Here is a 55969-nt window from a genome sequence, read left to right on the forward strand (position 1 = left end):
GATCGGCGCATCGAGCTGCGAGGCAGGAAGATAGGCGCCCAACGGACCGCCCACCTGCACGGCGCGCACTGGGCGTCCGCTGGCGGTACCGCCGCCGTAGCCTTCGATCAGTTCGCGCAGGGTAAGCCCGAACGCGCGCTCCACCAGTCCCGGCCGCTTGAGGTTGCCGGCCAGCTGGATCGGCAAGGTGCCGCGCGAGCGGCCGCTGCCGTAGTCGCGGTAGTAGGCCGCGCCCTTGTCGAGAATGATGGGGACCGATGCAAAGGTGACCACGTTGTTGATCACCGTGGGCTTGCCGAACAGGCCGTTGATGGCCGGCAGCGGAGGCTTCACGCGCACCTGGCCGCGCTTGCCCTCGAGCGATTCCAGCATCGAGGTCTCTTCGCCGCAGATATACGCGCCGCCACCGAGCCGCACTTCCAGATGGAAGGCCTTGCCGCTGCCGCGCACGTTGTCGCCGAGATAGCCGTTCGCTTCGGCCGCAGCGATGGCTTCCTTCAGCGCATGGTGCGCATGCGGATACTCGACGCGCAGATAGATGTAGCCGCGCGTGGCGCCCGCCGCGATGCCCGCGATGGTCATGCCTTCGATCAGCACGAACGGATCGCCTTCCATGATCATGCGGTCGGCGTAGGTGCCCGAGTCGCCTTCGTCCGCATTGCAGGCGACGTATTTCTGCACGGCCGGCGCGTCCAAGCAGGTCTTCCACTTGATGCCGGTGGGGAAGGCCGCGCCGCCACGGCCGCGCAGGCCCGAATCGGTCACGGTCTGCACGATGTCCGTGCCGCTCATGCGCAAGGCCGCTTCCAGTCCGCGATAGCCGCCGTGCGCCACATAATCGTCCAGGCTGCGCGGATCGATGACGCCGACGCGCGCGAACGTGAGGCGTTGCTGGTTTTTCAGATAGTCGATGGATTCGGTCAGGCCGAGCGCCAACGCGTGGTCACCACCGTGCAGGAAATCTGCGTCGAACAAAGCTGCGACATCGTCGGCCTGCACGGGACCGTAAGCGATGCGTCCGTTCTGCGTTGCGACTTCGACCAGCGGTTCCAGCCAGAACAAACCACGCGAACCATTGCGCACGATTTGGACGTCAACGCCACGACGCTCGGCTTCAGAAGCGATGGCAACGGCCACGGCTTCAGCGCCCAGCGAAAGGGCACTGGCATCACGCGGCACAAAAACAGTGAAGCTCATGAAACCTCCGCAGCGAGCCACGCATCGAATCGTTCGGGCGTAACCCGACCCTTCAACTCGCCATCGACCATCATGGCCGGCGAGCACGCGCAGTTGCCGAGGCAATAGACCGGCTCCAGCGTGTAGCGGCCGTCCGGGGTCGTCTCGTGAAAGTCTACGCCCAGGCGCTGTTTGACGTGTTTTTCCAGCGTGACGGCGCCCATTGCCTGGCACGACTCGGCACGGCACAGATGGATCACGTGCTTGCCCGCCGGCTGCTGCCGGAAGTAGTGATAAAAGCTGATGACGCCATGCACATCGGCCCGCGAGAGGTTCATCTCGCGGGCGATGAGGGGCACGGCTGCTTCAGGTACATAACCGAGTGCATCCTGAATGCCATGGAGCACCGGAAGCAGGGCGCCCGGAAGGTCCTTCAGGCGCCCCGTGACTTCGAGCACGACGAGCCGGACGGATTCGGGAAGGTCCGGCAGCGACGAGCCTGTAACCGCACGTTTCATGTTTCAAAGTCTCTCTGCATCAGGACAAGCGCGATCAAAACAGGGCCGCAGCCTTGGTGACCGCTATCCATACGCCAATCAGGAAGGGAATGCCAACCAACGCCCAGGCCGCCGCACCGACGACACCGAAGGGTCCGCGCGCCGCATCCTGCGCACGGGCCGACATGGCGGGCGTTTCGTGTTGCAGGGATTTTTCGTGCTCCAGTTCCGCATCGCTCATCAACGCCGTTTCCTTGACCGGCTTGATCAGCAGGTTACAGACCATGCCCACCAGCAACAGGACGGCCAGGATATACAGCGTGCGGTCGTAGACCAGATTCTTGGCCACGCCTGCATCCAGTTGCGCCTGGCGCACCGCGGCGATCAGGAAGGGGCCTGCAATGCCCGCCACCGACCATGCGGTAAGCAGGCGACCGTGGATCGCGCCCACCATCTGGGTGCCAAAAATATCCGACAAGTACGCCGGTACCGTGGCAAAGCCGCCGCCGTACATCGACAGGATCACGCAGACGGCAATCACGAACACACCCGCCAGGCCCATGTGTCCCAGCGTCGGCAACGAGCAATAGAGGGCGATGCCGAGCGCAAAGAAGATGAAGTAGGTGGTCTTGCGGCCGATGAAGTCCGAGGTCGACGCCCAGGCAATGCGCCCAAGGCTGTTGAACAGGCTGATCAGGCCGACCAGGCCCGCTGCCGAGGCGGCGATGGCGGCCTTTTGCGCCACGCTCAGTGCCGCGTTGGCATCCAGACCGAGCAGCTTGCCGCCGAACACATCCTGGAACATCGGGCTGGCCATCGACAGCACGCCGATGCCGGCCGTGACGTTCATGCACAACACCATCCAGATCAGCCAGAACTGCGGTGTTTTCCACGCGCGGTTCAGATGCACATGGCGATGGGTGATCAGCTTGTTGGTCGATGCCGCCGGCGGCGTCCAGCCCAGCGGACGCCAGCCCGACGGCGGCACGCGGAAACCGAAGGCGCCGGCAATCATCGCGACCAAGTAGATCACACCCATGCACATCAGCGCGGACGACACGCCGGGTACGTCGCCGATGGAGAACTTCTTCATCAGGGCGACGGCAAGAGGAGCGCCGATCATCGCGCCGCCGCCATAACCCATGATGGCAAAGCCGGTGGCCAGGCCCCGTCGGTCCGGGAACCATTTGATCAGGGTCGAGACGGGTGTGATGTAACCCAATCCCTGTCCGATGCCGCCTAGCACGCCGGCTCCCAGGTAGACGAGCCACAACTGATGCATAGCCACGCCGATGCCGCCGACGATCAGGCCGCCGCCCCAGCACAGGGCAGCAATGAAGCCGGCCTTGCGCGGGCCGGCATGTTCCAGCCACGCACCCCAGATCGCCGCCGAAATGCCGAGCATGGCGATGAAGGTTTCAAAGATGTGGTTGACCGAAGGCACCGTCCAGTTGCAGGCGGTGGTGAACAGCTGCGCAAGAAATCCCAATTTGGCGCAGGTCGCGGGGTCCGCTTCCGTCACCAGTTTGGTCATCGGCAGCCAGAACACGGAAAAGCCATAGGCCATGCCGATGCTCAAATGGATGGCCAAGGCCGCTGGCGGCACCAGCCAACGATTGAAGCGCGGCCCGGCGATCGTGCTTTCTCGGGACAATACGGCCGACTTTGTGTCGGCCGCAGTCAGGACATCGGTTTCCGATACACCCACCATGAGCATCTCCCCCGGTTGTCGTCGGCCATGTGGCCGGATGGCAGTCGCGATGTTTAGAGCCGCCATGTCGGTCGCGCCACCCGACCATGGTCGTACACCCCTGCTTTGAACCCGAACTATGCCAAGGTGGCACCAACTGTGTTGCTGCAACGCAACGGATTGTGACAATGGATGCGCATCGAACTCTTGCAATGTGATGCGCACCACGCCGAGCATGTAGCGAATCCCCTCTGCCGCAGGCCAGACTTCCGCATGATCGGCTACGACGACGCACTGCTTGAGCTACTTCGGCACGTGCGGCCGTTGCCGGCGGAGGCATGCAAGACCGCCGAGGCCTTGGGCAGGGTTCTTGCGGTCGATGTCGTCAGCCCGATGGACCTGCCATCGTTCGATCACTCGGCGATGGATGGCTATGCGCTGCACGCGGTCGAACCGTTGGCTGCAGGGAGCGAGCACGCCGTGCAGGGTTCGCAAGCCGCCGGTGATGCCTCGCGCACATCGGCGGGCATCGCCTGGGAAATCATGACCGGCGCGCGACTTCCGCAGGGGCTGGACACGGTGGTGCCGGTGGAACGCACGGCGCTGCTCGAGCGACGCGACGACGGTTCGCCAGCGCGCATCCGGTTGCTCGACGACGTGGCGCCCAAAGCCAATGTGCGCTACGCCGGCAGCGACGTGGCCAAGGGCGCGGCGGTGATCAAGGCGGGCACGCGCATCCAGGCCAGTCAGCTGATGCTGCTGGCAGCGCTGGGCGTGGCCCAGGTGCAGGTGCTGCGCGCGCCGCGGGTGGCCATCATCTGCACGGGCAAGGAGTTGCAGGACGATCTGGCGCAGCCGCTGAGCGATGGTCAGATCTATGGCTCGAACGGGCCCTATCTGGTTGGCGCGTTCGCCGCGATGGGCGTGCAGGTGCGGTCGTGTGAAACCGTGGACGATACAAGTCACACCTTTGTCGCCGCCGTGCAGCGTGCACAGCAGGCAGGCGTCGATCTGATCGTCAGCACGGGCGCCGTGTCCATGGGGCGTTACGACTTCGTGCCTGATGCCCTGGCGGAACTCGGTGCCCAGGTGCTGTTCCACAAGCTCGCCATCAGACCCGGCAAGCCGCAACTCGCGGCGGTGCTGGGGGATGCGTTGGTGTTCGCCTTGCCCGGCACGCCGATGGCGGTAGCCGTGGGGCTGCGCTTCTTGATCGATCCGGTGGTGCGCGCCATGCGCGGGCAGGCCCGGGAACGCACGTGGCGAGCCGTGCTTGACACGCCTCAGCAACTCAAGCCGGGGCTACGTCATTTCCTGCGCGCCACGCTGGCGCAAGACGAGCAGGGACGACTTCACGCGCACGTGCTGCCTCAGCAGCAACCCTTCCGCATCCAGCCGTTCGCGCAGGCCGATGCCTGGGTGGTGGTCGAGGAGGAAGCAGGCGAGCTGGCGGCCGGCCGACTGGTGACCGTCGCCAGCCTGCACCCGGACGCGTCTGCTTTGGCGGGATGGGATCAATTGGGAGCCGCATCATGAAACTGCAGATCGAAGCTCAAAACCTGCGCGTGCGCATCGGCGAGGAAGAACTGTCCCGGCTGCTGGCGGGTGAGTCCCTGGTATCGCTTACCCGTTTCACCAGCCGCCTGACGCTGTCGTGCACGCTCAAGGCGGTGCCGAGCGAGGCCGCTCGTTTCACCGGACAGCCCGACGCCTGGGTGATCGATCTGCCTGACTCCCTGGTGCGCGCGCATGCTGCCAACCTGCCTACGCGCGATGGCTTGGTCTTCCAGTTGGAAAGCGGGGAGGGCGATCCGCTGGAGCTGCTGTTCGACGTCGACGTACGCGACAGCGTCCGTCATCGTCGCGCGCCCAGGCAGTAGCGTTGACATGGCGCTGGTTACGCTTGGGCTAGTCTTGGGCCAACACAGGAATGACACGATGATGCGTGGACTATGGCAGGGCTTGCTGGCATTGGCTTTGGTGATGGCATCGTCGATGGCGACCGCGGCCGACCATCACATCACCGTCGCCGCCGCGGCGGACCTGCACCAGGCGCTCGACGATGTAGTGGCGGCGTATCGCCACGACCATCCTGATAGTCGCGTCGAGGTCGTCTATGGTTCGTCGGGAAATCTGTCGACGCAGATCGAGCAGGGCGCGCCGTTCGAGCTGTTTTTCTCGGCCGACAGCAGCTATCCGCAGCAACTGGTCGAGCATGGCAAGGCGAGCGGCACGCCGGTGCCTTATGCGCTCGGTCACCTGGTGATGTGGAGCGCGAGCATCGACATGAAGGGCGTGCAGGTGGCTGATCTTGCGCAGCCCCGGTTTGGGCGCATTGCCATCGCCAATCCGCAGCACGCTCCTTACGGCAAGCGCGCCGAACAGGCGCTGCGCGCGGCAGGTGTATGGGACAAAGTGCAGGCGCGCCTGGTATTTGGCGACAACATCGCGCAGACCGCGCAGTTTGCGCAAAGCGGCAACGCACAGGTGGGACTGGTGGCCGAATCGCTGGTGCTGGGCTCGGCCGTCAAGGGCAGTTTCGAGCCGGTGCCGCAGGCGCTGTATGACCCACTGAAACAGAGTTTCGTGATCACCCAGCGCGGCGCGAACAACGCGCTTGCCCAGGACTTTGCGCGCTACGTACAGAGTGCCCCGGCCAAGGCGATCCTGTCGCGCTACGGCTTCAACCTGCCCGAAGACGCCGCGCGCTGAGCGCCCCTCATGGCCCTGCTGACCGAACCGGATATCGAGGCACTGGGCCTCACCTTGCGACTGGCCACCACCGTCACCGTGTTGCTGCTGGTGCTGGGACTGCCGTTGGCCTGGTGGCTGGCGCATACGCGTTCGCGCTGGCGGCGTCCGATCGCGGCCGTGGTGGCCTTGCCCCTGGTGCTGCCGCCGACCGTGCTGGGTTTCTATCTGTTGATGCTGCTCGGGCCCGATGGTTGGGTGGGGCGTGCGTTCGCCGCGGCGGGCCTGACGGCCTTGCCATTCACCTTCCAGGGGCTGGTGGTGGCGTCCATGCTGTATTCGCTGCCGTTCGTGGTGCAGCCGCTGCACAACGCGTTTGAAGCGGTGGGCGATCGACCACTGGAGGTGGCCGCCTGCCTGCGTGCAGGGCCACTGGACCGGTTCTTCAGCGTGGCCTTGCCGCTGGCCTTGCCGGGCGTGATCACGGCGGCTGTCCTTGGCTTTGCGCACACGGTGGGCGAGTTCGGCGTGGTGTTGATGATCGGCGGCAATATCCCCGGCCAGACCCGCGTGCTGTCCATGCGCATTTACGACCATGTGCAGGCGGGCGAGTACCACCAGGCGAATGTGTTGTCGCTGTGTCTGCTGGTCGTTTCGTTTGCCGCCTTGCTCGCCATGTCGCTGTTGCGCACCCGCAGGCAAGCGCGTGACTGAGCGGCCGAACGAGAGCCAGCTCGGACTCGACGCCAAGCTTGCCTGGCGCCGTGGCACGCTGGCGTTCGAGATTGAGCTGACCCTGCCGCCACGGGGCATCACCGCCTTGTTCGGCCCCTCCGGCGCCGGCAAGACCAGCTGTTTGCGCGCGATGGCCGGCCTGGAGCGCGATGCGGTTGGCCGGGTGAGCTTTGGGCAGACCGTATGGCAGGACAGCAGCCATCGGGTGTTCGTGCCGCCGCATCAACGGCGCATCGGCTACGTGTTCCAGGAAGCGAGCCTGTTCACCCATCACTCGGTGGCGGGCAACCTGGATTTTGGCTTTCGCCGCGCCGGACGCCCGGCGCATCTCGATCGCGAGGGGCTGATCGACCGCTTCGGCTTGCGGCCGTTACTCGAGCGTCGCGTCGACGGTCTGTCCGGTGGCGAGCGCCAGCGTGTGTCGATGGTGCGTGCGCTGCTGTCGGATCCAGCGCTGCTGATGTTCGACGAGCCGCTGTCCGCGCTTGATGGTCCGGCCCGCACGGACTTGCTGGAATGCCTGGAATCCCTGCACACCACGCTGCGGGTGCCAATGATCTATGTGAGCCACAATGTGGACGAAGTCGCCCGGCTGGCCGACCATCTGGTGGTGATGGAAGCGGGGCACGTGGTGGCCCAGGGTGCCTTGCAGGACACCTTGACCCGGTTGGACCTGCCACCGGCGCTGGGCGAGGCGGTGGGCGCCGTGATCGACGGCGAGGTGGTCGGTTATGACGCCCATGACCAGCTGATCGAGCTGGCCTTCGCGGGCGGTCGCCTATGGTTGCCCTATCGCCACGAGCGGGTGGGGCAGCGTTTGCGCTGCCGCATCAGCGCCCGCGACGTGGTGTTGGCCACGGCGCCCCAGACCGGCACCAGTGCGCTCAACCAGCTGCCATGCCGGATCGTTGCGGCGGTCGATGCAGGGCATTCCTCGCAGGTGCTGGTGCAGTTGGACGCCGGTGGCTGCGTGTTGCTGGCGCGCATCACGCGGCGCTCATGGCATGCGCTGGGCCTGCCGCCGGGCAGCAACGCCTGGGCGCAGGTAAAAGCCGTTGCGCTGGGACTCTGAGCGGCGCGCTATGCTCAGTCCCATGCATTCGCCCCTCTTTGCATGATTGAAACCATGAGCGAATTGACCAGCGTCAGCCAAGCCGAAGCCCTGATCGCCGAACATATGCCCTCGTTTGGCAGCGAGCGCGTGCCGTTGGACGAGGCAGTAGGACGGGTACTTCGACAGCCGGTGCATGCCGAACACGATCATCCGCCGTTCGACCGCGTGATGATGGACGGCATTGCCATCCGCTGGTCCGCCAGCATGCCCCGCCGCCTGCGCGTGGCGGGCGCACAGATGGCCGGCATGCGCAGGCAAGTGCTGCCCTCGGGCAACGACTGCCTGGAAATCACCACCGGCGCGATGCTGCCCGAGGGCGCCGATGGGGTGATACCGATCGAGCAGCTGCGGCGCGACGGCGAGGACTATGTGCTGTCCGACGGCTGCGCGCCGGTGGCCGGGCAATTTATCCATCGCCGTGCCGCCGATTGCGCGCAGGGCAGCCTGCTGCTGTCGCCCGGCATGCGTTTAGGCCCGGCCGAAATGGCCTTGCTCGCCGCCAATGGCGTGGCGCAGGTGGAGGTCGCGGTGATGCCGTCGATCGCCATCGTGTCGACCGGCGATGAGCTGGTGGAAGTGGGCGCGCCGCTGGGCGAGGGACAAATCCGCCGCTCCAACGACAGCGCCGTGCGCGCCGCGTTGCGGCTGGACGGGTTCGAGCGCGTGGTGATGGAACATATCGTCGACGACGAGGCCGTCACCGGCGAGCGCATTGCCGATTTGCTGGAGCGTCATGATGTGCTGCTGCTGTCTGGCGGCGTCTCGATGGGGCAGCGCGACTACGTACCCGCGGCGCTGATGGGACAGGGCGTGCGCAAGGTGTTTCATCGTATCGCCCAGAAGCCCGGCAAGCCGATGTGGTTCGGCATCGGCCCGCGTGGCCAGGCGGTGTTTGCCTTGCCGGGCAACCCGGTATCGGCGCTGGTGTGCGCCACGCGTTACGCACGCCCGGCGCTGCTCGCTGCGCAGGGTTTGCTCGCGCCGGCGCCGGAATGGGTTTGCCTGGACAGCGATGTGGACGTCAACCCGCAGCTGGCGAGCTTCATGCCCGCCCGTGTGCAAACCGATGCTCAGGGACGGTTGATGGCCTATCCGGTACCGTCGAAGACCTCGGGTGATTTTTCCTCGTTGCCGCGTACGCAGGGATTCGTGCAGTTGCCGCCCGGCCAGGGCAAGGCGCCTGCGGGCAGCGTGGCGGCGTTTTATCGGTGGTGAGATGAGCGCGATCAACAGCCTCAACCAGACCTCGGCATGGCCGGTCGACCAGCTCGGCCGGTCGCTGCACGACCTGCGCATCTCGGTGATGGATCGCTGCAATTTCCGCTGCCCGTATTGCATGCCCGAATCGACCTATGGCGAGCACTTCAACTTCCTGCGCAACGACGAGCGCCTGAGCTTCGATGAAATCGAACGCCTGTGCCGGCTGGCGGCGACCCAGGGCGTAAGCAAGCTGCGCCTCACCGGCGGCGAACCCTTGCTGCGGCCGCATCTGGCCGAACTGGTGGAACGGCTGCGTCGACTTGATGGCATCACCGATCTCGCACTGACCACCAATGGCGTGCTGCTTTCGCGGCACGCCGCTGAGTTGCGCGATGCGGGTCTGGACCGCGTCACCGTCAGCCTGGACACGCTCGATCCTGCGCTGTTCCATCGCATGAGCGGCGGCCGTGGCGCGCTGGACGATGTGCTCGCCGGCATCGAAGCTGCGCAGGCGGCGGGATTTCCGCACGGCGTGAAACTCAACACCGTGGTGCAGCGTGGCGTCAACGAGCACACCGTGATCGATCTGCTCGAACGCTTTCGCGGCACCGGCATCGTGGTGCGCTTCATCGAATACATGGACGTGGGCAATCGCAACGACTGGCACGCCGATGAGGTGGTGCCCTCGGCAACCCTGGTCCAGCGCATCCACGCACGCTGGCCCTTGCGCGCCGTGCTGCCCAAGTATGCCGGCGAGGTGGCGACGCGCTACCGCTTCGAAGACGGGGCCGGCGAGATCGGCATGATCTCCTCCATCAGCCAGCCGTTCTGCGGCGGCTGCACGCGGGCGCGCCTGTCGTCCGAGGGCATGCTGTACACCTGCCTGTTCGCCACCCAGGGCGCCGACCTGCGTGGCCCCTTGCGCGCGGGCGCAAGCGACGACGCGCTGACCGACCTGCTGCGCCAGACCTGGCTGGGGCGTCACGACCGCTACAGCGAAGAGCGGGCGGAGCACCACGGCAAGGCACCGCGCAAGATCGAAATGCATTACATCGGGGGCTGAGTGTCTGGCCGGACTCGCTATGCCACCTCACCCTGCTCGTCATTCCGGCGCAGGCCGGAATCCAGTAGCGACGGGCCGCGATTTTCGCCGGGCGTACCACGCGAAAACCCGATGCACCGCCACTGGATTCCGGCCTGCGCCGGAATGACGGTGAGGGAAACACAAATTCTTCATCCTTGCCGCCGCCACTGGACCGATAATCGGGACAGGTTTAGGAGTTGTCCGTGACAGCGATATCCACCGAGCTTTCCCATGTCGACGACGAGCAACAGCCGCGCATGGTCGACGTTGGCGCCAAGGCGATTACCCGTCGCACGGCACAGGCCAGCGCACGCGTGACGTTCCCGGCCGACGTGGCCGCGCGATTGCACGAAGCGGGCTATGTCACGCCCAAGGGCGCCGTGCTCACGGTGGCGCAGATTGCCGGCGTGATGGGCGCCAAGGCCACGCCGCAACTTATTCCGCTATGCCACCCGCTGAGCATCGACCGGTGCGACGTCAGCATCCGCATGGAAGGTGTGCACGCACTGATCGACTGCACGGTGTCCTGCAACGGCCGCACCGGGGTAGAAATGGAGGCGCTCACGGGCGCCAGCATCGCCGCGCTGACCATCTACGACATGTGCAAGGCGATGTCGCACGACATCGTCATCAACGAAGTGCGGCTGGTCGCCAAGACTGGCGGCAAGCAGGATTTCGCGACGACGGAGCAAGCATGAGCGATACACCGGCTCCGCTTTACGGTTTGCTCTTGAGCGGCGGCGCGAGTCAGCGCATGCGCCAGGACAAGGCCGCGCTGGACTATCGTGGCGAGCCGCAGCTATTGCGCGCCTGGCGTTTGCTCGAATCGGTGACCGCGCACGCGTTTGTTTCAGTGCGCGAGAGCCAGCGCGACGACGCCTTGCGCGCCAAGCTGCCGCAGATCGTGGACAGCTACGACGCGGTGGGACCGGTGGCCGGCATCCTCTCCGCGCAGGAGCGCCATCCCGACGCGGCATGGCTGGTCCTGGCCTGCGACTTGCCGCTGCTGGACAACGACACGCTGCGTCGTCTGATCGACGCACGCGATCCGCAAGCCGACGCTACCGTGTTCGCCAGCAGCCACGACGGTCTGCCCGAACCGCTGTGCGCCATCTGGGAACCGCGCAGCCACGCGCTGCTGCACCAGCGCTACGAGAACGGCAGCTATTGCCCGCGCAAGGCGCTGATGCAATCCAACATCGTGCTGTTGCCTGCGCCAGGCGATGCGCTGGACAACGTCAATACACCCGAGGAACGGCAAGCCATGCAACAACGTCTGGAGTCCCTGGCATGACAGTGGTGAACCTCCAGTACTACGCGCAATTGCGCGAGCAGGCCGGCACCAGCGCCGAGCAGGTCGACACCGCGGCGGGTTCACTGCGCGAGCTTTATGAGGAGTTGCGCATCGCCCGCGGCTTCTCGCTGGCGGCGGACGCACTCAAGGTGGCGGTGAATGCCCAGTTCAGCGCATGGGAGCGCCCTCTGCGCAACGGCGACACCATCGTCTTCATTCCACCGGTGGCTGGCGGATGAGCGGCTTCGAACTTTCCAGCACGGCGGTCGATACCAGCGGCCAGCGCGATCGGCTGCGCCATCCCGCCAGTGGCGGCTATTGCTCGTTTGAAGGATGGGTGCGCAACAGCAACGAAGGGCGTGAAGTCGACGGGCTGTCCTATGAGGCCTATGCGGAACTCGCCATCGCGGAAGGCGAGCGCATCGTCGCCGAAGCCGTCGAACGCTACGGCGTCACCGACGCGCGTTGCGTGCATCGCACGGGCGATCTGAAGATCGGCGATATGGCGGTATGGGTCGGTGCGTCCGCACCGCATCGCGACGAAGCCTTTCGCGCCTGCCGCTACATCATCGACGAGATCAAGCACCGGCTGCCGATCTGGAAGAAGGAGCACTACGTCACCGGCGAATCCGACTGGGTTGCCTGTACGCATGTCTATCGCGAGCACGAGCACGAGGGCCATCAGCATCACCACCACGCGCCTGCCGAGCCCTTCGTCCCCGACTACTCGCGTCAGACCCGATTGCGCGAGGTCGGCGAAGCAGGGCAGGCGAAGCTCGCATCCTCGCGCGTGCTGGTGATCGGCGCGGGTGGCTTGGGCTGCCCGGTGATCAGTTATCTCGCCGGCGCGGGCATCGGCACGCTCGGCATCGTGGATGGCGATACCCTGGGCGCGAGCAACCTGCATCGGCAGACCATGTACAACGCGCAGGACATCGGTGAGTTCAAGGCCGAGCTCGCGACGCGTCGCGTGGCCGCGCTCAATCCCACCGTGCAGGTGCAGGCGTGGACGCAGCCCCTGGACGCCGGCAACGCGGTCGATGTGTTCCGCCAGTTCGACCTGGTGATCGAATGCACCGACGATATGCGCAGCCGCTATCTCAGCAGCGACGCTGCCGTGATCAGCGGCACGCCTTTGATCCTCGCCAGCATTTATCAATACGAAGGCCAGCTGCAGTTCGTGGCGGCCAAGCCGGGTGCGCCATGTTTGCGCTGCCTGTGGCCTCAGGAGCCGTCGCCGGAGTCGGTGGGCAGCTGCGCGCTGTCGGGCGTACTCGGTCCGGTGCCGGGCGTGTTGGGTGCGATGCAGGCCACTGAGGCGCTGAAATATCTGCTCGGCTTGCCGCAACCGAACGCCGGTTCGTTGTCACTGGTGAACCTGATCGACCTGAGCATCCAGCACTTGCCGATCGATGTGGCCGGCGGATGTGCAGCGCATGGCGGTTGCGTCGAGGTGGCGCGACGCGCGTTGGCCCGCTCGATGGACGAGCAGGAGATTGATCTGGTGTTCGATCGTCTTGATGACGCTGTTGCCGCCGGATATCTGCTGGTGGATGTGCGCGAGGCCGACGAGCTGGTCAGCGATCCGATGCCGATTGCTGGCGCGATGCACATGCCTTCGGCTCAAGTCGGCGAGCGGGCAGGGGAATTCATCGAAGGTCGCTATCTGCTGGTATGCGCCAGCGGCCGCCGCAGCGGGCATGCCGCGCGGCTGTTGCGTGGTGAAGGTGTGGAGAACGTGTACTCGCTCGCCGGCGGATTAAATGCGCTGCGCGTCGCTGGTTGATAGCGCGTGGCGTATCGCGTGACGGCCTGACGCCAGAAACGAAAAAGCCCGCATCGCTGCGGGCTTCGTCTACAATTGGTGCCCAGGAGAGGACTCGAACCTCCACGGTTTTACCCGCTAGTACCTGAAACTAGTGCGTCTACCAATTCCGCCACCTGGGCAGGTGTCACGTGAGCTTTTTGGGCTGCGTGAGCCGCGTAGATTAGGCATGTGTCGGTGGGTTGTCAACTATCCTTTCACGGATTTTTTTCGGACCGACACTCCTCGGGTCCGCAAGCCCCATAAAACCAACTAAAAAGGCATAGGAAGTGACCAGAAAAAAAGAACCGCGCAGCAGTAAGCCGGAGCCGGGTTCCAAGGCGCCCACGCCCAAGAACGGCAAGAGCGGCAGCGGCCGCGGCCGTCGCTCGGCAGTGGAGCCGAGCCGCCCGCGCGAAGGCGTGGTGGGCGATCCGCACGCGGAGCGCGAAGCGCAGCGTTACGAGCGCCCGATTCCCAGCCGCGAGGCCATCCTCGCGCTGCTCGAACAGCGCGGCGAATTGCTGACCGAAGCGCGCATGGCCGAAGCGCTTTCGTTGTTCGACGAATACGATCTCAACGCCCTGCGCAAGCGCCTCGGCGCCATGGTGCGCGACGGCCAGCTGCTGCTGGGGCGTCGCGGCGGCTATGCGCCGGCCAACAAGCTGGACTTGATCCAAGGCGTGGTGCTAGCCAATGCCGAGGGCTACGGCTTCCTGCGTCCGGATGGCGGCGGCGACGATCTCTATCTCTCGCCCCAGCAGATGCGCATCGTGCTGCACGGTGACCGCGTGCTGGCCAGCGTGGTCGGCATCGACCGGCGCGGTCGCAAGCAGGGCGCGATTGTCGAAGTATTGCAGCGCCGCTCTCCCCGACTGGTCGGTCGCGTGGTGATCGAAAACGGCGTCACTCTGGTGGCGCCCGATGACCGTCGCGTGCATCAGGACGTGATGATCGTGCCCGGCCAGGACATGGGCGCCCGTTCCGGGCAGATCGTGGTGGCCGAGATCACCGATCCGCCGACGCCGCATCGCGGTCCGATGGGCGCGATCCGCGCCGTGCTGGGCGAACGCCTGCAGCCGTCGCTGCTGGTGGAGATGGCCATCGCGAGCCACGACCTGCCGCACGACTGGCCCGAGGCCGTGATACGCGACGCCGCCCAGGTCGAGCCGCAGGTGACGGCTGCCGAGCGCGAGGGCAGGGTGGATCTGCGTTCGCTGCCGCTGGTGACCATCGACGGCGCCGACGCGCGCGACTTTGACGACGCGGTATTTGCCGAACCCAAGCGTGGCGGCGGCTATCGCCTGGTGGTCGCCATTGCCGATGTCTCGCATTACGTGAAGGTGGGCTCGGCGCTCGACAAGGAAGCCTACGAGCGCAGCACCTCCACCTATTTCCCCGGCTTCGTGGTGCCGATGTTGCCGGAGACGCTGTCCAACGGCATCTGTTCGTTGAACCCCAAGGTCGAACGCCTGTGCATGGTGTGCGACATGGTGATCAACGAAGAAGGCGAGGTCGTCCGCTCGAAGTTCTACAACGCGGTGATGCGTTCGCATGCGCGTCTCACCTATAACCGCGTGTGGCAGGCGATCGGCCTCAACGATGCCGACGCGCGCCACGAGTTGGCCGATGTGATGCCGCAGATCGAGCATCTGCACGGCCTTTACAAATTGATGGCGGCGCAGCGCAAGCGTCGTGGCGCGATCGACTTTGAAACGCCCGAGGTGAAATTCCGCCTCGACCAGCGCGGCGAAGTGGAAACCATGGGCGCCACCGAGCGCAACGACGCCCATAAGCTGATCGAGGAATGCATGATCGCCGCCAACGTGCAGGCGGCCTTGTTCCTCGAAAAGAAAAAGATTCCCGCGCTGTTCCGCGCGCACGAACCGCCGCCGGCCGAGAAGTACGAGGATCTGCAGAATTTCCTGCGCGAATTCAAACTGCGCATGCCACCGGTGGAGGAAGTGACGCCAGGCGACTACGCCGACATTCTCCGCCTGGTGCACGACCGCCCCGAGCGCGAGCTGATCCAGTCGGTGCTGCTGCGCTCGCAGAGCATGGCCGCGTACCAGCCGGACAACCGCGGCCACTTCGGCCTCGCGCTGGAGGCGTACGCGCACTTCACCTCGCCGATCCGCCGCTATCCGGATCTGCTGGTGCATCGCGCGATCCGCTACGCCATTGGCGGCGGCAAGCCCACGGCGTACAGCTATACCCCGAGCGAGATGGCCGCGATGGCGGTGCACTGCTCGCAACGCGAGCGCCGTGCGGAAGAGGCCGAGCGCGATGTGGACGAGCGCTTCAAGTGCGCCTGGATGTCCAAGCACGTGGGCAGCGAGTTCGCAGGCACCGTCACGGGTGTGACTTCATTTGGTTTGTTCGTGGAGCTGGATGAGTCGAAGGTGTCGGGTCTGGTGCATATCAGCCAGCTTTCCAATGACTACTACCACTTCGACCCGGTGCGTCACCTGCTGAAGGGTGAGCGCAGCGGCGCGCAGTTCCGCCTCGGCGACCACGTGCGTGTGCAGGTGCTGCGAGCCAGCCTGGAAGACCGCAAGATCGATTTCCGCCTGGTCACGCCGCGCAAGGAAGGCAAGGAAATCGTGGCCCCGCCCAGCGGCGAGCGCCGCTACAACTACGCCGCCGCCGGCGATCGTTATTCGCTGCCCAAGGTCAAGCGCGGGACGGAACGCCCCGCGGCGCGCGATAATGCCGCCCCCGCGGCACCCCTGCCGTCGTTGCCGCCAGCGGAGCGCAAGTCCGCCGCGCGTGACGGCGACAAGGCGCCGGTTGGCAAGAGCACCTTTGCCAAGGCCAAGGCCGCTGCCAAGGGGGCGTTCGCCAAGGCAAAGGCGGCCGCGCAGGGCCGCAAGGCGAAAGCCGCTGCGCCCAAAGACACCACAAATGCACCGACAGCTGGAAAGAAGAAAGGCAAACGATGAGTGACAGTTGGATCGTCGGGATCAACCCGGTCGAAGGCGCGCTGAGCAACGACGCCGCGCGCGTACGCGAAGTGCTGGTGGAACAAGGCCAGCGCAACGCGCGCGTGCAGGAGCTGGCGACCCGCGCCAAGGCTTTGAATATTCCCGTGCATCATCGCTCGCGCGATGAACTCGACCGCGTGTCGGGCGAGGCCCGTCACCAGGGCGTGGTGGCGCGTTACGAAGCGCCGCCGATGGCTTCGGAAAACGACATCGAGCGGCTTCTCACCGAGGCAGGTCAGAACGCCCTGGTGCTGGTGCTCGACGGCGTCACCGATCCGCACAACCTCGGCGCCTGCCTGCGCAGCGCGGCGGCGGCGGGTGCCACCATGGTGATCGTGCCGAAGGATCGCGCCGTGGGCCTGACGCCCGTGGTGCGACGCGCCTCCGCCGGGGGCGCCGATCGTGTGCCGCTGATCGCCGCCACCAACCTGGCCCGCGCGCTGCGCACGCTCAAGGATGCCGGCGTGTGGATCACCGGTCTGGCCGGGGATACGGAGACTTCCGTCTACAGCATCGACATGCGTGGCCCGGTGGCCATCGTGCTGGGCAGCGAAGGCGAGGGCATGCGCCGCCTGACCCGCGAGACCTGCGATTTCGTGGCGCAGATTCCGATGCCGGGCGTGATGGAAAGTCTGAACGTGTCCGTGGCCACGGGCATCGTGTTGTTCGAGGCATTGCGACAAAGGAGTGAAAAGCGATGACGTTCTTCTGGTATGACTGGGCCGGTTACATCGGTGTGGTGCTGGTGCTGTCGTCCTTCCTGTTGCTGCAGGCACGCAAGCTGCACGGCAATGGCCTGGTCTATCAGCTGATGAACGTGTTTGGTGCGCTGGGCGTGGTGCTGTCGCTGCTGTTCGGCGTGGCGATCAACTGGCCTGCATTGCTGATGGAGCTGGCTTGGATCGTGATCGGCATCTTCGGCATCATGCATTCGGCCCGCGTACGTCGCGAAGCCCGCGAACTGGGCAGCAAGTTCACGCCCTGACAGTTTTTCGGTCATCGCCTTGATTCCCCTCACCGTCATTCCGGCGAAAGCCGGAATCCAGCGCCTTTTCCACACACTAGCTGAAGGGCAAAGGCACTGGATTCCGGCTTTCGCCGGAATGACGGAGGGGAAGAATGGAGGTTTGAGATTTGCGGATATCGTGAGGAATTCCTTCAGGTACGGCCGGTAGAATGGCCTGACCGACCTCGCAATGAGGCCGGTCTGCGGGGACGGCCCCGCACGCAAGTGTTTTCGGCAGGGACGGCCCTGCTCTCATCCAGAGGAGCGCGTCATGCCCTGGATTTATCTCATGCTCGCCGGACTGCTCGAAGTGGTCTGGGCGATTGGACTGAAATACACCGAAGGCTTCACGCGCCTGTGGCCGAGCGTCATCACGGCCTCGGCGATGCTCGCCAGCATCATGTTGCTTGGCATGGCGGTGAAGAGTCTGCCGATCGGCACGGCTTACGCGATCTGGACCGGTATTGGTGCGGTGGGAGCGGTGATACTAGGCATCGTGCTGTTCGGCGATTCGGCCTCGCCATTGCGGCTGGCCTGCGTGGGGCTGGTGGTGTTGGGCATGCTGGGGTTGAAGCTGACCGGCGGCGCGCACTGATCGTGATGCACCCGGGGCTGCACTTCCTTACCGTCATTCCCGCGAAAGCGGGAATCCAGTGCCGTTGCTTTAAACGGCAGAAAGGCGCTGGATCCCCGCTTGCGCGGGGATGACGGTGAGGGATGTTGATGTGGCTGTTCCACGCCGGGACAACCAGGCCGTCGCTTACTCGGGCTTGTTGCCCAGCTTGGTCAGCTCAGGGTTGGAGGTGAAGTCACGCTTGGCGCGCTGCGCCGTGAGTGGCTCGCCATTGACCTGATACCAGATGCTCTCGGCAATATTGGTAGCGTGGTCGCCGATGCGCTCGATGTTCTTGGCCATGAACAGCAGGTGCGTGCACGGCGTGATGTTGCGCGGATCTTCCATCATGTAGGTCAGCAGCTGGCGGAAGTAGCCGGTATAGGCTTCGTCCAGCTCGGCATCGTCCTTCCACACCTGGTAGGCGCGCTCGGCATCGCGGTCGCGGTAGGCGATCAACACGTCGCGCACTTCCTGTGCGGCAAGCTCGGCCAGGTAGCCGAGGCCGTTGGTCGGGCTTACCGGCGCGACCATGGAAAGCGGAATGGAGCGCTTGGCCACGTTGGCCGCGTAGTCGCCAATGCGTTCGATGTCGGCGGCGATGCGCAGCGCGGCGAACACGTTGCGCAGGTCGCCGGCGATCGGCGCGCGCAGCGCGAGCAGGCGCACTACGTCGTGGCTGATTTCCTGCTCGAGCAGGTCGATGGCGTCGTCGTTGTTGACCACGTGCTGCGCAGCGCGCTCGTCACGGCGGTCGATCACGTCGATGGCTGCTTCCAGCTGGCTCACGGCAAGTTCGCCCATGCGGACGATTTCGCCGGTGAGGCGGGTCAGCTCGTCGTCGTAGCTCTTGATGATGTGTTCTTTGCTGCTGCCGCTCATGGGGGATTCCCTATCTATGGAAGGTGAGGTTCCGTGACCCCTCACCCCGACCCTCTCCCCGCAGGGGAGAGGGAGTGGCGTACGTTTTAGCCGAAGCGACCGGTGATGTAATCCTCGGTCTGCTTCTTGCCCGGCTTGGTGAAGATCTGTTCGGTGCGGTCGAATTCGATCAGCTCGCCCAGGTACATGAAGGCGGTGAGGTCCGAGCAACGGGCCGCCTGCTGCATGTTGTGGGTGACGATGACGATGGTGTACTCGCTCTTGAGTTCTTCCACCAGCTGCTCGATGCGGCCGGTGGCGATCGGGTCGAGCGCCGAGGTCGGTTCGTCCAGCAACAGCACTTCGGGCTTCAGCGCGATGCCACGCGCGATACACAGGCGCTGCTGCTGGCCGCCGGAGAGGCCGAGCGCGCTCTGCTTGAGCTTGTCCTTCACCTCGTCCCACAGCGCGGCGCTGCGCAGCGCCTGCTCGACACGGATGTCCATGTCGGCGCGCGAGAGCTTCTCGTGGTGGCGGATGCCGTAGGCCACGTTCTCGAAGATGGTCATCGGGAACGGCACCGGCTTCTGGAACACCATGCCGACCTTGCTGCGCAGGCGGTTCATGGAATAACGCGAGTCGAGGATGTTCTCCTCGTCCAGCACGATCTCGCCCTTCGCCTCGAGCTTGGGGTAGATCGCATAGATGCGGTTGAAGATGCGCAGCAGCGTGGACTTGCCGCAACCGGAGGGGCCGATGATGGCCGTGACCTTCTTCTCCGGGATGTCCATGTTGATGCCTTTCAGCGCATGGAAACCGTTGTAGTAGAAGTGCAGGTCGCGCACCTTGATCTTGGTCGGCGCAAGCGGAGCGTGCGTGGCCGCGGACTGCGGGTGGATGCCGGCGGCGGCGGACTCAGTCATGGGACACCTTGTTGCGGGAAAGGACCAGACGGGAGGCAAGACTCAGCAAAAGCACGAACATGGTGAGCACAAAGGCACCGGCCCAGGCGATGGCGTGCAAGCCTTCGCCCGGATCGTTGGCGTACTGGTAGATCACCTGCGGCAGACTGGACATCTTGTCCGACGGGTTGAAGGTCAGATAGTTGTTGCCGAACGCGGTGAACAGCAGCGGCGCGGTTTCGCCGCTGATGCGGGCCAGCGCGAGCAGCACGCCGGTGATGATGCCCGAGCGTGCGGCGCGGATCAGGATCTGCGTGGTCAGCTTCCACTGCGGAATGCCCAGCGACAGCGAGGCCTCGCGCAGGGTGGAAGGCACCAGGCGCAGCATTTCATCGGAGGTACGCACGATCACCGGCAGGGCGATCAATGCCAGCGCGATGCCGCCGGCCCAGCCGGAGAACGTGGTGGAACCGTCGGTGAGCGCCGTGCTCGGCAGCACCACGATGGTGTACACGAACAGGCCAAGCACGATCGACGGCGCCGACAGCAGGATGTCGTTGAGGAAGCGGATCGACTCGCCCAGCTTGGTGCCGCTGGCGTACTCGGCCAGCCACGCGCCGGCGAGCACACCGATCGGCGTGGCGATGACGATGCCGATCATGTTCACCGTCAGGCTGCCGACCATGGCGTTGAGCAGGCCGCCGTCCTCGCCATAGGCGGTGATCTTGGTGAACAGTTGCGGGCGCAGCGCGCCGATGCCCTGGCGCAGCGTTTCCCACAGGATCCACGCCAGGAAGATCAGGCCGATCAACGTGGCCACCACGCTGAGCGACAGCGCGATGATGTTCTTGATGCGGCGCTGCGTGTAGAGACTCGAATCGGTAGCCATCAGCGACCCTCCTTATGGGCCATCTGTCGCAGCATCCAGCGTGCGATCAGCAGCACGATGAAGGTCACCACGAACAGCAGGAAGGCCAGCGCCATCAGCGTGGATTTCTGCAGGCCCGCAGCCTCGCTGAACTGGTTGGCGATGGTGGAAGCGATCGACGCGCCCGGATCAAGAATCGACGGCGACAGTTTCATCGCGTTGCCGAGCACGAAAGTGACGGCCATCGTCTCGCCCAGCGCGCGGCCAAGACCGAGGAAGATGCCGCCGATCACCGCCGAACGCGTGTACGGCAGCACGATGTCCCAGGACACTTCCCAGGTGCTGGAACCGAGCGCATACGCCGATTCCTTCAGGCGCGTAGGCACCGTCTGGAACACTTCGCGCATCACCGAGGAGATGAACGGGATGATCATCACGGCCAGCACGATGCCGGCGGTGAGGATGCTGGCGCCGAACGGATAGTCGCTGCCGAACAGCTTGCCGACGAACGGCACGTGCTGGGCCACCCACGACAGCTTGCCGTCGTCGGGCTTGTCGCCGAGGTAGTTGGTCAACCACGGCTTGATGTGGTCGGCGAAGAAGGGCGCAAAGATGAACAAGCCCCACATGCCGTAGATGATCGAAGGGATGCCGGCCAGCAGTTCGATGGCCGAGGCCACCGGCGTACGCAGCCACGGCGGCGCCACTTCGGAAAGGTAGAGCGCGATGCCGAAGCTCACTGGAACGGCAAGCAGCAGGGCAATGAACGAGGTGGCGATGGTGCCGTACACCGGCACGAGCGCGCCGTAGGTGTCGGAACTGGGATCCCAGGCATCGCTGACCAGGAAGTGCCAGCCGAACGTGCCGAATGCGTGGCGGCCGCCCCACAGGGTGGCGCCGGCGGCGCCGAGCAGACAGGCCAGCACCAGCAGGGCGCAGCCCTTGAGCAGCCAGCTGAACAGGCGGTCGTTCCGGGCGTCGCGTCGGGCGCGCGCTTCCTGGGGCACGGAGGAGGCGATGGCGCCTACGTTCGCTTGCATGTGCGGAGGATTCCTCGGCATTCAGGCCAGTCCGGTGGGTGCCGGCTGGTTGATGGATGGCGCTTCCGGGCGCCTTTCAGCAACAGGCCGCCCGAGGTTAGTCGGGCGGCCGTCGTGGTGCGGTCAAGCCATCAGCTTAAGACTCGCCGGTTGCCGTAGCGTGACCGGCGAGACGCCAGGCTTAGTGCTTGTACTCGGTGCTCCAGTAAGCCTCGATCTTCTTGACCAGGGTGTCCGGCAGCGCGACGTAGTCGAGCGACGCGGCATCCTTCTGGCCATTCTCGAGCGCCCACTTGAAGAACTCGAACGCCACCTTGGTGTGCTCGGCGTTCTTGGGCTTCTTGTACATCACCACCCAGGTCGTCGCGGTGATCGGCCATGCCTGCGCACCGGAGGCGTTGGTCATGATCACGTTGAAGTCCTTGGCGCTGCCCCAATCGGCCGTGGCGGCGGCAGCGGCGAACGCGTCGGCGCTCGGCGCAACCACCTGGCCGGCGGCGTTCTTGAGGTTCACCCAGCTGATCTTGTTCTTAACCGCATAGGCGTACTCGACGTAGCCGATCGAACCGACGATCTGCTTCACGTACTGCGACACGCCTTCGTTGCCCTTGCCGCCCACGCCGGTCGGCCACTCGACGGCCGTGCCGAACTTGACCTTGCTGGCCCAGTCGGTGCTGACCTTGGACAGGTAGTTGGTGAAGTTGAACGAGGTGCCCGAACCGTCCGAGCGATGCACGACGGTGATCTTCTTGGAGGGCAGGTTGACGCCAGCGTTCATCGCAGCGATGCGCGGATCGTTCCACATGGTGATCTTGCCGAGGAAGATGTCGGCGAGGGTGGTGCCGTCCAGCTTGACCTGGCCCGCTTCGATGCCCGGGATGTTCACCACCGGCACGATGCCGCCCACCACGACCGGGAACTGGCCCAGGCCGAACTGTGCGAGGTCTTCAGCCTTCACCGGAGCATCGGTGGCGCCGAAGTCGATGGTGCCTTCCTTGATCTGCGCCACGCCGGCGCCAGAGCCGACGGACTGATAGTTGAGCTTGTTGCCGGTCTTTTCAGCGTAGCCCGCGGACCACTTCGAAAGCACCGGGTAGACGAAGCTCGAGCCAGCGCCGGTGATGTCGGTCGCCTGCGCGCCCATGGCAAACAGCGAGGCCGTCGCGAACACCGCGGCCGTGCCGATGCGAGTCAGAGATTTGGTTGAGATCAACACGGTTGCTCCTTAGCGATAAGGGTTTCGGGGGATTCCCGCCCGCCGTTATTTCATGCGCGTCGTGTTGCAATGAAATGAGCTCAATGTTTCAGCGATATGACAGCGGACAAGTGTTTGTCATAAAGCATTGACTGGTAGGGGAATGTGGCGGAAGCCAGATGGTCCGATTTAACGCGAGCCGGATGCGGGGCGCCCCGGAAGGGTGTCTGGCGTCCCCGCTGGCCATACAACCCCTCACCGTCATTCCGGCGAAAGCCGGAATCCAGCGCCTTTCACTCTTCACTGCCTCAAAAGGCACTGGATTCCGGCTTTCGCCGGAATGACGGTGAGGGGCAGCGATGCAGTGGGTAGTAGCGGCGATTTCGCCAAGCCGCCGGGCTGTTTTTCTGCCGCCGGACTGTTCTTCTAAAGCGACTCGATGCCGATCTGGTCCCGCTCGAACTCTTCCAGCCGGCGCCAGCGGTTGACGATGGTGCAGAACAGCTCTGCCGTCCGCTCCGCGTCATAAATGGCGGAATGCGCTTCACGCGTATCGAAGGGAATGCCTGCGGCCTGGACCGCCTTGCTCAGTACTGTCTGGCCGAACGCAAGCCCGCTCAGCGTGGCGGTGTCGAAGCAGCTGAACGGGTGGAACGGGTTGCGCTTGTGGGCGACGCGGCGCACGGCCGCATTGAGAAAGCCCAGGTCGAACGCCGCGTTGTGGCCCACCAGCACGGCGCGCTGGCAATCCATGTCGCGCATGGCGTCGCGGATCGGCTTGAACACATGGTCCAGCGCCAGGCGCTCGTCCAGGGCGCCGCGCAGCGGGTTGTCCGGGTCGATGCCGGTGATCTCCAGTGCGCGCGGGTCGATATTGGCGCCGGGGAAGGGGTGGACATGCGCCGACACCGCCGGCATGGGCTGCAGATAGCCCTCGGGGGTCATGCGCAATATGACAGCGGCGATTTCCAGCAGCGCATCGCGCTCGGCATCGAAGCCGCCGGTTTCAACGTCCACGATGACCGGCAGGAAGCCGCGGAAGCGCTCGGCCATGCGGCCGGCCATGCTGTTATTGAGCTTATCCATCGCCTAAGCATATCAGCCGAGCTGGCGGTCTCGGGTCGGCAGCCCAACGGGGGCGCGAGATCCGTACGTGCGCGAACGCATGTCTTTGTTCTGTCACATAACGTCCATGTAACGGTAAAGCCCGAAGCCCATCCTGCGCTCCGAACCTGCTTGGACGGCCGGAGATCGAAGGGGGCGGTCCAGGTGATTCTTACCTACATGCGGAGATATTCCATGCGTTCCAAGTTGCTCGCGGTGGCCATTGCTGCCGGTTTGGGCGTTACCAGCTTCCACGTCATGGCCGACCCGGCCGGCGCCAGCACCAAGACCAGCACGCAGTCGACGCAGAACGCCGAGATCGAAGCGCTGAAGGCCCAGCTGCAGGCCCTGCAGGCCAAGGTCGTCGAGCTCGAGCAGCGCACTGATGCGCAGTCCGACATCAACGTGTCGACTGGCCAGGCTGTGGAGCAGGTGCAGAAGCAGGTCGCCACGACCGACGCGACCGTCAAGAAGTCGCAGGACAAGATCGCTTACAAGGGCGTGAACATCACGCTCGGCGGCTTCCTCGCTGCCGAATCGATCTACCGTTCGGCCAATGAAGGCGCGGACATCGCATCGAACTACAGCTCGATGCCGTACAAGAACGTGCAGACCGCGCACATGAACGAGTTCCGCATGACCGCGCGTCAGAGCCGCCTCTCGGCCCTGGCCCAGGGTGACGTGGATCCGACCACGCATCTGGCTGGCTACATCGAACTGGACTTCCTGGGCGGCGCCCAGACCGCGAACTCGAACGAGAGCAACTCGTTCAACCCGCGTATCCGCAACGTGTACCTGACGTCCGATTGGGACACCTCGGGCCTGCACCTGCTGGCCGGCCAGAACTGGTCGCTGCTGACGCTCAACAGCAAGGGCATCATGCCGCGCGGCGAGCAGATGCCGCCGCAGATCGACGCGCAGTACATCCCGGGCTTCACCTGGGCGCGTCAGGCGCAGATCCGCCTGGTCAAGGATTGGGACAAGAAGTACTGGCTGGGCGTCTCCATCGAGAACCCGCAGACCACGTTCTATTCGAGCCCGAACCAGGCCAAGGCGCCGGTGCAGCAGACGGCTTACAACATGACCGCGGGTTCGGGTTTCGACTCGGCCAATACGCTGTCGCTCAACCACATCCCCGATGTGGTGGTGAAGTTCGCGGCTGACCCGGGTTTCGGTCACTACGAACTGTTCGGCCTCGGCCGCGCCTTCTACAACCGTTATGCCGTCAACGGCAGCTACCAGAACCACAACACCTACGGCGGTGGCTGGGGTCTGGGCGTGATCTTGCCGCTGATCGACAAGACCCTCGACTGGCAGTTCTCCGGCATGTCGGGCAAGGGCATCGGCCGTTACGGCAGCGCCCAGCTCTCCGACGTGACCTTCAGCCCGAACGGCAATCTGGCTCCGATCAAGGAGAACATGATGCTGACCGGTCTGACCTGGCACACCAATCCGGATCTGGACATCTATCTGTTCGGCGGCCGCGAAGCTGCCAGCAAGAAGGACTTCACCGCTTACAACGCGGGCACCGTGGCCCTGGGCTATGGCAACCCGGCTTACAACAACAGCGGTTGCGACATCGCCGGCAACAGCAACTGCGTGGGCAACGCTCGCCAGATCTGGCAGGGCACGGCGGGCTTCTGGTGGAAGTTCTACCAGGGCAAGTTCGGTCGCATGCAGTTCGGTGCACAGTACTCGTACACCCAGAAGGAAGCGTTCCCGGGCCAGGGCTTCATCAATGGCGTGAGCGGTCCGGTTGCCAATGGCCTTGCTTCGCCGAAGGCCACGGAGAACATGTTCTTCACCTCCTTCCGCTACTACCCGTTCTAATCGGATCGGCGGTACGGCTATCGCAAGGGAGTTTTACCCAAGGACGGACAAACGGCGGGCTCTGGCCCGCCGTTTTTCTTTTTGTGGCCGGGTATTTCCGCGTCGTGACAGTGCGCTACGAAGATGAACGATTGCTGCCGCAAGCAAGAAAAATGCACCGCTGTTCTCTCGCAAGGTCTTGCGATTTTCATGCGCTTTCCGATAACGTCGCGGCATGACTTCGCGTCTCCACCGCTCTCGTTTCGCCGCGTTTCTGGCGTGTTTGTTCGGCCTGCTGCTGCTGGTCGGAACGCCTGTCCGTCCTGCGCAACTGTCGCCGGCATCGTCGGCTGACAAGGCGATGGCCACGCTGGCCATGGTCGATGATGTTGCCGATAGCTCGGCCGATGACAGCGAGCACTGCTCGCTGGAAGACAACGCCAGCAACGGCATGGACGACATCCTCCATCCGTTCGATCTGGCTTACCTGTGGGCGCCGTTGCCCCACCACGCTCCGCGCTCGCTGCACGACGAGCTGAGCTTGCACGATACCGCGCGACTGCTGCGCCCACCCGAAGTCGCCTGATCCGCAGCCGCTGAAGCGGCACGCGTTCCCCGTGCGTGCGTGCCTTCGGGCTCGCCGCCTCCGATGGTCCCGCCTGTAAACCGATCCGCTACCGCGGCGCGTCAGTCGTGCCTGCGCGTGGCGCTGGCCATCTGTTCTTATTTTTCGTCGCCTCGTCTGGCGCGCGTTGCGCCGTGGGCGTCGTACCCGAGTCTTGTCTGGAGTATTTGCATGAAGCGTTTGATCGAAGGTTTCGAACAGTTCCGCAATGAGGTTTTTCCCGCGCAGCGCGAGGTGTTTCGCAAGCTGGCGGCGGGGCAGAGCCCCAGCACCATGTTCATCACCTGCGCCGACTCGCGCGTGATGCCGGAACTGATGTTTTCCGCGCAGCCGGGCGAGCTGTTCGTGTACCGCAATATCGGCAACATCGTGCCGCCGTATGCGCAGCACGTGAGCGGCGTGGTGGCGGCCATCGAGTATGCGGTGAAGGTGCTCAAGGTCAGCCATATCGTGATCTGCGGCCATTCTGACTGCGGCGCGATGAAGGCGCTGCAGCACCCCGAGCTGGTGCAGGACATGCCGTCGGTCGCGGCATGGATGAAACACGCGGACGTCGCTCGCTATGTGGTCGATCAGAACGGCCCCGGTCTGCAGGGTGCGGAAGGCCTGCGTCGCCTCACCGAGGAAAACGTGGTGGGCCAGCTGGAACACCTGCGCACGCTGCCCACCGTGGCGGCCGCCATGGCCAGCGGGCAACTGCGCATCCATGGTTGGGTCTATGACATCGAGCACGCCAGTTTGAAGGGCTTCGATGCACAACACGGTCGCTTTGTGCAGATCGAACCGGGCAAGCCGGGTTTTCCGGAGGCGACGCCGCATGCGCGCTTCGCGGTTCCCACTCCGTCGGCTGCCTAAGGATTTGTCGTGATCAGCAATTACTTCAAGCAGGGGCTGTTCGGGCGTGACCTGCTCGGTTCGATCGTGGTGTTCCTGGTGGCCTTGCCCCTGTGCATGGGCATTGCGATCGCCTCGGGCATGCCGCCGGCGGCAGGACTTATCACGGGCATCGTCGGCGGTGTCATCGTCGGTGCCGTGGCCGGTTCGCCGTTGCAGGTGAGCGGACCGGCGGCCGGCCTCGCCGTGCTGGTGTTCGAACTGGTGCGCGAACATGGCGTGGTCGCGTTGGGCCCGGTCGTGTTGCTGGCGGGTCTGATTCAGATCGCCGCTGGCCTGTGTCGCGTCGGCGTGTGGTTCCGGATGTGTTCGCCGGCGGTGGTGGCGGGCATGTTGTCGGGCATCGGCGTGTTGATTGTGGCCTCGCAGCTGCACGTGCTGATGGATGCCTTGCCCAAGGCGCGCGGCCTGGAGAACTTCGCCGCGTTGCCCGGTGCAGTGATTGACGCCGTGCAGGGCGAGGTGGGCAGTCTGTCCGCACTGGGTGTTGGCGTGGCCACCATCGCCATCATGCTGGGCTGGGAAAAACTGCGACCGGCGAAACTGCGCTTCGTGCCTGGTGCCTTGTTGGCGGTGGTTGCGTTGACGGCGACCGTGCAGTTCGCGGGTCTTGGGGTGAAAACGGTGGACGTTCCGTCCAATCTGATGGCCGCCGTATCCATGCCCGCGCTGAGCAGTCTCTCCAGCCTGCTTGAACCGTCGCTGCTGATCGCTGCGCTGACATTCGCCTTCATCGCGAGCGCGGAGACGCTGTTGTCCGCCGCCGCTGTCGATCGCATGCACGACGGCGCGCGCACCAGGTACGACCGCGAGCTCACCGCGCAAGGCATCGGCAACACTATCTGCGGCTTGTTCGGCGCGTTGCCGATGACGGGCGTGATCGTGCGCAGCGCGGCGAACGTGCAGGCAGGCTCGGCCTCGCGCATGGCCACCATCATGCACGGCGGTTGGCTACTCGTGTTTGCCATGCTGCTGCCATGGTTGATGCGCATGACGCCGGTAGCCTGCCTGGCCGGCATCCTGGTCTACACCGGCATCAAGATGGTGAACTTCAAGCAGGTAACTTCGCTGGCGCAGTACGGCAAGGGCACCGCATGGATTTACGTCGCGACCACGGTGGCCATCGTCGCCACCGATCTGCTGGCCGGCGTGCTGATCGGCTTCGCCTTGTCGCTGTTCCGCCTTGCACTGCATTCGTCACGGCTCAAGGTGGGCCTGCATCATCACGAGGAACCGGGCACGGCATCGCTGCGCCTGGAAGGTTCGGCGACGTTTCTGAGGGTGCCATCGGTGGCGCGTACCTTGGAAAGCGTGCCGCCGAATACGCGCCTGCAGCTGCAGGTGGATCGCCTGCATCACGTCGATCAGGCGTGCCTGGAATTGCTGCGCGAATGGAGCAGGAACGCGTCGGCACGCGGCTGCGAGCTGGTTGTGGACTGGCAACAGCTCAATCAACGCGTCGAAGGCGTACGACGAGCAGCATAGGCCCGCTCGTCATCATAGGAGCCCTCGTGCCTCCCCTCTCTCCACATGAGGGCTCCTTGGGTCCCCGGGCGGTCGCCGCGGAGTAGGTACCGTGGCGTCAGTGGGCCTGGGTCGCGCTGTCGGCCACCGCGTTGGCGGTGGTCGACAGCTGGGCTGCATCCCAGCCGCCGCCGAGCGCGCGGATCAGATCCACGCTCGCTTGCAGTCGTCGCGTGCGCACTTGTTCGGCGCTGCGTTCGGCCTGCAGTTCGGCCGTTTGCGCGCTCACCACATCAAGATAATTCACTGCGCCTTCGCGATAGCGATTGGTCGCGATGGTTTGCGAGTCGCGTGCGGCACTGGCGGCATCGTCTTGCTGATGCGCTTCCTTGCCGAGCTGTTGCAGCAGGGTGAGGTTGTCTTCCACCTGTTGGAACGCATCGAGCACCACACCGCGATAGAGACCCGCCGCCGCGTCTAGGTTCGCCTGCGCGGCCTGCACCTTGGAGCGACGCAGGCCGCCATCGAACAGCGTCATCGCCAGATCCGGGCCCAGCGCCCAGTAGCGGTTGCCGGCGCTCAGCAGATTGCCCATGCCGGTGTCCTGCCAACCCAGCGCAGCGGAAAGACTCAGGCGCGGGAAGAACGCCGCACGCGCCACGCCGATCTCGGCATTGGCTGCAAACACGCGCCGCTCGGCGGCGGCAATATCGGGACGACGCTCCAGCAATTGCGACGGCACGCCGAGCGGAATCGCGGGCACCTTGAGTGGTGCGTTGTCGACCGGCAGCGAGAAGCGCGACGCGGAGTCACCCACCAGCGTGGCGATGGCATGTTCAGTCAATGCACGCTGTGCTTGAACATCGGATACCTGCGCCTGTGCATCCGACAGCTGCGTCTTCGCGCGGCTCACATCGAGGCCCGAGGCCACGCCACCCTGGAAGCGTCGCTGGGTGAGATCGAGGCCTTGCTGGTACGCATCGAGTGTGTCGGTGAGGATGCGCTCCTGCACATCGAAACCGCGCAGCCGCAGGTAGAGATCGGCAAGCTGTGCTTCGAAACTCAGCTTCACCGAGGCGAGATCGGCTTGCGCCGCGTTCGCGCTCGCCTTGCCGGCAGCCACCTCGTTGCGCACGCGACCCCACAGATCGAGCTCGTAGCCGAGCCCAAAGCCAAGTGTCTCGGCGCTGTATTCGTTGGGTTGGCCGCTGCCGCGCAGCGGACGGTTATTCGACTGGCGATTGCGCGAATCGGCTGCGACCACGCCCAGCGTCGGATAGAGGTCCGAGCGCGCCTCGCCCAGCAGCGCGCGTGCCGCGTCATAGCGCGCCAGGGCGACGGCGAGGGTTGGATTGGAGGCATCGAGCTGCTGCTCCAGGCGATCCAGCGTCGGGTTGGCATACACCGACCACCACGGTCCACGCGCAGCCACATCGGAGGGATGCGCAGGCGACCACAGGCCGTCGGAGGTTTGACCGGCATAGCTGCCAGGCACGGGGCCGACGTCCGGCTTTGTATAAGCCGGCGCGAGCGAGCAGGCCGGCAACAGCGCCACCAGTGCGAGCGGCACGAGTCGGCGCAGAGAAGGGAGCATGAGCGTCATGGCTTTACTCCGCCTTGGCTGCGCCGTCGTTGCCCACGGCCGCCACTTGCACCAGATCGCCCTGCGCCAGCGAGTCGGACGGATGGTTGATCACGCGGTCGCCGGGCTTGAGGCCCTTATCAATGCGCAAGCGGTCGCCCAGATCCATCGCGATGTGGATATCGCGCAGCTGGACCTTGTGGTCGGCGCCCATGACGGCGAGCTGGGGACCCTGTGCGCGGAAGATCAGCGCTGTCGCAGGCACGGTAAGCACATGGCTGTTGCCAGTCATGGGCAGGTGCACTTCGGCATAAGCGCCGGGCAGCAGTTCGCCTTTGCGATTGTCCACTTCAAACTGGGCCAGCAGCGAGCCGGATGTCTGGCTTACCGCGCCGGAGTTGCCGATCAGGTGGCCGGTGAACTGTTCGCCCGGGTGATCGGGCACATCCAGTTGCACGCTCATGTCGGGACGAATGGCGTCGGCATAACCCTGCGGCACCTCCACGTAGAGCCGCATGCGCGAGGTGTCCGATACGGTGAACAGCGCCGGCGCGTTCTCGCTGTTGGCGCTGATCAGATCGCCGATATCGGTGTTGCGTGCGGTCACCGTGCCGGCAAACGGCGCGGTGATGTGCTTGAACGCCTCCAGCGCGGCGATGCGGTCGACATCGGCCTGCGCACCGAGCACGTTGGCTTGTGCGGCCTCCGCTTCGCCGGCTTTTTCATCGGCTTCCTGCTTGGATACGGAATTGGACTGGAGCAGGTTCTTCCAGCGTTTGTCGGTGAGCACGGCCAGTCGTGCATTCGCTTGTGCGCGAGCGAGGTTGGCCTTGGCTTGTTCGAACTGCTGGTCGAGTTCCGGCGTATCGATTTCGGCCAGCGACTGGCCTGCGCTGACCTGGCTGCCGATATCGTGACTCCAACTCTTGAGGTAGCCGCTGACGCGAGCGTGGATGGGCGCGCCGATCCACGCATCCAGACGACCGGGCAGGGTCATCGTTGCTTGCCCATGGCCTCCTTCCGGAGTGACCAGCTGCACGCTCGGGGTGACCTGTGCGTTGGTCCACTTCACCACGCGACGGTAGTCATAGGCGCGGACGGAAATGCCGGCGATGGTGGCGAGCAAGGCCAGCGCGAGCCCGATGCGCACCGCACGGCCGAGTTTCGGCGTGCGCGCGGACGTGAGGGTGGTGGCGTCATGCGACATGGACAGGTACTCCAGAAGCGGAATCGGATGCGAGCTGCGTCTGCGCGCGGCCATGCACGATGCTGAAAATCACAGGGACGAAGAGGAGAGTGGCGAACGTCGCGAACAGAAGGCCGCCGATCACGGCGCGGCCCAGGGGCGAGTTCTGTTCATGGCTCAGCGCCATCGGCAACATGCCGATGACCATCGCCAGCGCCGTCATGCAGACCGGGCGAAAGCGGGTGAAGCCGGCTTCGAGCGCGGCCTTCATCGCATCGCCGTGTTCGGCCAGACGCTCGCGGCAGAAACTGACCACGAGGATCGAGTTGGCGGTGGCCACACCCATGCACATGATGGCGCCGGTCAGCGCAGGAACGGACAAGGTGGTGTGCGAGAGGAACAGCATCCATACGATGCCGGCGAGCGCGGCGGGCAAGGCGGTGATGATCACGAACGGATCCAGCCACGACTGGAAGTTCACCACGATCAGCAGATAGATCAGCACGATCGCACCGACCAGGCCGAAGGCCAATCCACCAAAGGCTTCATTCATGGTGCCTACCTGGCCATGCAGGCTGACCAGGGTGCCCTTGGGACGCGAGGCCGCGAACTGGTCCAACACCTTCTGCACATCGCCTGCTACAGCACCCAGATCGCGATCCTGCACGGCCGCATAGATATCGAACGACGGCAGGATGTTGTAGTGCGATACCACCGCTGCACTCGGCACGCGCGTGAACGTGGCCAGGCCGCCCAGCACCTGGCTGGCGCCCTTGCCGGCGGGCGTGACGGGCAGGCCGGCCAGATCGGCCATGCTGTCCATCTTGTATTGAGGTGTGGCGGCTACGATGGGATAGGACACGCCATTCCTGGGATTGAGCCAGAAAGTGGGCGCCACCTGCGAGCTGCCGGCCAGCGATGCCACCATGCTGTTGGTGACGTCGCGCTCGGTCACGCCCAGGCGGTCGGCGCGCGTGCGATTCACCGTGACATCGAGTTGGGGATAGCTGCTGCTCTGCTGTAGGCGCACGTCGGCGATGCCGGGCACGCTGCGCAGGCGCTTGAGGATCTCGGTGGCGTAGGCTTCGTTTGCTTTGAGGTCGCGGCCGGCAATGGAAATATCCAGCGGCGCCGGCGCACCAAAGTTGAGGATCTGCGAGCTCATGTCGGCCGGAAGAAACGCGAACTGCGTGCCGGGGAATTCGCGCGGCAGCCGCGCACGCAGCTCGCGCACAAAGTCGGCTGTCGGCGCGTGGTTCTCCTTCAGCACCACCTGGATGTCGCCATCCTGTGGACCGATGGTGCCGCTGGCGTTGTAGACCATGTTCACGCCCGACAGCGGCAATCCGATATTGTCGATGACCGTATCCAGTTGGTCGGCCGGAACGACTTGGCGTATCGCATGCTCGATGCGGTCGAACTCGGCTGCCGTTTCCTCCACCCGCGTGCCCATGGGGGCGCGCACGTGCAAGGCAATGGCGCCGGCATCCACGTCGGGGAAGAAGTCCCGGCCTAGCAGGGGCATCAACGCGAACGATGCGATGACGAAGCCAAGAAATCCCATGACGAAGCGGCGGCGATGTGCAAGCGCCGCCATCAGGGTGGCGTGATAGATGTCCCGCGCCTGTGCAAAGCGGTGCTCGAAGCGTTGCTGAAAGCGGACCAGTGAAGCCACCAGCGCACGCCGCCCGCGCCGCGCCGGCTGGTCGCCCTCGTGATGGTTGAGGTACGGGTCCTCCGGGTGATCGCCCAGGCCTTTTTCGGTGTGATGGGGTTTGAGCAGCGCCATCGCCAGCGTCGGCACCAAGGTGCGCGACAGCACGAAGGACGACACCATCGCGAAAATCACCGCGAGCGCCATCGGACGGAACAGAAAACCGGCGATGCCATCGAGCAGGAACATCGGCACGAACACGATGCAGATGCACAGCAAGGACACAAAGGCCGGCGTCACGATCTGTTGGGCGCCGTCCATGATCGCCGTGCGCACGTCCTTGCCTTGCTCAAGATGCCAATTGATGTTCTCGATGGTCACCGTGGCATCGTCGACCAGGATGCCCACCGCCAGCGCGAGTCCGCCCAGCGTCATCACATTGAGCGTTTGCCCCGTGGCCGAGAGCAGGGCGATGGCCGAGAGGATGGCTAGCGGAATCGACACCGCGATGATCACGGTCGAACGCCAGCTGCCCAGGAAGACCAGGATCATCACCGAGGTCAGCAGGGCCGCGATGACGCCTTCGCGAGCCACGGACGAAATCGCCGCCTTCACAAAGATCGACTGATCGCTCAGCAGCGACACCTTGAGAGTCGAAGGCAGCGATTCCAATACCCGCGGCATCAACTGCTTGATGCCAGCCACCACGGCCAGCGTCGAAGCGTCGCCCACCTTCAACGCCGGCATCAGCACGGCACGCTTGCCATCCACGCGCACCACGTTGGTTTGCGGAGCGGCACCGTCGCGCACGTGGGCCACATCGCCGATGGTGATGGTGGCGCCATGCACCGTTTTGACCGGCAGCTGGTTGAGCTCGTCGACGGCATCGGGGCTGTTGTTGAGCTGCACGTGGTACTCGGCCATGCCGATCTTGGCGGTGCCGACCGGGATGATCTGGTTCTGCGCGGCCAGCGCGTTGCTTACATCCTGTGCGGACAAGCCGTTGGCGGCCAGCGCGCGCGGATCGAGATCCAGCGTGACCTGGCGTGCCGCGCCGCCGTAAGGCGTGGGCACGGCGACACCGGGCACCGAGGTGAGCATCGGGCGCATCACATTGAGGCCCTGGTCGAGGATCTTTGCCTCGGACATGCTCGTGCTCGACAGCGCCATCTGCAGGATCGGCACGGTCGAAGCGTTGTAGTTGAGGATCAGCGGCGGCGTGATGCCCGGTGGCATCTGCTTGAGCACGGTCTGCGAAATCGAGGTGACCTGCGCCGTGGCGGTGCGGATGTCCACGCCGGGCTGGAAGAAGATCTTGACGATGCCCATGCCGGGCAGCGACTGCGACTCGATGTGCTCGATATTGTTGACCGAGGTGCTGAGCTGTCGTTCGTAGTAGTAGACGACGCGGCCGGACATCTGATCCGGCGGCAGGCCGTTGTAGCTCCACACCACGCTGATCACCGGAATGCCGATGTTCGGGAAGATATCGGTAGGCGTGCGCAATGCGGCCAGGGGGCCGGCGATCAGGATAAGCACGGCCAACACGATGAAGGTCAGCGGCCGCGACAGGGCGATTCGGACAAGAGCAAGCATGGACGTTGCAGCCTGGAGGCCTGAGGCCCGACGCTGGCCATGATGGCAAGGCAATCTTGTGGAAACCTTTTGGCGGGCGCGGCTTGCTCTCTGGCTCGTCATTCCGGTGCTGGCCGGAATCCTGTAGCGCGGACAACCGCCAGTCGCGATAAAGCCGAGCCTTGAGCTCGTTCGCAACAATCCCGTGTTACCGCCACTGGATTCCGGCCTGCGCCCGAATGACGAGCAAAAGGAGCAGGCGCCCGCTTAGCCGGGCACTGCAGCCATCCGAATTCGCACCAATAATCCCCGCCCCAACGGCGACTCCAGCAACTCGATCGACGCCTCATGCAATTCGATCGCACGCTGCACGATGCTCAGCCCCAGGCCATAACCACGCGTCGCGCTTTCCACTTCGCGATGGAAACGCTGAAAAACAGCCTGTCGCCGATCCTCGGCAATACCCGGACCGTTGTCAGAAATATCGATGACCGCCTGCGCACCGTCCCGGCGCACGGAAACATCCACCTGGCCTTCGGTCTCCGTGTAGCGCAGGGCATTCTCGATGAGGTTGCGAAACATGGCAGTAAGCGCCACCTCGTGGCCAAGGACGACAGCCATGTCGTCGTCATGCGTCAGGCTGAGCGAGATGTCCTTCTCGGCGATCAGCGGCGCCAGTTCCTCGATCACCTCGGTGGCGATGCGGATCAAGTCCATCGGCTTGCGCTGTTGCGAAGCGGCGCCGGCTTCGAGCCGGGCCATCGCCAGGATCTGCTCGATGCGTCGCCCCAGCCGCGCCATGCTCTGCTGCGCGTGGCGCACGGTGAACTCCACTTCGGTGGGATCGTCCGCGATCATCGCGCTTTCGAGATGGATCATGGTCGCCGCCAGCGGCGTGCGCAGTTCGTGGGCGACGTCGGTAGCAAAGCGGTGTTCGCGATCGAGCGCATCTTCCAGCCGCTCCAGTTGCTGGTTCAGCGCCACGATAAGCGGCTTGATTTCGCCGGGTGCCACATCGGCAGGCATCGGCTTGCGACTACCGGGGGTGCGACGATCCAGCATCTCGGTCAGAACGGCGACAGGCCGCAGGCCGCGCTTCACGGCGAGGCTCACCAGCAATGCCAGCAAGGGCAGCCCCACCAGCAGCGGCAGCGTGTGCTCAATGACCAGCCCGCGCGCAATGTCGGCGCGGTTGTCCGACTGCTCGCCGATGCGGATCACCAGGTCGGCACGGTTCTGTAGGGTGAACGTGCGCCACTGCTTGCCCTCGCGCTGGATGTCGCGAAAGCCGCGTTCCTCGCCGGTCGGCGGCGGCAGGTCGGCGAAGTTGGAGGTGGCGGCGATCAGCTCGCCCTGCGGATCGTAGGCCTGAAACCCGACTTCGGGCTCGTAGTTGTGCGGATGCACCGACACCACGACGCCATGACGATGGCTGGCGGCGCCTTGCGGGATCGAGGGCAGGTCCCCTTCGTGCAGCGGCAGTTGTCCATGCGCGATCAGCGTGCCCAGCGTGCGGCCGGCCTGGGCGAGGCGACCGTCGAGCAACTCGTTCATCTCGCGCAGTTCGCGGCGATAGCTGATCCAGCCTAGCGGTATCAACACGGCGACCATCACCGCGATGATCAGCCAGGTGAGGCGGGTGCGAAGACTGATGGGCTTGGTGATCATTGCGGCTCGCGCGGAATCATATAGCCGATGCCGCGCACGGTATGGATTACCTCGGGGCTTAACTTGCGGCGCAGCCAGTGCACCTGCACTTCGATAGCGTTGCGCTCCACCACGGTGTCGAGGCCATAGACGGAGTTCTCCAGCGCCTCACGGCGCACGATGCGTCCGGCGCGTTCCATCAGCACGCGGAGCAGGGCGAACTCGCGCCGCGTCAGGGTGACGTGCTCGCCGCGAAACTCCACTTCGGCGGTGGCCAGATTGAGGCGCAAACCGCCGACCTCCACCAGGTTGTCGGCAAGTCCTTGTGTACGTCGCGTGAGGGAGCGGATGCGAGCAGCAAGTTCGCCCAAGTGAAAAGGCTTCACCAAATAGTCGTCGGCGCCCAGGTCCAGGCCGCGGATACGCATTTCGAGTGCGTCGCGGGCCGTCATCACCAGCACCGGCGTCTTCACGCCCGAACGCCGGGCGTCGGCGAGCACTTCCAGGCCATCCTTGCCGGGCAGTCCCAGATCGAGCAAGACCAGGTCGACGGGATCGCCGCGCAGCGCTTCCATGGCCTGGCGGCCATCGCGCAGCCAGGTCACCGCATAGGACTGGTGTTCCAGCGCGTGCTTGATCGCACCGCCCAGCTCGGCATCGTCTTCGACCAGCAGAATATGCATGCCTTCGCACCCGTGACGGACTTGGCGGCGGCACGGTCCAGGCCGGCGCCGGGCCCCATGATCCGTGTTCTACCTTTTGTGGATCTTTTGCCAGGCTGCCCGTGGCCGCCCTGGCGTCACGTTGGCAAGTGAGACGCGTGGCGTCAACCATGCACGCAAAGGAAGACGGCGAGCCTGCTGACTCGCCGTCTTCCTTCCTGTTTTGGCGCGAAGTGGGGGCGCCGGTCAATCGCTTGGGGAAAGCGCGTTCAAGGGGTCTTGGCCAGAGCGGCCTGCACGATCGCTGCGCGCAGTTCAGTCTGGTTGAGGGCGACGCCCGACGACTGATCGATGGCAACGGCTTTGATCGACTGTGGTTTCAACATCAGGTGACGCTGAGTTTCCCAACCATTCGCCTGCTGCTGGGCGCGTGCGAAATCAGCGGGAGTGTTTCCAACGAAACCAATGACGGCGTAGCCATTCATATTGACGGTATAGGTTTCGACCGTGGCGTATGCCGAGCCGATGCTGGCAAAAACTAGTGCAGCCACGAGAGCGGGGAGGATGTAGCGCTTCATGGTGGTGCCTCCTAACGGGGGGAGTTCCGGGGGAGGCTCAACGTTAGGTCGATGCAGCGATTCATGCTTGAGGAACTTGCACGAAACACTGAGGAATTTATGAGGTTTCGCGGCCCTCTCCACAGGTAATAGGCCACTAGTCACAGGTATTTCTTGCTTGCGTGACTTGAGACTGCAAGAACCTACCGCTTGCATGTGACGAACGGTGTGGAGGCATAGACATGCGAGATGTCGCGGCGATGACATGGGCGCATCATCATGCGCGTGCATCACGACTGTCGTTGCAAACGAAACAGATGTGTTGCGCGCGGGATGTCGATACGAAGACAACATGAGTCGTGACGAATGACCTAGGTTCGTCACGGCGTCATCATCGATGCGCGCATCGATATCGCCTTGCGCTTGCGCGTACCTGACCGCTGCGACGCGGCAGCGAAGTTGTTACCGGCGCAACTGATGAAGTCTGAGCAAGCAAGTGGATCGCTTGCTTGGCCTTTCAGTGAAGCAAGTGGTCAGGCTGTCGTTTTGTCCTTGTAACGGCACAAATCGCGAATGACGCATTGTGGACAATCGGGTTTACGCGCCTTGCACACATAGCGTCCATGCAGGATCAGCCAGTGATGAGCGTCCTGCTTGAATTCCAGCGGCACCACTTTTTCGAGTTTGTCTTCCACTGCGCGCACGTCTTTGCCGGGGGCGAGACCGGTGCGGTTGGAGACGCGAAAAATATGCGTGTCCACCGCGATGGTGGCGTGGCCAAAGGCGGTATTGAGCACTACGTTAGCGGTCTTGCGGCCCACGCCGGGCAGCGCTTCCAGCGCTTCGCGCGTCTGCGGCACGTCGCCGTCGTATTGCTCCACCAGGATCCTGCACAGGGCCATCACATGCTTGGCCTTGCTGTTGAACAGGCCGATCGTACTGATGTACTGCTTGAGCTTCTCCTCGCCCAGATCGAGGATCGCCTGCGGCGTGTTCGCCACCGGGTAGAGCTTCCTGGTCGCCTTGTTGACGCCCACGTCGGTCGCCTGCGCCGACAGCACGACCGCCACCAGCAGCTCGAACGGCGTGGTGTAGTGGAGTTCGGTAGTGGGGTGCGGATCGACTTCGCGCAGACGAGTGAACAGCTCGACGATGTCGGCCTTCTTCACGAGGTCTTTCCTTGTTGTTTGGCCTTGGCCCGCGCGAGCGCGGCGAGCACGGGATTGGTCGGCGTGGTCATGGCGGCCACCTCGGCCTTGCGCGCGGCAAGCTCGTCCTCGCGGCGCTGGCGTTCGCGCGTCAGTCGTATTTCGCGTCGCTGGAAATGCGCGCGTGATGCATCGGCGTGGGCCGGGTCATCGACCTGTGCCGACGGCATCGGCTCGAGCACGATGCAATCCACCGGGCAGGCCGGCACGCACAATTCGCAGCCCGTGCAGTCGTCGCTCATCACGGTGTGCATCACTTTGGACGCGCCGACGATCGCATCCACCGGACACACCTGGATGCATTTCGTGCAGCCGATGCAATCGGCCTCGACGATACGGGCGAGCGTGCGCGGCTTCTCGATGCCGTGCTCCGGATCGAGCGGTAGCACGGGAACATCGAGCAGCGCGGCGAGCCTGGCGATGCCGATCGCACCGCCAGGCGGACACTGGTTGATCTTCGCCTCGCCGCTGGCGATCGCCTCCGCATACGGACGGCAACCGTGATAACCGCATTGCTCGCATTGCGTCTGCGGCAGCAGGGCATCGATGCGGTCGGCCAGCGACATGGCGCGGGGAATCAGCGTACGGTAGCGCCGGGCTTGGCGCCCTGGTCGGCATCGAGCAGGAACAGGTCGCTGCCGCCGTCGCCCGCGGACAGGATCATGCCCTCGGACAAACCGAAGCGCATCTTGCGCGGCGCCAGATTCGCGATGAACACCACGTTGCGGCCCAGCAGCTTTTCCGGCTCGCCATATCCGGCGCGGATGCCCGAGAAAATCTGACGCGTGCCCAGCGGACCGGCATCCAGTTCAAAACGCAGCAACTTGTCCGAACCGTCCACGAATTCGCAGACGGTGACCTTGCCGATGCGCAGATCGAGCTTGGCGAAATCGTCGATGCCGATCAGGGCAGGGGCTTCGGGTGCGGCGGTCGGTGCGGTGCTGGCTTCAGTCATGGTCTTGGCTTGTTCTTTGGCTTTCTTGGGAGCAGGTTTGCTTTCGGCGGGCGCCAGGGAGTCCTTGGACGCTTCCACCATGGCCTCGACCTGCTTGGGGTCGATGCGGCCGAGCAGTGGCTCGAACGCGTTGATGGTGTGGTTGTGCAGCTCGGCGCGTGCATCGTCGAAGCCGTTGATGGGCGCGGCGAGGAAACGCTCGGCCGCTTCCACCGTGGCCGGCACCACCGGCTTGAGCAAACCAGCCAGCAGGCGGAATGCCGCCAGCGCGAACGAGCACACCTGGTGCAGTTCTTCGCGGCGCGACTCGTCTTTGGCCATGGCCCACGGCGCCTTGGCGGCGATATAGCCATTGACCATGTCAGCCATGGTGACGAAGCGGCGCGCCACTTCAGCGAACTCGCCGACGTTATACAGCGCGGGAACGTCGCCGTAGAGCGACAGCAGTTCACGCCACAGCTCCTGTTCTTCCGCGCTGAAGGCCGGTGCGAGGCGACCATCGAAATACTTGTGCACGAAGCCTGCCGTGCGGCTGGCGATATTCACCCACTTGCCGACCAGGTGCGAATTGACGCGTTCCTCGAAGGTCTTCAGGTCGAGGTCCACGTCCACCGGCGCGTCGTTCAACATGGTGGTGAAGTAATAGCGCAGGAATTCCGGATGCAGGCCCGAATCCAGGTACGTGCGCGCCTTGATGAAGGTGCCACGCGACTTGGACATCTTCGCGCCGTTGACGGTGAGGTAACCGTTGACGTGCAGCGCCGTCGGCGTGCGGAAATCCGCACCGTGCAGCATCGCTGGCCAGAACAGGCCGTGGAAGTTGATGATGTCCTTGCCGATGAAGTGATGCAGTTCGGCGCGGCTGTCTACGCTAAGGAAATCTTCGAAGTTCAGGTCGGTGCGATCGCACAAGGCCTTGAAGCTGGCCAGATAGCCCACTGGCGCATCCAGCCACACATAGAAGTACTTGCCCGGCGCATCGGGTATCGGAAAACCGAAGTAGGGCGCATCGCGGGAGATGTCCCAGTCCTTCAGGCCGCTGTCCAGCCATTCGCGCAATTTCGCCGTGACGCCGCTGTTGGCGACGGGCTGTCCATGGGTGAACTTGCCGGCGAACCAGTCGCGCAGTAGCGGTTCGAACTTGCCCAGCTCGAAGAAGTAGTGCTCCGAGTCGCGCAGCACCGGCGTGGCGCCGGACATCACCGAGTAGGGGTTGATCAGATCGGTGGGCGCATAAGTGGCGCCGCAGTTCTCGCAGTTGTCGCCGTACTGGTCGGGCGTCTTGCAGTTGGGGCAGACGCCCTTGATGTAGCGATCGGGCAGGAACATGTCCTTTTCCGGATCGAACAGCTGCTGGATATCGCGGCGGCCGATGTAGCCGCCGTCGCGCAGGCGCGTATAGATCAGCGAGGCGAGCTCGCGGTTCTCTTCCGAATGCGTCGAGTGGTAGTGATCGAACGCCACGCCAAAGGCCGCGAAGTCCGCTTCGTGGCCGACGCGGATACCTTCGATATAGGTTTCAGGCGACAGCCCGGCCTTTTCCGCTGCCAGCATGATCGGCGTGCCGTGGGCATCGTCCGCGCATACATAGATGGTCTCGTTGCCTTGCATCCGCTGCGCACGCACCCAGACGTCGGCCTGGATGTAACCCAGCAGGTGACCCAGGTGGAGCGGGCCATTGGCATAGGGCAGCGCGTTGGTGACGAGGAGGCGTCGGCTCATGGGGCGGCAACGGTCTTGAGGGGGTTGTCCATTATGACATGGGGTGGGCGTGTCACCGGCCCATGCCGTCGTTTGGACGTCTGCGAAGCTCGCCCCTCGCTGCCGATGGCATCACGCGTGTCTTAGCTCGCTCGATTGCGCGAACATGGCAGCCTGATTCGGCGCGCGGAACGCCGCGGCCAATCCTTGATTGCACGATTGTGCACGTTTATGTACATTTAGTCCGAATCTTTCCACCAACAGGAATGCCGTGAACTCCACCACAGACGCTGCGATTGCCGGCAAGCCCGACACGGCCTCACTCGCAGGCGCCCGGCGGGCGACGCGGCTGATCTTCCTGGTGTCCGGCATCGGCATGTCCGCCTGGGCGCCGATGGTGCCCTATGCGAAGGCACGGTTGGGGCTGGACGACGCCCAGCTCGGTCTGGCGCTGCTCGCGTTCGGCGGCGGGTCCATGCTGTCCATGCCGTTCGTGGGGTGGCTGGCCCATCGGCTAGGCAATCGGACTCTGATCGTCGCCTCGGGACTGCTGATGTGCCTGGCGCTGCCGGCGCTGGCCATGGTCACCAGCCTCACGGCGCTGATTGCGGTGCTGCTTTATTTCGGCGTGGTGCTGGGTGCGGTGGACGTCGCCATGAATGCGCATGCTGTCGATGTGGAACGCCTCGACGGTGGGCGGCTGATGTCGGGCTTCCACGGCTTGTTCAGTGTGGGCGGCCTTACCGGTGCGGCGTTGACCAGCGCCTTGTTGGCCGTTGGCGTGCCGCTCACGGCGACCGCCAGCGTGCTGGCGATCCTGCTCGCCGTGGTCGTGCTGTGGCTGCGCAGCGATCTGCTCGATGACGCCCCCACGGCAGACACACCACGCAAGGAACCCATGCGCATGCCGCACGCGCTGGCGTGGCTGCTCGGCCTGCTGTGCTTCGTAAGCTTTCTTGCCGAGGGCGCCATGCTGGACTGGAGCGCGGTGTTCCTGCGCGACGTTCGCGGTGTATCGGCGGCATCGGCAGGCTTCGGCTATGCATTCTTCTCGGCAGCGATGGTGGCAGGGCGTTTTTCCGGCGACCGCTTTGTCGGGCGCTATGGCCCGGAGTCGGCCATGCGCATCGGCGCCGCGCTGGCGGCGGCAGGGTTCCTGCTGGTGGCATGCGTGTCGGGCGTGGTGATGTCGCTGCTGGGCTTTGTGCTGATCGGCCTGGGCGCCTCCAATATCGTGCCCGTCATGTTCAGCGCCGCAGGGCGGCTTCCCAATACGTCGCCCGCGATCGCGATCGCCACGGTGACGACGCTCGGTTACGTGGGTCTGCTCAGCGGCCCCGCGCTGATCGGCCTGGTGGCGCACGTCAGCAGTCTGCCGATGGCGTTTGCCGGCGTGGCCGGCCTGCTGGTGCTGGTGTCGTTCTCGGCGAGGATCGTGAAATGACCAGCCCGGCTATCGACACCGTGATCTTCGACCTAGGCAACGTGCTGATTGCCTGGGATCCGCGCCGGCTCTACCGGCAGCTGATCGACGACGAGGCGCAGGTGGACTGGTTTCTGCGCGAGGTCTGCAACAGCGAGTGGAACGAACAGCAGGATGCGGGACGCCCGTGGTCGGAAGCGACGGCCCTTCTGCGCGGCCGATTTCCCGAACACGCCGAGCTGATCGACGCCTATCACCTGCGCTGGGAAGAAACCCTGGTCGGTGCGATGGAAGACAGCGTTGCGCTGCTGGCCGAGTTGCATGAGCGCGGCGTGCGCTTGCTGGCGCTGACCAACTGGTCGCAGGAGACTTTTCCCATCGCACGGCAGCGCTTCGCGTTCCTGCAATGGTTCGAAGGCATCGTGGTGTCGGGCGAAGAAGGCCTGATCAAGCCAGATTCGCGCATCTACCAGCGCTTGCTGGAACGCTACGGAGTCGAACCGTCGACAGCGCTCTATATCGACGATTCCCCCCGCAATGTGGCCGCCGCCGAGGCGCTTGGTATGCAGGGCTGGTGGTTCCGCGATGCCGCTGGCCTGCGCCAACGCCTGGTGGAACTGGAGCTGCTTGAATCTTCCGCGCGCGAGGCATCCCATGGCTAAGTCGCCCATCGCCAGCGTCGACAGCAACGCCCTGCCGGAGGAACGCCAGCAACGCATCCTCGAACGCCTTCGTGCCGAAGGGCGCGTGGTGGCGGCGGAATTGGCACTCGCCTTCGAAGTATCGGAAGACTCCATACGCCGTGACTTGCGCGAGCTGGCGGCGCTGGGTCTGTGCAAGCGCGTCTACGGTGGCGCGTTGTTGCCCACGGTGACGCTGACCCCTCTGAAGCAGCGGCGCAACGAACACTCCGCACGCAAGCAGGCGCTGGCGCGCAAGGCGGCGAGTCTGGTGCAGGCCGGGCAGACGCTGTTGATCGACGCGGGCAGCACCAACGCGGCGATTGCCGCCGCCTTGCCTCGCGATGCGCGGCTGACCGTGATCACCAATGCACCGCATATCGCCCAGGTGCTGCTCGATCGCGAGGGCTTCGACGTGTTGCTGATCGGCGGACGCATCGACACCGCCATTGGCGGAGCCACGGGCGCGCAAGCGGTGGACCAAGTACGTCGGGTGCGCGCGGACCTGTGTTTTCCCGGCGCCTGCGCCATCGATGCGGCGCACGGTTTGTGGGGCTTCGACAGCGAGGAAGCGCTGTTCAAGCGCGCGATGATCGAGGCGAGCGATGAAACCGTGGTCGTGGCGACCGACGACAAGCTAGGCGCGGTGGCCGCACATCAGGTGGCCGAACTGGCCCGCGTGCAGCACCTGGTGGTGGAGCATTCGGCGGATCGCGCGACGCGTGCGTCGTTTTCCGCGCACGGCGTGGCGGTGCATCGCGCAGAAGCTACGGCGGACTGAACGCGCCGCTTGCTGTTTGTGGGAGCGCACCCTGTGCGCGACTGCGGCAGCATTCCATCGTGCGGCAGTCGCGCACAGGGTGCGCTCCCACAAGAGCCTCTCCCCTTACGGCTGGCGCTGCCACTCCTGGCTGCGACCCAGCAGGGAGAACCCGATATACCCGCGCACGGTCAGCTTGCTGCCGTCTTCGCTGGGCTGCAGCTTCACTTTGTAGATCTTGCCGGTCTTGGGATCGAGGATCTTGCCGCCGTCCCAGATATCGCCGTCCTTGTGCACGCCCCACATGATGTTCATGCCTTCGACCGGCTTGTCCTTGCGCTCCCCGTCGCAGTTCTTGCAGATCGGGTGTGGGCCCTCGTCGGACTGCAGCACTTCCACCACGGTGGCCTTCAGTTCGCCGCCTTCGTCGGTGATCTTCACGATGGACTTGGGCTTGCCGGTCTCATCGTCGATGGTCTTCCAGGTGCCTACCGGGGTGACCTCGGCGGCGAATACGGCGCTCGTACCCAGCAACAGTGCAGTGACCACAGCGATGCGTAGCAGTGACTTCATGGATGATCCTCCCGTACGAAAGCGTATGTTCCGAGCCTGACCGACCGGGCGCAAAGCCGTCAAGCTGCATTGCGAAAGCGCCGCAGGCCGTAGGGGGCTGCGCACACTGGCATAATGGGTGACCCCCATGACATCGCATCGATTTCCCTATGACTCAGGCGAGTGAAGCCCTGGTCCGCCAGATTCTCGGCGAACTTATTGATACCCATACCGGCGCCCCCCTGGCCGAGGCGATCCGCGCCGTGGGCGTGGATGGCGACCGCGTATCGGTGGACATCCAGCTGGGCTACCCGGCCGCAAGCGTGGTCGATGCGCTGGCCGCCACCGCCAAGCGCGCGTTGGAGGCCGATCCGGCGATCGCCACCGCATCGGTGTCGATCAGTACGCGCGTTCACTCCCACAAGGTGCAGGGGACGCTGGCGCCCCAGCCGGGTGTGAAGAACGTGATCGTGGTGGCCTCGGGCAAGGGCGGCGTGGGCAAGTCCACGGTATCGGCCAATCTGGCGCTCGCGCTGGCCGCCGAAGGCGCCAAAGTGGGTGTGCTCGATGCCGACATCTACGGCCCCAGCCAGCCGCGCATGCTCGGCATCAGCGGCAAGCCGCAGTCGCCGGACGGCAAGACCATCATTCCGCTGCAATCGCACGGCCTGCAGATCATGTCGATCGGATTCCTCATTGAAGAGGAGACGCCGATGATCTGGCGCGGCCCGATGGTCACCCAGGCCATGATGCAGATGCTCAACGACAGCCGCTGGGAACAGCTCGATTACCTGATCGTCGACCTGCCGCCAGGCACCGGCGACATCCAGCTCACGCTGTCGCAGAAGGTGCCGGTGTCGGGCGCGGTGATCGTCACCACGCCGCAGGATATCGCGCTACTGGATGCACGCAAGGCGCTGAAGATGTTCGAGAAGGTCGAGGTGCCCGTGCTTGGCGTGGTGGAGAACATGGCCACCCACGTGTGCTCGAACTGCGGCCATGAGGAACATATCTTCGGCGAAGGCGGCGGTGCGCGCATGGCGGAGCAGTATCAGGTTGCCTATCTGGGCTCGCTGCCGCTGGACATCCGGATTCGCGAGCAGGCGGACGGCGGCACGCCTACCGTTGCGGCGATGCCTGATTCCGATCTGGCGGCGCGCTATCGGGAGATGGCGCGGAACGTGGCGGGGCGGTTGTCGCGGATGCCGCGGAATAAGTCGTTGGGGTTGGGGAAGATTATGGTGCAGGGGGCGCCGTAGGCGGTTTTGCTCGTCATCCCGGCGCAGGCCGACTTTTGTTCGTCATCCCAGCGTAGGCTGGGATCCAGTGACTCTGCGCTCGGTTGTCGCGTTCCTTCGATCTGCCTCGCCTGCCGCGGGCTTCCGTCCTCCTGCCGCAGGCCGGGTTACTTTCTCTTGCTTGCCCAAGAGAAAGTAACCAAAGAGAAGGGCCCCCCGGAGGCAAGATCCACATCAAGAGCCGAGGCGGGGAGCGGCACGGCAGGGCACTTCTGTGGGAGCGCACCCTGTGCGCGACAGCCACGCTGAGGTGTACCGCTTCGTAGGGTTGTCGCGCACAGGGTGCGCTCCCACAGGTACATCTTCGGCTCCCACTGGGTAGCCAAACCCCCACCAAACCCCGTCTCATCCAGCTCCGACTGGCGGGCACCCATCACTTTCCGCTATTTTCCCAACCTTTACGCCATCCGGCGCGACAGATCAGCCCCTCGGGAGCACGAGTGAGCATCAAATCCGACAAGTGGATCCGCCGCATGGCCGAGCAGCACGGCATGATCGAGCCGTTCGAGCACGGCCAAGTGAAGATGCGCGACAACACCAGGCTGGTGTCGTATGGCACGTCGAGCTACGGCTACGACGTGCGTTGCGCGCGCGAGTTCAAGATCTTCACCAACATCAACTCCACCATCGTCGACCCGAAGGCGTTCGACCCGACCAGCTTCGTCGACGTAGAGGCGGATGTGTGCATCATCCCGCCCAATTCGTTCGCGCTGGCCCGCACGGTCGAGTATTTCCGCATTCCGCGCAAAGTGCTCACCATCTGCCTGGGCAAGAGCACCTATGCTCGCTGCGGCATCATCGTCAACGTGACCCCGTTGGAACCGGAGTGGGAGGGCCATGTGACGCTGGAGTTCTCCAATACCACGCCGCTGCCTGCCAAGATCTACGCCAACGAGGGCGTGGCCCAGATGTTGTTCCTCGAGTCCGACGAGGAATGCGAGACCAGTTACAAGGATCGCGGCGGCAAGTACCAGGGGCAGCAAGGCGTCACGTTGCCGCGTACCTGAAGCCGTCGTTCGCAGTCCTTTGCGATCGCCGTCACGTTCACCTGAATGGTTGCCGTCCGGGCTCGATGCATCAGGCCGGGGCGGCGCTACACTCTTTTTGTTCACATCGATGCATTGCAGGAGATCCCGCATGACCCGTTTTTCCACGCTGCTGGCCCGCGCCGGCGCAGCCATCCTGCTGGGCAGCATGCTGGTGCTGGCCGGCTGTCACCGCGGCAGCGCCAAGGATGAAGTGCGCACCTCGGACATGAAGAGCCAGTTCGACGCGGTGATCCAGGCCTATAAGAGCGGCCAGTTCGTGGTCGACGGCGCCGTGCTGTCGGCGCTCGATACGGGCAGCCACTTTGCCTATCTCAAGGACCAGGGCAAGTTGCCCAAGACGGTGCTGCTGGAGCCCAGCGACGACTCCAAGGTGCGCAAGCAGCACCTGCAGTACATGGCCCGTCTGCAGATCGACTACGGCTTCACCGTGTACTACGACGATGGCGGCACGCTGAAGAAGATCAGCGTGGTCGACACCAAGGCGCGTGATCTGGACGATTACAAGGCACCGGTGAAGACCGAAGCCCCGCCGCCGCAGCAGCACATGTAAGTTCGCTGTTGCATTGAAAAAGCCCGCGGATTTCGCGGGCTTTTTTTGTGCCGATCGAAGCGGACATTTAGTCCTTCAGTGCGTCGCGCAACCTCGCCAGCAGCGAGGCCATGGCTTGGTCGCCATAAGGCACTGCCGCGCCGCTGCCCCAAACAGGGCCCGGCCACGCGGCATCGCCTTCGCGCCGGCCGACGACGTGCACGTGCAACTGACGCACGATATTGCCCAGGGCGCCGAGATTGAGTTTGTCGAACGCCTCCTGCGAGCGTAGCGCCTGCGAAGCGTGACTCACTTCGCGCCACAGCATGGTCTGCTGCTCGATGGGCAGATCGCAGATCTCCACCATGCCGGGCACGCGGGGAACCAGCACCAGCCAGGGAAAGCGCGCGTCGTTCATCAGCAACACGTCGCACAACTCGAGCGAGGCGACGTGGCGCGTGTCGTTGCGCAGACGCGAATCGAGCACAAACATCGTCTCGCTCATTTGCCTTGCGCCAGGTGTTGGTCGAAGAAGGCCAGCGTGCGCTGGTAGGCGAGCCTGGCGCTGGCTTCGTCGTATTGCGGCCCAACGTCGCGGTTGAATGCGTGGCCTGCGGGGTAGGTGAAGACGTCCATTTGCGGCAGCATGTCGCGGTGCTTCTGCACCGCTTCGGGCGGAATGGAGGTGTCCTTTTCGCCGAAGTGAAACATCACTGGCGCCTTGGGCTTTTCGCCCAGGAAGGCGACGTTGCGCGCACCGTAGTAACTGACCGAGGGCAGGCCCAGGCGCAGGGCAGAGAGCAGGGCGACGGTTCCGCCCCAGCAGTAACCCACGGTGCCGATGCGTCCGGCCGAGCTGATCGCCTCGGCGGCGCTGGCGACATCTTCCACCGCGCGATCCAGCCCCAGTTCGGTGACCAGCTCGCGACCGCGCTGCATGCCTTGGTTGTCGTACTTCAGATCGACGCCGGTCTCGAGATGATCGAAGAACGCCGGGGCGATGGCGGTATAGCCCGCCCGAGCAAAGCCATCGGCGACATGGCGGATATGCTCGGTGACGCCGAAAATCTCCTGGATCACCACGATGCCGCCCTTGGGCTTGCCCTCGGGCTGGGCAAGATAGGCGCCGATGCACTGCATCCGCGTGGTGTTGAGATTGATGTGCTGGCCCATGGGTCTGCTCCTGAGGCGGCAAAAGGCAATTCTAGCCATTCAGCAAGTCAAGCCGGTGTGGGGGCCGGGTGTGCGATACAATCTCCCGTTTTCCGCATAGTTACGGTCCCCACGCCATGTCGCAGGTCTCGCCCAAAGTCGGTTTCGTCAGTCTTGGTTGCCCCAAGGCGCTGGTCGATTCCGAACGCATCCTCACCCAGCTCAAGGTCGAGGGCTACGAGATCGTGCCCAGCTACGGCGCTGCCGATGCGGTGGTGGTGAATACCTGCGGCTTCATCGATGCCGCCGTGCAGGAGTCGCTGGACGCCATTGGCGAAGCGCTGCATGAGAACGGCAAGGTGATCGTCACCGGTTGCCTGGGCAAGCGCTCGGAGCTGATTCGCGAGGCCTATCCGGATGTGCTCGCGATCACGGGCCCGCAGGACTATGCGAGCGTGATGCAGGCCGTGCATGCCGCCTTGCCGCCACAGCGCAACCCGCTGCTGGACATCATTCCGGACACGGGCATCAAGCTCACCCCGAAGCACTATGCGTATCTGAAGATTTCCGAGGGCTGCAACCACCGCTGCAGCTTCTGCATCATTCCGTCGATGCGCGGCGACCTGGTTTCGCGCCCGGTCGATGAAGTGCTGCTGGAAGCCGAGCGCCTGGTCAAGGGCGGCGTGAAGGAGTTGCTGGTGATCTCGCAGGACACCAGTGCTTACGGCGTGGACGTGAAGTACGCCGAGCGCCAGTGGCGCGACAAGAGCTACCGCACGCGCATGACCGAGCTGTGCGAAGGCCTGTCGGAACTCGGCGTGTGGACGCGCCTGCACTACGTCTACCCGTATCCGCACGTGGACGAAGTGATGCCGTTGATGGCGGAAGGCAAGATCCTGCCGTACCTCGACATCCCGTTCCAGCATGCCAGCCCGCGCATCCTCAAGCTGATGAAGCGCCCGGGCAATATCGACAAGACGCTGGAGCGCATCCGCAACTGGCGCAAGGTGGTGCCTGATCTGACCATCCGCAGCACTTTCATCGTGGGTTTCCCAGGCGAGACCGATGCGGAATTCGAAGAGCTGCTCGACTTCCTGCGTGAAGCGGAGCTTGATCGCGTCGGCGCGTTTGCCTATTCGCCGGTGGACGGCGCCAAGGCGAATGAACTGCCGGGCGCGGTGTCGGAAGAATTGAAGGAAGACCGCCTGGAGCAGTTCATGGCGGTGCAGGCGGAAATCTCCGCCGCCAAGCTGCAGCGCAAGATCGGCCGCAGCATGAAGGTGCTGGTGGACGAGGCTGGCGCGAACGGCGCCGTGGCACGTTCGGCTGCTGACGCGCCTGAAATCGACGGCGTAGTGCACATCGCCAACGGCCAGTTGCTGAAGGCAGGTCAGTTCGTCGACGTGGTGATCGAAGCCGCCGATGAGCACGACCTGCACGCCCGTCTGGCCGGCTAAACGCGGTGGCGTGATGCGTTACGTCGCGCCGTCCCGCGAAAGCGTCGATCCCGCGGTATTCACGCGCTGGCCGCTCGTCGGCTGGCGTGAATATGCGAGCTGGATGCAGGGTCCGCGCTGGCCCTCCATCGATGAACTCAACGAGGCCAGGCCCGCCGGGCAGCGCGAGCGTTTCGTCGCGCAGACGGCGGCCTTGCTCGATGATGGCTTGCACTACGAGCAGCGCATTGCCGCGCGTGGCGAGATCGCCACGCGCGAAGCGAACTGGCACGATCTGTTCAATGCCTACGCCTGGTTGCGTTATGCCTCATTGAAGCGTGCGCTCAATGCGCAGCAGATGGCGGAGATAGCAGTCATGGGCACGCGCGCTCGATCGCGCGCCCAATATGCGATGACGCACTTCGACGAAGCGGGCGTGATCGTGATCCTGAAGGATCGCCACTTGCTCGATCTATGGGACAGCCACGATTGGCACGGCCTGTTTTGGCGTGAGCGCAGCGCGTGGACCGATGGCCGGGCCTCTCTGCAGGTGTTTGGCCATGCCTTGCTCGAACACGCGCTCAGCCCGGGCAAGCTGCTGGTGGGCAAGGCGCTCGCCTTTGTGGGGCATGGCGGCGAGGGCGAGGTTGTGGCGGCCGCGATCGATGGCATCCGTGCGGGGCACTTGCTGCGCGATCCCCTGGACCTGCGACCCTTGCCCCTGTCGGGCCTGCCGGGATGGCGGGCAGACAGCGAGAAGGAGTCGTTTCACCTGCACGCCGAGTGCTACCAGCCGCGTCGCGAAGGGCGCGCCTATCCCTCGCCGGTCGAGCTCTGAACCACCGTTACGTCCCTGCAACAAATTGCGGCGGCCTGCCAATCGCGCTACAACGAAGCCAGCGGGGCTGGGGAGCGCGCATGGAAACGGCTGGTCGGGTACGCGTTGGACGGGGACCTGGATGGTGGCTCCGCACACTTTGTGTGGCCTGCCTGCTGGTGCCTGCCGTGCGCATCCGCGCCGACGACGTGGTGCAGGGGGCAGCTGATCAGCCCATCCACTTCGGCATCTTGCCCATCGGCAGTGCGGCGGAATCGCGCGAGCAATGGCGCCCGTTGCTGGAAGACCTTGAGCGCAAGCTCGGTCACCCCGTCACGACCGTTTCCGTCAGCAGCTATGCGGGTCTTTCGGGAGCCATTGGCGACCAGCGCGTGGACATTGCATTCCTGTCAGGCCGTCTCGCCATCGAGGCGGTGGAGTACCAGCACATGAGCGTGGTGGCGCAATTCCTGCGCAAAGATGGCGCAAAGGGCAATAACGCCATGCTGATCGTGCGCGCGGATAGTCCGATTCACTCGCTCAAGGAGCTGCTCGCCAAACCCGGACGCTGGCGCTATGCGCGCGGTGAAACCTTGTCGGTCACGGGCTATGTGGCGCCGGAGGCAGAGGTGTTTGCGCCCAAGGGACTCAACTCCGATACGTTTTTCGCCCGTGTGCGCGTCGGCAACCATCAAAACAATATCCTTGCCGTGGCCAACGGCGAGGTGGACGTGGCGACCTGCAACAACCCCGATCTGGACCTGTTCCGCCGCAATTTTCCGGTGGAAGGCACGCAACTGCGGGTGATCTGGCGTTCTCCCTTGATTCCTTCCGGCGTGCTGGTGGTACGCGATGGCATGAGTGAGCCCTTGCGCGGCCAGTTGATCGCTTTCATGCGCGGCTATGGTCAGGCGCCCGGTGCCGCCGGCGATCGCGAGCGGGCCAATCTCGCCCGCATTCCCGACCTGGCTGGTTTCGCCAAAGCCGACAACAACGTGCTGCGGCCCTTTGTCGACCTGGAATTTCGGCTGATGCGCGAGCAGGCCATGCACGCCCGTTGGGTGAACGACCAGGCCAAAACGCTTCGGCTCAAGCAGATCGATGCGGACTATCAGCACGCGATGAAGCAACTTCTGCACGACTGAGCGGTCATTCAACTGCCCGATGCTAGGGTGACGCCTTTGCCAGCCAGGCTGGCAGCTTCCCGGAGATACCTATGCCTGCTTTTGATCGTGTCGTTGCTGCGTGCCGCGTGGCCGTCTTCGCCTTGGTGCTAGGCGCCACGAGCCTGGTGCACGCACAGGGGACACTGCCGGCGCTGCCGGATGCGGACAAGCAACAGATCAAGAAATACACGCTCAGCGACGACACGTTCGGACGCCTTGCCGCCGCGACGCGCGAGGCGCGCGCCACCGGTATTCCGCCGCAGGCGGCGCCGGATGCCAGCAAGGTGCACAGCCTGGACGACCTGGCCAATCAGGCGATGGCAGCGGATCCGCGCATCCCGGCGCTGGTGAAGAAATATGGCTTCACGCCGCGCGAATTCATGCTCGCCAATATTGCCTTGATGAATGCGGTGATGGCCGTGCAGGCGCGCAACGATCCGGCGTTGTCCAGCAACCTCAACCAGGTATGGGTCAACGCGGACAACATCCGTTTTGTCGAGTCGCATCAGGCTGACGTGCAGGCGCTGCTGCAGGGGCGGTGATCAGTAGCTCACCGCCACAATCACAAAGCGCGTGCGGCCACTGGGCAGCTCGGCTTCGAATTCATCATCCAGGCGCTTTTTCAACACCGCACGGGCCAGCGGCGAGTCGATGCTGATCCAGCCCTGGCGGGCGTCGGTCTCGTCCGGTCCCACGATGCGGTAGACGACGCTTTCGCCGGAGTCGACGTTCTCCAGTTCGATGCTTGCGCCGAAGAACACCAACTCCCGATCCGCCGGCGAGCCCTCGGCCACCTTGAGCGACGGAATGCGCTTGCTGAGATAGCGCGCGCGGCGATCGATTTCGCCAAGCTGCTTTTTGCGATAGGTGTATTCGGCATTCTCCGAGCGATCGCCCTCGGCCGCGGCGGCCGCCAGTGCTTTGACCACTTCCGGGCGCAGCGTATGCCACAGGTGATCGAGCTCGGCCTTGAGCTTCTCGAAGCCTTCGCGCGTGATGATGGCGGTGGATGAAGGCGAGGGTGGGCGCCAGCGGCTCATGCTTGGATCAATCCATTGCTTTGCTTGTCGCGTTGATCTTAGCCGGGCTGGCGCCTGAGCGGTGGCGGGAGCGACATCCGTGCGCTCCCGTCAGCGGTTTCAGGGTGAATTGACCATCGCGTCCATGTCGCTGACGTTCATCGGGCCAAAAGCGACCGTGTCGGTGTGCGAGGCGATGAATTGGCGGAATTCGATCGACGACTTGGCGCCTATGGTCAGGCCCTTGGCCTTGGCCGCATCGTCTTCCTTCTTCTGTTGCGCGTCGGTCAATGCGGGTGCGATGGCGATGTAATCCCAGGAATCGCCCTGGTAGTGCGCATACCACTGCGCGCGGGGAAGTCCGAGCTGTTTGTCGATGGCATCGCGATCGGCCATCCATTTGAGAAAGGCCTCGTGTTTGCCGGGCGCGACACGATAGAGCGAAATGACCGCGCGGGGCGGCTCCTTGGCTGCCGAGGTATTTTGGGCGAAGGCGACGGGGGTCGCCAGCATCAGGCCCAGCCATACGAACTTGCCGATGAAGTGACGCATGAAACTCTCCTTGTGCACCAGGTGTGAGCCGGTCGTGTCGACGGCCGCTGAGCGCCGGAATCGCTTGCGGACGGGGCGGTGCACCAAAGGAGTTGGCTTGCGCACGCTACACCCGCCTCCGGGCAAGCCGCAACACCACGAATGACTAGTCGATGGCGGGCGCCTGAGTGATGCGGGGACCCTGTTGCAGTTGGGCCGCGTGCGCGATTAGCGCTGGATGCAGCGGATGCTCTGCCCACGCCGCGGCCAGCTTGCCAAGCAGCACGGCTGCCTCGGCGTGTTTGCCGAGCCGCTCGGCCATCTGGTGGGCGGCGAGCAGGCCCAGGCGCGGGCCTTCGATCGATCGCGGCCAGCGCGCGAGGAAGCCCCGGCATAGTTTCAGCGACAATCGCGTCATGCCCGAGCTGGACGCGAGCTCGGCCAGCGTGGCAACGATTTCCGGTGCATCGGGCAGAAAGTTCGGATCGATTTCCACACATTCCTGCACCAGCCCTAGCGCGCGACGTGGCTCGCCGTTGGCCATCTGCGCCGCGATCCAGATCTGCCCATGCTCAAGCAAACCTGCCGTCAGGCCTTCCTGCTTCAGCAGCTCGCGATACGCCTGATGCAGCGATGGTGGTGCACTGTGTCCCTGCATGCGTTCCACCAGCATGCCGATGGCGGCGCGGCGGTCGACCTTCGCCATGTCGCGCACCGCGGTCAGCAGGCGTTCGTCGTCGTCTTGGCCGCTCTCGCGCGCCAGCACTTCGGCTTCGGGCTGCAGATCGAAACGCTCGTGATGCCGATGGATCATGACGCCCATCAGATGCAGATTGAAGATGATCAGGTAGGTGTACCCGAACGCGAGCAGCGGCTGCCACAGTATGGCCGGCAGGCTGGGCCGCAGCAGCGATGGCAGCATGATCAGCAGGCCGGTGACGAGGTTGATGACCACCGGGAGGAAATAACCCGCACCCAGCCGTCCGATCACCTTCTGCCAGTGCAGCGGATTGAAAGCGTTGGACTCGTCGCCGAAGGCCAGCGACATGTCGATGGCCGGCAGGGTGAGCGAGCAGAACAGGATCAGCGGCCAGAACATCGGCGCATAAATCAACTTGCAGGCAACGCAGGCGATGACCACCAGCATGTGCAGCAAGGTGAGCGCGCGGCCGGCCGCGGCGTTTTCATCCAGGCCGACATCGGGCGGGTCGGCAAAGCCATTGGCGGTATGCACCAGGCAGGCCGCCGCGTAGCGCCAGCGCGCCAGCCACAGGAAAAAAGCGAAGCCCATGCCGATGACGCCGGGCAGTATCGTCAGGCCCTGGCCCAGCCCCAGCAACACGCAGGTGGCCAGCGCCGTGCCGCGCAACGGATAGGACAGGCCCGCGATCAAGCGGTCCGCCAGCGGCGCTTGTGGCGATACGGGTTTAGGTCGCGGCATGCGCAAGCGTTTGAACCTCAGGCAGCAATACTTTGAGTGCTAGGGAGCGCGAACGCACGTGATGAAGCCATGCTTTTCCAGCCAGCCATCTTTGTGGTGCCGGCATAGAAAACGTCCCATCGAGCCGTTGGCATAAAGCAGCAACAGCACGACCAGGACGGTCACCAGAACCACGGCGATAACGCGTGTCTGCGACATGCGAGATCCTTCAGCGCTTGCCGCCGAAAATGCCGCCCAGCACACCACGCACGATCTGCTGGCCCAGGCGCGAACCCGCCGCGCGCACGGCCGACTTGGCCATCGCTTCGACCATGCCCTGTCGGCGGTTGGTGCCAAGCAGGATCTCGCGTGCCGCATCCGTCCAGCCACCGCTTTGCTGCGGCGCTGCACCGGCCGGCGCCTGCTTGGCCACCACCTGTGGATCGGCCGCTTTTTCCGCGGCGCGTTTGGCGAGCATTTCTGCGGCCGACTCGCGATTGATCGCCGTGTCGTACTTGCCTCCCACGGGCGAGCGCTGGCGCACGGTGGCGCGTTCTGCATCGGTGATCGCGCCGATGCGTGCCGTGGGCGCAGTCACCATCACGCGCTCGACCGGCGAGGGCACGCCGCCGTCGCGCAAGGTCGACGCCAGCGCTTCGCCCACCGCCAGTTGGGTGATGACCTCGCTCACGTTGATCTTGGGATTTGCCACGAACGTTTCGGCAGCGGCACGAACTGCTTTTTGATCGCGTGGCGTGAA

55 protein-coding genes and 1 tRNA gene (2 of these 56 running past the window's edge) are annotated in these 55969 nt (G+C 64.4%); 29 read left to right on the forward strand and 27 right to left on the reverse strand.

Annotated elements, in window-relative coordinates; all coding sequences use genetic code 11:
* The 3 genes in view from AC1DMY_RS04700 to AC1DMY_RS04710 are tightly spaced (at most 34 nt apart) and all read right to left on the reverse strand, a layout consistent with a single transcriptional unit that may run on beyond the window.
* Positions 1–1197: the 5' portion of a formate dehydrogenase beta subunit gene (locus AC1DMY_RS04700; protein ID WP_477163836.1), read on the reverse strand. The gene continues 360 nt to the left of window position 1, outside the view; 1197 of the gene's 1557 nt are visible here — the first part of the coding sequence; it begins with the start codon at positions 1195–1197; the stop codon falls past the left edge of the window.
* The gene (locus tag AC1DMY_RS04705; protein ID WP_477163837.1) at positions 1194–1694 is read right to left on the reverse strand and encodes a formate dehydrogenase subunit gamma; all 501 of its coding nucleotides are present in this window, start codon (positions 1692–1694) and stop codon (positions 1194–1196) included. Before AC1DMY_RS04705 ends, AC1DMY_RS04700 begins: the two co-directional genes overlap by 4 nt.
* Before the next feature lie 34 nt (positions 1695–1728).
* Complete coding sequence (locus AC1DMY_RS04710) at positions 1729–3384, reverse strand: OFA family MFS transporter (protein WP_477163838.1); 1656 nt, start codon at positions 3382–3384, stop codon at positions 1729–1731.
* Positions 3385–3636: 252 nt separating this feature from the next.
* On the opposite strand from AC1DMY_RS04710, the gene AC1DMY_RS04715 reads away from it, so the two are divergent.
* From AC1DMY_RS04715 to AC1DMY_RS04765, 11 genes are all read left to right on the forward strand, one after another.
* Positions 3637–4899: a molybdopterin molybdotransferase MoeA gene (locus AC1DMY_RS04715; protein WP_477163839.1), complete on the forward strand. Its 1263-nt coding sequence runs from the start codon at positions 3637–3639 to the stop codon at positions 4897–4899.
* A complete protein-coding gene (locus AC1DMY_RS04720) occupies positions 4896–5243 on the forward strand; it encodes a hypothetical protein (protein WP_477163840.1) in 348 nt (115 codons plus the stop codon). Before AC1DMY_RS04715 ends, AC1DMY_RS04720 begins: the two co-directional genes overlap by 4 nt.
* 58 nt (positions 5244–5301) lie before the next feature.
* Positions 5302–6075 carry a molybdate ABC transporter substrate-binding protein gene (modA, locus tag AC1DMY_RS04725; RefSeq protein ID WP_477163841.1) on the forward strand — a complete coding sequence of 258 codons (774 nt, stop codon included), beginning with the start codon at positions 5302–5304 and terminating at the stop codon, positions 6073–6075.
* Between the two features lie 9 nt (positions 6076–6084).
* On the forward strand, positions 6085–6768 hold the full coding sequence (gene modB / locus AC1DMY_RS04730) for a molybdate ABC transporter permease subunit (RefSeq protein ID WP_477163842.1): 684 nt from the start codon (positions 6085–6087) through the stop codon (positions 6766–6768).
* Complete coding sequence (gene modC / locus AC1DMY_RS04735) at positions 6761–7861, forward strand: molybdenum ABC transporter ATP-binding protein (protein ID WP_477163843.1); 1101 nt, start codon at positions 6761–6763, stop codon at positions 7859–7861. The genes modB and modC overlap by 8 nt, the downstream gene beginning before the upstream one ends.
* A gap of 54 nt (positions 7862–7915) precedes the next feature.
* Positions 7916–9118 (forward strand): molybdopterin molybdotransferase MoeA, encoded by a 1203-nt coding sequence (locus AC1DMY_RS04740; RefSeq protein WP_477163844.1) that lies wholly within the window; start codon positions 7916–7918, stop codon positions 9116–9118.
* Between the two features lies 1 nt (position 9119).
* Entirely contained in the window at positions 9120–10166 is a 1047-nt protein-coding gene (gene moaA, locus AC1DMY_RS04745; protein ID WP_477163845.1) for a GTP 3',8-cyclase MoaA, read from the forward strand.
* A 218-nt stretch (positions 10167–10384) separates the two neighbouring features.
* Positions 10385–10885 carry a cyclic pyranopterin monophosphate synthase MoaC gene (gene moaC, locus AC1DMY_RS04750; protein WP_477163846.1) on the forward strand — a complete coding sequence of 167 codons (501 nt, stop codon included), beginning with the start codon at positions 10385–10387 and terminating at the stop codon, positions 10883–10885.
* Complete coding sequence (locus tag AC1DMY_RS04755) at positions 10882–11481, forward strand: NTP transferase domain-containing protein (protein WP_477163847.1); 600 nt, start codon at positions 10882–10884, stop codon at positions 11479–11481. Before moaC ends, AC1DMY_RS04755 begins: the two co-directional genes overlap by 4 nt.
* Complete coding sequence (locus tag AC1DMY_RS04760) at positions 11478–11720, forward strand: MoaD/ThiS family protein (protein ID WP_477163848.1); 243 nt, start codon at positions 11478–11480, stop codon at positions 11718–11720. Before AC1DMY_RS04755 ends, AC1DMY_RS04760 begins: the two co-directional genes overlap by 4 nt.
* Positions 11717–13267: a ThiF family adenylyltransferase gene (locus tag AC1DMY_RS04765; RefSeq protein ID WP_477163849.1), complete on the forward strand. Its 1551-nt coding sequence runs from the start codon at positions 11717–11719 to the stop codon at positions 13265–13267. The genes AC1DMY_RS04760 and AC1DMY_RS04765 overlap by 4 nt, the downstream gene beginning before the upstream one ends.
* 76 nt (positions 13268–13343) lie before the next feature.
* Here the strand turns inward: AC1DMY_RS04765 and AC1DMY_RS04770 are convergent.
* Positions 13344–13428 (reverse strand) — tRNA-Leu (locus tag AC1DMY_RS04770).
* Between the two features lie 282 nt (positions 13429–13710).
* On the opposite strand from AC1DMY_RS04770, the gene rnr reads away from it, so the two are divergent.
* The 4 genes from rnr to sugE all read left to right on the forward strand — a co-directional run bounded on the left by rnr (position 13711) and on the right by sugE (position 17870).
* Entirely contained in the window at positions 13711–16227 is a 2517-nt protein-coding gene (rnr, locus tag AC1DMY_RS04775; RefSeq protein ID WP_477164190.1) for a ribonuclease R, read from the forward strand.
* Complete coding sequence (gene rlmB / locus AC1DMY_RS04780) at positions 16224–16970, forward strand: 23S rRNA (guanosine(2251)-2'-O)-methyltransferase RlmB (protein ID WP_477163850.1); 747 nt, start codon at positions 16224–16226, stop codon at positions 16968–16970. The genes rnr and rlmB overlap by 4 nt, the downstream gene beginning before the upstream one ends.
* Positions 16967–17254, forward strand: a complete 288-nt coding sequence (locus AC1DMY_RS04785; protein ID WP_477163851.1) for a CBU_0592 family membrane protein — start codon at positions 16967–16969, stop codon at positions 17252–17254. Before rlmB ends, AC1DMY_RS04785 begins: the two co-directional genes overlap by 4 nt.
* 292 nt (positions 17255–17546) lie before the next feature.
* A complete protein-coding gene (gene sugE / locus AC1DMY_RS04790) occupies positions 17547–17870 on the forward strand; it encodes a quaternary ammonium compound efflux SMR transporter SugE (protein ID WP_477163852.1) in 324 nt (107 codons plus the stop codon).
* A 165-nt stretch (positions 17871–18035) separates the two neighbouring features.
* Here sugE and phoU read toward each other — a convergent pair whose 3' ends face one another.
* The 6 genes from phoU to rnt all read right to left on the reverse strand — a co-directional run bounded on the left by phoU (position 18036) and on the right by rnt (position 23840).
* A complete protein-coding gene (gene phoU, locus AC1DMY_RS04795) occupies positions 18036–18770 on the reverse strand; it encodes a phosphate signaling complex protein PhoU (protein WP_121879212.1) in 735 nt (244 codons plus the stop codon).
* An 86-nt stretch (positions 18771–18856) separates the two neighbouring features.
* Positions 18857–19672, reverse strand: coding sequence for a phosphate ABC transporter ATP-binding protein PstB (gene pstB / locus AC1DMY_RS04800; RefSeq protein ID WP_121879214.1), 816 nt, complete (start codon positions 19670–19672; stop codon positions 18857–18859).
* Positions 19665–20540 carry a phosphate ABC transporter permease PstA gene (gene pstA / locus AC1DMY_RS04805; protein WP_046970450.1) on the reverse strand — a complete coding sequence of 292 codons (876 nt, stop codon included), beginning with the start codon at positions 20538–20540 and terminating at the stop codon, positions 19665–19667. The genes pstB and pstA overlap by 8 nt, the downstream gene beginning before the upstream one ends.
* Complete coding sequence (pstC, locus tag AC1DMY_RS04810; RefSeq protein ID WP_199727911.1) at positions 20540–21559, reverse strand: phosphate ABC transporter permease subunit PstC; 1020 nt, start codon at positions 21557–21559, stop codon at positions 20540–20542. Before pstC ends, pstA begins: the two co-directional genes overlap by 1 nt.
* Before the next feature lie 181 nt (positions 21560–21740).
* A complete protein-coding gene (gene pstS / locus AC1DMY_RS04815) occupies positions 21741–22775 on the reverse strand; it encodes a phosphate ABC transporter substrate-binding protein PstS (RefSeq protein ID WP_477163853.1) in 1035 nt (344 codons plus the stop codon).
* A 405-nt stretch (positions 22776–23180) separates the two neighbouring features.
* Positions 23181–23840 carry a ribonuclease T gene (gene rnt / locus AC1DMY_RS04820; protein WP_121879218.1) on the reverse strand — a complete coding sequence of 220 codons (660 nt, stop codon included), beginning with the start codon at positions 23838–23840 and terminating at the stop codon, positions 23181–23183.
* Positions 23841–24053: 213 nt separating this feature from the next.
* Here rnt and AC1DMY_RS04825 point away from each other — a divergent pair, with 213 nt between their 5' ends.
* From AC1DMY_RS04825 to AC1DMY_RS04840, 4 genes are all read left to right on the forward strand, one after another.
* Entirely contained in the window at positions 24054–25688 is a 1635-nt protein-coding gene (locus tag AC1DMY_RS04825) for a hypothetical protein (RefSeq protein WP_477163854.1), read from the forward strand.
* A gap of 214 nt (positions 25689–25902) precedes the next feature.
* A complete protein-coding gene (locus tag AC1DMY_RS04830; RefSeq protein WP_477163855.1) occupies positions 25903–26253 on the forward strand; it encodes a hypothetical protein in 351 nt (116 codons plus the stop codon).
* 210 nt (positions 26254–26463) lie between these two features.
* Positions 26464–27147 (forward strand): carbonic anhydrase, encoded by a 684-nt coding sequence (locus AC1DMY_RS04835; protein ID WP_477163856.1) that lies wholly within the window; start codon positions 26464–26466, stop codon positions 27145–27147.
* Positions 27148–27159: 12 nt separating this feature from the next.
* The gene (locus tag AC1DMY_RS04840) at positions 27160–28671 is read left to right on the forward strand and encodes a SulP family inorganic anion transporter (RefSeq protein WP_477164191.1); all 1512 of its coding nucleotides are present in this window, start codon (positions 27160–27162) and stop codon (positions 28669–28671) included.
* A gap of 97 nt (positions 28672–28768) precedes the next feature.
* On the opposite strand, the gene AC1DMY_RS04845 is transcribed toward AC1DMY_RS04840, so the two are convergent.
* From AC1DMY_RS04845 to metG, 9 genes are all read right to left on the reverse strand, one after another.
* Positions 28769–30253, reverse strand: a complete 1485-nt coding sequence (locus AC1DMY_RS04845) for an efflux transporter outer membrane subunit (protein WP_477163857.1) — start codon at positions 30251–30253, stop codon at positions 28769–28771.
* A 4-nt stretch (positions 30254–30257) separates the two neighbouring features.
* Positions 30258–31439: an efflux RND transporter periplasmic adaptor subunit gene (locus AC1DMY_RS04850; protein WP_477163858.1), complete on the reverse strand. Its 1182-nt coding sequence runs from the start codon at positions 31437–31439 to the stop codon at positions 30258–30260.
* On the reverse strand, positions 31429–34668 hold the full coding sequence (locus AC1DMY_RS04855; RefSeq protein ID WP_477163859.1) for an efflux RND transporter permease subunit: 3240 nt from the start codon (positions 34666–34668) through the stop codon (positions 31429–31431). Before AC1DMY_RS04855 ends, AC1DMY_RS04850 begins: the two co-directional genes overlap by 11 nt.
* A 246-nt stretch (positions 34669–34914) precedes the next feature.
* Positions 34915–36315 (reverse strand): sensor histidine kinase, encoded by a 1401-nt coding sequence (locus tag AC1DMY_RS04860; protein ID WP_477163860.1) that lies wholly within the window; start codon positions 36313–36315, stop codon positions 34915–34917.
* A complete protein-coding gene (locus tag AC1DMY_RS04865; RefSeq protein WP_477163861.1) occupies positions 36312–36977 on the reverse strand; it encodes a response regulator in 666 nt (221 codons plus the stop codon). The genes AC1DMY_RS04860 and AC1DMY_RS04865 overlap by 4 nt, the downstream gene beginning before the upstream one ends.
* A gap of 248 nt (positions 36978–37225) precedes the next feature.
* Positions 37226–37534 carry a hypothetical protein gene (locus tag AC1DMY_RS04870; RefSeq protein ID WP_477163862.1) on the reverse strand — a complete coding sequence of 103 codons (309 nt, stop codon included), beginning with the start codon at positions 37532–37534 and terminating at the stop codon, positions 37226–37228.
* 512 nt (positions 37535–38046) lie between these two features.
* The gene (gene nth / locus AC1DMY_RS04875; RefSeq protein WP_477163863.1) at positions 38047–38682 is read right to left on the reverse strand and encodes an endonuclease III; all 636 of its coding nucleotides are present in this window, start codon (positions 38680–38682) and stop codon (positions 38047–38049) included.
* On the reverse strand, positions 38679–39287 hold the full coding sequence (locus tag AC1DMY_RS04880) for an electron transport complex subunit RsxB (RefSeq protein ID WP_477163864.1): 609 nt from the start codon (positions 39285–39287) through the stop codon (positions 38679–38681). Before AC1DMY_RS04880 ends, nth begins: the two co-directional genes overlap by 4 nt.
* 11 nt (positions 39288–39298) lie before the next feature.
* Positions 39299–41398 carry a methionine--tRNA ligase gene (gene metG, locus AC1DMY_RS04885; protein WP_477163865.1) on the reverse strand — a complete coding sequence of 700 codons (2100 nt, stop codon included), beginning with the start codon at positions 41396–41398 and terminating at the stop codon, positions 39299–39301.
* Positions 41399–41648: 250 nt separating this feature from the next.
* Between metG and AC1DMY_RS04890 the strand changes: the two genes are divergently transcribed.
* The 3 genes from AC1DMY_RS04890 to AC1DMY_RS04900 are packed head-to-tail and all read left to right on the forward strand — an operon-like array spanning position 41649 to position 44261.
* Positions 41649–42821 (forward strand): MFS transporter, encoded by a 1173-nt coding sequence (locus tag AC1DMY_RS04890; RefSeq protein WP_477163866.1) that lies wholly within the window; start codon positions 41649–41651, stop codon positions 42819–42821.
* Positions 42818–43462, forward strand: coding sequence for an HAD family hydrolase (locus tag AC1DMY_RS04895; RefSeq protein ID WP_477163867.1), 645 nt, complete (start codon positions 42818–42820; stop codon positions 43460–43462). Before AC1DMY_RS04890 ends, AC1DMY_RS04895 begins: the two co-directional genes overlap by 4 nt.
* Entirely contained in the window at positions 43455–44261 is an 807-nt protein-coding gene (locus AC1DMY_RS04900) for a DeoR/GlpR family DNA-binding transcription regulator (protein WP_477163868.1), read from the forward strand. The genes AC1DMY_RS04895 and AC1DMY_RS04900 overlap by 8 nt, the downstream gene beginning before the upstream one ends.
* A 105-nt stretch (positions 44262–44366) precedes the next feature.
* Here AC1DMY_RS04900 and AC1DMY_RS04905 read toward each other — a convergent pair whose 3' ends face one another.
* Positions 44367–44813: a DUF2147 domain-containing protein gene (locus AC1DMY_RS04905; RefSeq protein WP_477163869.1), complete on the reverse strand. Its 447-nt coding sequence runs from the start codon at positions 44811–44813 to the stop codon at positions 44367–44369.
* Positions 44814–44962: 149 nt separating this feature from the next.
* Between AC1DMY_RS04905 and apbC the strand changes: the two genes are divergently transcribed.
* The 3 genes from apbC (at position 44963) to AC1DMY_RS04920 (ending at position 47689) form a co-directional block, all read left to right on the forward strand.
* Positions 44963–46051, forward strand: coding sequence for an iron-sulfur cluster carrier protein ApbC (gene apbC, locus AC1DMY_RS04910; RefSeq protein WP_477163870.1), 1089 nt, complete (start codon positions 44963–44965; stop codon positions 46049–46051).
* Between the two features lie 479 nt (positions 46052–46530).
* On the forward strand, positions 46531–47097 hold the full coding sequence (gene dcd / locus AC1DMY_RS04915; RefSeq protein WP_477163871.1) for a dCTP deaminase: 567 nt from the start codon (positions 46531–46533) through the stop codon (positions 47095–47097).
* 130 nt (positions 47098–47227) lie between these two features.
* Positions 47228–47689: a hypothetical protein gene (locus AC1DMY_RS04920; RefSeq protein ID WP_477163872.1), complete on the forward strand. Its 462-nt coding sequence runs from the start codon at positions 47228–47230 to the stop codon at positions 47687–47689.
* Positions 47690–47756: 67 nt separating this feature from the next.
* Here the strand turns inward: AC1DMY_RS04920 and AC1DMY_RS04925 are convergent, their stop codons facing one another.
* Together AC1DMY_RS04925 and AC1DMY_RS04930 are read right to left on the reverse strand one after the other, a co-directional pair.
* On the reverse strand, positions 47757–48173 hold the full coding sequence (locus tag AC1DMY_RS04925; protein WP_477163873.1) for an HIT domain-containing protein: 417 nt from the start codon (positions 48171–48173) through the stop codon (positions 47757–47759).
* Positions 48170–48841 (reverse strand): dienelactone hydrolase family protein, encoded by a 672-nt coding sequence (locus tag AC1DMY_RS04930; RefSeq protein ID WP_477163874.1) that lies wholly within the window; start codon positions 48839–48841, stop codon positions 48170–48172. Before AC1DMY_RS04930 ends, AC1DMY_RS04925 begins: the two co-directional genes overlap by 4 nt.
* Before the next feature lie 116 nt (positions 48842–48957).
* Here AC1DMY_RS04930 and rimO point away from each other — a divergent pair, with 116 nt between their 5' ends.
* The 4 genes from rimO to AC1DMY_RS04950 all read left to right on the forward strand — a co-directional run bounded on the left by rimO (position 48958) and on the right by AC1DMY_RS04950 (position 52781).
* A complete protein-coding gene (rimO, locus tag AC1DMY_RS04935) occupies positions 48958–50277 on the forward strand; it encodes a 30S ribosomal protein S12 methylthiotransferase RimO (protein WP_477163875.1) in 1320 nt (439 codons plus the stop codon).
* 13 nt (positions 50278–50290) lie between these two features.
* Complete coding sequence (locus tag AC1DMY_RS04940; protein ID WP_477164192.1) at positions 50291–51094, forward strand: DUF3025 domain-containing protein; 804 nt, start codon at positions 50291–50293, stop codon at positions 51092–51094.
* A gap of 143 nt (positions 51095–51237) precedes the next feature.
* Positions 51238–52218, forward strand: coding sequence for a phosphate/phosphite/phosphonate ABC transporter substrate-binding protein (gene phnD, locus AC1DMY_RS04945; RefSeq protein WP_477163876.1), 981 nt, complete (start codon positions 51238–51240; stop codon positions 52216–52218).
* A 71-nt stretch (positions 52219–52289) separates the two neighbouring features.
* Positions 52290–52781 (forward strand): hypothetical protein, encoded by a 492-nt coding sequence (locus AC1DMY_RS04950; protein ID WP_477163877.1) that lies wholly within the window; start codon positions 52290–52292, stop codon positions 52779–52781.
* On the opposite strand, the gene greB is transcribed toward AC1DMY_RS04950, so the two are convergent.
* The 5 genes from greB to AC1DMY_RS04975 form a co-directional block, all read right to left on the reverse strand.
* Positions 52782–53279 (reverse strand): transcription elongation factor GreB, encoded by a 498-nt coding sequence (gene greB / locus AC1DMY_RS04955; protein ID WP_477163878.1) that lies wholly within the window; start codon positions 53277–53279, stop codon positions 52782–52784.
* 99 nt (positions 53280–53378) lie between these two features.
* Positions 53379–53810, reverse strand: a complete 432-nt coding sequence (locus tag AC1DMY_RS04960) for a hypothetical protein (RefSeq protein WP_477163879.1) — start codon at positions 53808–53810, stop codon at positions 53379–53381.
* A gap of 145 nt (positions 53811–53955) precedes the next feature.
* Positions 53956–55230: a hypothetical protein gene (locus AC1DMY_RS04965; protein ID WP_477163880.1), complete on the reverse strand. Its 1275-nt coding sequence runs from the start codon at positions 55228–55230 to the stop codon at positions 53956–53958.
* A gap of 39 nt (positions 55231–55269) precedes the next feature.
* Entirely contained in the window at positions 55270–55428 is a 159-nt protein-coding gene (locus AC1DMY_RS04970; protein ID WP_477163881.1) for a hypothetical protein, read from the reverse strand.
* A gap of 10 nt (positions 55429–55438) precedes the next feature.
* On the reverse strand, positions 55439–55969 hold the 3' portion of the coding sequence (locus AC1DMY_RS04975; RefSeq protein ID WP_477163882.1) for a helicase HerA-like domain-containing protein. The gene runs 975 nt beyond the window's last position; 531 of the gene's 1506 nt are visible here — the last part of the coding sequence; the start codon falls outside the window, past its right edge — the gene reads right to left on this strand; its stop codon occupies positions 55439–55441.

The sequence above is a fragment of the Dyella sp. 01L423 genome (assembly GCF_056399945.1).

What these genes read in the sequence shown, in the direction of transcription:
- AC1DMY_RS04705 (WP_477163837.1), bottom strand. Translation starts at nt 1,694, where the DNA reads ATGAAACGTGCGGTTACAGGCTCGTCGCTGCCGGACCTTCCCGAATCC.
- AC1DMY_RS04710 (WP_477163838.1), bottom strand. Translation starts at nt 3,384, where the DNA reads ATGGTGGGTGTATCGGAAACCGATGTCCTGACTGCGGCCGACACAAAG.
- AC1DMY_RS04715 (WP_477163839.1), top strand. Translation starts at nt 3,637, where the DNA reads ATGATCGGCTACGACGACGCACTGCTTGAGCTACTTCGGCACGTGCGG.
- AC1DMY_RS04720 (WP_477163840.1), top strand. Translation starts at nt 4,896, where the DNA reads ATGAAACTGCAGATCGAAGCTCAAAACCTGCGCGTGCGCATCGGCGAG.
- modA (WP_477163841.1), top strand. Translation starts at nt 5,302, where the DNA reads ATGATGCGTGGACTATGGCAGGGCTTGCTGGCATTGGCTTTGGTGATG.
- modB (WP_477163842.1), top strand. Translation starts at nt 6,085, where the DNA reads ATGGCCCTGCTGACCGAACCGGATATCGAGGCACTGGGCCTCACCTTG.
- AC1DMY_RS04740 (WP_477163844.1), top strand. Translation starts at nt 7,916, where the DNA reads ATGAGCGAATTGACCAGCGTCAGCCAAGCCGAAGCCCTGATCGCCGAA.
- moaA (WP_477163845.1), top strand. Translation starts at nt 9,120, where the DNA reads ATGAGCGCGATCAACAGCCTCAACCAGACCTCGGCATGGCCGGTCGAC.
- AC1DMY_RS04755 (WP_477163847.1), top strand. Translation starts at nt 10,882, where the DNA reads ATGAGCGATACACCGGCTCCGCTTTACGGTTTGCTCTTGAGCGGCGGC.
- AC1DMY_RS04760 (WP_477163848.1), top strand. Translation starts at nt 11,478, where the DNA reads ATGACAGTGGTGAACCTCCAGTACTACGCGCAATTGCGCGAGCAGGCC.
- AC1DMY_RS04765 (WP_477163849.1), top strand. Translation starts at nt 11,717, where the DNA reads ATGAGCGGCTTCGAACTTTCCAGCACGGCGGTCGATACCAGCGGCCAG.
- rlmB (WP_477163850.1), top strand. Translation starts at nt 16,224, where the DNA reads ATGAGTGACAGTTGGATCGTCGGGATCAACCCGGTCGAAGGCGCGCTG.
- AC1DMY_RS04785 (WP_477163851.1), top strand. Translation starts at nt 16,967, where the DNA reads ATGACGTTCTTCTGGTATGACTGGGCCGGTTACATCGGTGTGGTGCTG.
- sugE (WP_477163852.1), top strand. Translation starts at nt 17,547, where the DNA reads ATGCCCTGGATTTATCTCATGCTCGCCGGACTGCTCGAAGTGGTCTGG.
- phoU (WP_121879212.1), bottom strand. Translation starts at nt 18,770, where the DNA reads ATGAGCGGCAGCAGCAAAGAACACATCATCAAGAGCTACGACGACGAG.
- pstB (WP_121879214.1), bottom strand. Translation starts at nt 19,672, where the DNA reads ATGACTGAGTCCGCCGCCGCCGGCATCCACCCGCAGTCCGCGGCCACG.
- pstA (WP_046970450.1), bottom strand. Translation starts at nt 20,540, where the DNA reads ATGGCTACCGATTCGAGTCTCTACACGCAGCGCCGCATCAAGAACATC.
- pstC (WP_199727911.1), bottom strand. Translation starts at nt 21,559, where the DNA reads ATGCAAGCGAACGTAGGCGCCATCGCCTCCTCCGTGCCCCAGGAAGCG.
- rnt (WP_121879218.1), bottom strand. Translation starts at nt 23,840, where the DNA reads ATGGATAAGCTCAATAACAGCATGGCCGGCCGCATGGCCGAGCGCTTC.
- AC1DMY_RS04825 (WP_477163854.1), top strand. Translation starts at nt 24,054, where the DNA reads ATGCGTTCCAAGTTGCTCGCGGTGGCCATTGCTGCCGGTTTGGGCGTT.
- AC1DMY_RS04830 (WP_477163855.1), top strand. Translation starts at nt 25,903, where the DNA reads ATGACTTCGCGTCTCCACCGCTCTCGTTTCGCCGCGTTTCTGGCGTGT.
- AC1DMY_RS04835 (WP_477163856.1), top strand. Translation starts at nt 26,464, where the DNA reads ATGAAGCGTTTGATCGAAGGTTTCGAACAGTTCCGCAATGAGGTTTTT.
- AC1DMY_RS04845 (WP_477163857.1), bottom strand. Translation starts at nt 30,253, where the DNA reads ATGACGCTCATGCTCCCTTCTCTGCGCCGACTCGTGCCGCTCGCACTG.
- AC1DMY_RS04850 (WP_477163858.1), bottom strand. Translation starts at nt 31,439, where the DNA reads ATGTCGCATGACGCCACCACCCTCACGTCCGCGCGCACGCCGAAACTC.
- AC1DMY_RS04855 (WP_477163859.1), bottom strand. Translation starts at nt 34,668, where the DNA reads ATGCTTGCTCTTGTCCGAATCGCCCTGTCGCGGCCGCTGACCTTCATC.
- AC1DMY_RS04860 (WP_477163860.1), bottom strand. Translation starts at nt 36,315, where the DNA reads ATGATCACCAAGCCCATCAGTCTTCGCACCCGCCTCACCTGGCTGATC.
- AC1DMY_RS04865 (WP_477163861.1), bottom strand. Translation starts at nt 36,977, where the DNA reads ATGCATATTCTGCTGGTCGAAGACGATGCCGAGCTGGGCGGTGCGATC.
- AC1DMY_RS04870 (WP_477163862.1), bottom strand. Translation starts at nt 37,534, where the DNA reads ATGAAGCGCTACATCCTCCCCGCTCTCGTGGCTGCACTAGTTTTTGCC.
- AC1DMY_RS04880 (WP_477163864.1), bottom strand. Translation starts at nt 39,287, where the DNA reads ATGTCGCTGGCCGACCGCATCGATGCCCTGCTGCCGCAGACGCAATGC.
- metG (WP_477163865.1), bottom strand. Translation starts at nt 41,398, where the DNA reads ATGAGCCGACGCCTCCTCGTCACCAACGCGCTGCCCTATGCCAATGGC.
- AC1DMY_RS04895 (WP_477163867.1), top strand. Translation starts at nt 42,818, where the DNA reads ATGACCAGCCCGGCTATCGACACCGTGATCTTCGACCTAGGCAACGTG.
- AC1DMY_RS04900 (WP_477163868.1), top strand. Translation starts at nt 43,455, where the DNA reads ATGGCTAAGTCGCCCATCGCCAGCGTCGACAGCAACGCCCTGCCGGAG.
- AC1DMY_RS04905 (WP_477163869.1), bottom strand. Translation starts at nt 44,813, where the DNA reads ATGAAGTCACTGCTACGCATCGCTGTGGTCACTGCACTGTTGCTGGGT.
- apbC (WP_477163870.1), top strand. Translation starts at nt 44,963, where the DNA reads ATGACTCAGGCGAGTGAAGCCCTGGTCCGCCAGATTCTCGGCGAACTT.
- AC1DMY_RS04920 (WP_477163872.1), top strand. Translation starts at nt 47,228, where the DNA reads ATGACCCGTTTTTCCACGCTGCTGGCCCGCGCCGGCGCAGCCATCCTG.
- AC1DMY_RS04925 (WP_477163873.1), bottom strand. Translation starts at nt 48,173, where the DNA reads ATGAGCGAGACGATGTTTGTGCTCGATTCGCGTCTGCGCAACGACACG.
- AC1DMY_RS04930 (WP_477163874.1), bottom strand. Translation starts at nt 48,841, where the DNA reads ATGGGCCAGCACATCAATCTCAACACCACGCGGATGCAGTGCATCGGC.
- rimO (WP_477163875.1), top strand. Translation starts at nt 48,958, where the DNA reads ATGTCGCAGGTCTCGCCCAAAGTCGGTTTCGTCAGTCTTGGTTGCCCC.
- AC1DMY_RS04940 (WP_477164192.1), top strand. Translation starts at nt 50,291, where the DNA reads ATGCGTTACGTCGCGCCGTCCCGCGAAAGCGTCGATCCCGCGGTATTC.
- AC1DMY_RS04950 (WP_477163877.1), top strand. Translation starts at nt 52,290, where the DNA reads ATGCCTGCTTTTGATCGTGTCGTTGCTGCGTGCCGCGTGGCCGTCTTC.
- greB (WP_477163878.1), bottom strand. Translation starts at nt 53,279, where the DNA reads ATGAGCCGCTGGCGCCCACCCTCGCCTTCATCCACCGCCATCATCACG.
- AC1DMY_RS04960 (WP_477163879.1), bottom strand. Translation starts at nt 53,810, where the DNA reads ATGCGTCACTTCATCGGCAAGTTCGTATGGCTGGGCCTGATGCTGGCG.
- AC1DMY_RS04965 (WP_477163880.1), bottom strand. Translation starts at nt 55,230, where the DNA reads ATGCCGCGACCTAAACCCGTATCGCCACAAGCGCCGCTGGCGGACCGC.
- AC1DMY_RS04970 (WP_477163881.1), bottom strand. Translation starts at nt 55,428, where the DNA reads ATGTCGCAGACACGCGTTATCGCCGTGGTTCTGGTGACCGTCCTGGTC.